This is a genomic window from Pseudomonas fjordensis, assembly GCF_976987115.1.
The window spans coordinates 1,579,834-1,637,504 of record NZ_OZ336860.1 but is presented as its reverse complement, the minus strand read 5'-3'; the positions used below and the strand labels follow the sequence as shown (position 1 = coordinate 1,637,504).

The window sequence follows — 57,671 nt, the reverse complement described above, 5'->3', positions numbered from 1 at the left end:
ATCAAGGGCCTGGCACAGAATGTGTCGGTGCGCCGCAATGCCCAAGGCATACCGCTGATCGAAAGCAACACCTTCCACGACGCACTGTTCAGCCTCGGTTACGTGCACGCCAGCGACCGCATCACCCAGATGGTCACCCTGCGCCTGCTGGCTCAGGGCCGTCTGGCGGAAATGTCGGGGCCGCAAGTGCTGGACGTCGACCGATTCATGCGGGCGGTCAACCTCAAGAAAAGCGCTGGCGAGTTGTACAACGCCTCATCGCCACGCCTCAAACGCTTCTTTGAAGTGTATGCCCGAGGCGTCAACGCCTACCTGTTCCGCTACCGCGACAAGCTGCCGGCGGACCTGGCCCAGAGCGGCTACAAGCCCGAGTACTGGAAACCGGAAGATTCGGCGCTGCTGTTCTGCCTGCTCAATTTCAGCCAGTCGAGCAACCTGCAGGAGGAGCTTTCGTCCCTGGTGCTGGCGCAAAAGGTCGGGGTCGACAAACTCGCCTGGCTCACCCCAAGCGCACCGGACGAACCCGTCCCGCTGGCCGAAGCCGACAAGCTCAAGGGCGTCAACCTGAGCCAGATCACAGGCCTCGCCGGGCTGGAAACGGTAGGTCAGCAATTGCGCAGCCTCAACGCCCTGGGCGTCACCACCTCAAGCAACTGGGCCATAGGTCCGCAACGCAGCCGCAGCGGCAAGAGCCTGTTGGCCAACGACATCGCCGCGCAGCCACAAGCACCGTCGCCGTGGAACTACGTGCAGATTCGTGCGCCCAAATACCAGGCCGTCGGTGCTTCGATTGCCGGCTTGCCGACCCTGCTCTCCGGTTTCAACGGCAAAGTGGCGTGGAGCATGAGTGCGGTCAAGGGCGACACCCAGGACCTGTTCCTGGAGAAGGTCAAACGCCAGGGCAGCGCGCTGTACTACGAGAACAACGGCAAATGGCTGCCGGCCGGCGTGCGCAACGAAACCTTCTTCATCAAGGGCCAGCGCTCGATTCGCGAAGTGGTGTACGAAACCCGCCACGGCGTCCTGCTCAACAGCAGCCAGGCGCTCACCAGCGGTCTTGGCCTGGCCTTGCAAACCGCCGACTTCAAGGACGACAAGAGCCTGGATGCATTCTTCGACCTGTCCCGCGCACAAAACGCCGGCAAGGCCTCGGATGCCACCCGCGAGATTCGCGCCATCGCCCTGAATATGATCTTCGCCGACGCCAGCAACATCGGCTGGCAAGTCACCGGCCGCTTCCCCAACCGCCGCGAAGGCGAAGGCCTGCTGCCATCGCCGGGCTGGGACACGCGCTTTGACTGGGACGGCTACGCCGACGCAATGTTGCACCCGTACGACCAAGACCCGGCCCAGGGCTGGATCGGCACCGCCAACCAGCGCACCGCGCCGCGTGGCTACGGCATGCAACTGTCCAACGCCTGGGATGCACCGGAACGCAGCGAACGCCTGGCGCAACTGGCCAACGCCGGCAAGCATGACAGCCGCAGCCTGATTGCCATGCAATACGACCAGACCACCCTCTTCGCCGCCAAGCTCAAGAACATGTTCCAGGCGCCGGGCATGGCCCAGCCCCTCAAGCAGGCCATCGATGCATTGCCGGCAGCGGAACGCGCCAAGGCCCGCGAAGCACTCGAGCGCCTGATGGCCTTCGATGGTCGACTGGCGACCACCTCGGCTGACGCGGCGATCTATGAACTGTTCCTGCAAGAAAGCGCCCGGCAGATCTTCCTCGACAAACTCGGCCCGGAAAACAGCGCCAGCTGGAAAGCCTTCGTCAGCAACGCCAGCCTGTCCTACTCGGCCATCGCCGATCACCTGCTGGGCCGTGAAGACAGCCCGTTCTGGGATGACACGCGTACCGCGCAAAAAGAAGACAAACCCGCGATCCTGGCCCGCACCCTAGCCGCCGCCATCACTACTGGCGACAGCCAATTGGGCGCCGATCACAAGGCCTGGCAGTGGGGCAAGCTGCACAGCACCACGTGGAAAAACACCAGCGGCCAGGTTATCCGCGGCCCCTTCGCCAGCGGTGGCGATCACAACACCCTGAACCCGGCGCCGTACACCTGGGGCCAGGATTTCAACACGACCCAAGTATCGGCGCTGCGCATGATCATCGACTTCGGCCAGGCGGAACCAATGATGGGCCAGGGCGGCATCGGCCAATCCGGCAACCCGGCCAGCCCGAACTATGCCAACGGCATCGACCCGTCGCTGAAGGCGCAATACCTGAGCTTTCCGATGCAGCCGCAGAATTTTGAGAAGGTGTACGGCAAGACCAGGTTGACCCTGACGCCCGGTAAGTAAACCGGTTTCCAGTGACGAAACCAGATAAAGCGGGCCTGCCTGCGATAGCAGCCGAGTAACCACGATGCGAAGCGAGCCGCTCTTGATCTTGATCTGCTTGTGATCTTGATCTTAGGCGCCCCGTTAAACCACGCTGGCCGGAATTCGACAGGGATTTGGGGGGTAAACCGGCAGGGATGCCGGTTTAGCCGCCCCGCGCCATGGATGGCGCGTGGCGGCGGCCCCCCAAATCACTGGCGGATTACGGGCACACCGAGCCCAAGCGAGGTGCCGAGTGGTGGGGCAAGAGCCCTTTGGTTACTTTGGGGCTTTTCCAAAGTGACCCGCCGTCAGGGCGGAACCCTAAGTGGCCGTTACCTAAATAACGGATATGTACCCGGTCCAACTGTGTTGACTGTTAGGCCGCCTTCGCGAGCAAGCCCGCTCCCACAGTTGGATTGTGGGGTGTCAGGTAGATGGGTGTCGGCTGGGAGGCCGTCATCGCAGGCAAGCCAGCTCCCACCGTTGGATCGCGGGGCATCAGGCCAACATCGAAGGCATCCCACCTTTGCACTGCCCGCATTCAAATAGAACTTCTCCCCCCAGCCCCGCCTCATAACTAACAAGCCCACCGCCCCGGCAACCCCATGGACCTCGTCATCGCCCGCCCCGAAGGCCTCTACTGCCCTGCCGGTGATTTTTACATCGACCCCTGGCGCCCAGTGGAACGCGCAGTCATCACCCACGCCCACGGCGACCACGCCCGCACCGGCAATCAACACTACCTGGCCGCCGCCCCCGGCGAAGGTATCCTGCGCTGGCGCCTGGGCCAGGACATCAACCTGCAAACCCTGGCCTACGGCGAACGGTTGGTGCATCACGGCGTGACCCTGAGTTTTCATCCGGCCGGGCATGTACTGGGTTCGGCCCAGGTACGCCTGGAATACCAGGGCGAAGTCTGGGTGGCGTCTGGCGACTATAAGGTCGAGCCCGATGGCACCTGCGCGCCCTTCGAACCGGTGCGTTGCCACACCTTTATCACCGAATCCACCTTCGGCCTGCCGATTTACCGCTGGCAGCCCCAGGCGCAGATTTTTGCCGGGATCAATGACTGGTGGCAGGCCAATATCGCCAGTGGCAAAGCCAGCGTGCTGTTCTGTTACTCCTTCGGCAAAGCCCAACGCATCCTCCATGGGCTGGACGCCAGCATCGGCCCGATCCTCAGCCACGGCGCGGTCGAACCGTTGAACCGGGTGTACCGCGAAGCGGGCATCTACATCCCCGAAACCCTGTATGCCGGCGACTTCAAAAAAACCGACCCACTGCTGCGCCAAGCCCTGATCATCGCCCCGCCCTCTGCCGGTGGCAGTACCTGGATGCGCCGTTTTGGCGACTACAGCGACGCCTTCGCCAGCGGCTGGATGCGCCTGCGCGGTACACGGCGGCGGCGCGGCGTGGACCGTGGCTTCGTGCTTTCGGACCACGCCGACTGGCCTGGTTTATTGTGGGCCATCGAACAAACCGGCGCACACCGGGTGATGGTCACCCATGGTTCGGTGGGTGTGTTGGTACGTCACCTGCGGGAAAAGGGCTTGGATGCCCAAGGTTTCAGCACCGAGTACGGCGATGACGAAGAAGAGGTCACGGCATGAAAGCCTTCGCCGAGCTGTACGCCAACCTCGACGCCACCACCTCCAGCAATGCCAAACTCGCCGCCCTGCAAGCCTACTTCATGCAGGCGCCGCCGGCCGATGCGGCCTGGGCCGTGTACTTTCTCAGCGGTGGGCGGCCGCGCCAACTGGTGCCCACACGTCTGCTACGGGACATGGCCACCGAAGCGGCCGGTATCGAACCCTGGCTGTTCGAAGAGAGCTACCAGTCCGTGGGTGACTTGGCCGAGACCATCTCCCTGCTCCTGCCAGAATCCACCTACACCTCCGAAGACGGCTTGGCCGTATGGCTGGAAGAAAAACTCCTGCCCCTGCGCGGCCTGCCGCCCTTGGACCTGGCAGAACGGCTGCCCGCGCTGTGGGCGCAATTGGACCAACCGAGCCTGATGGTGTGCATCAAGTTGATCACCGGCAGCTTCCGGGTCGGGGTGTCCAAACTGCTGGTGACCCGCGCCCTCGCCGCCATGGCCGACCTCGACAGCAAACGCGTAGCACAGCGGCTGGTGGGCTACACCGACCTGTCGAACCGTCCGACAGCCGAGGGCTACCTCAAGCTGATCGCCGCCGAATCATCCGACGAACACGCGCAACGTGGCGGGCAGCCCTATCCGTTTTTTCTGGCTCACGGGCTGGCGCAACCGGTGGAGCAATTCGACACGCTGCTCGGTCCGCCCGCCGACTGGCAGGTGGAATGGAAGTTTGATGGCATTCGCGCACAACTGGTCAAACGCGAGGGGCGCCTGTGGGTCTGGTCTCGCGGTGAAGAGTTGCTGACTGAGCGTTTCCCCGAACTTCATAGCTTGGTCAGTGGCCTGCCCGACGGTACGGTGATCGATGGCGAAATCGTGGTGTGGAAAGATTCGGTGCAACCCTTTGCGCTGCTGCAACAGCGCATTGGCCGCAAGACCTTGAGTAAAAAAGTGCTAGAGGATGCGCCAGTGGCGGTGCTCGCCTACGACCTGCTGGAATATCAGGGCGACGACTGGCGCAACCACACCCAGGCTGAACGTCGCACCCAATTGGAACAGGTGATCGCGGCGTGCAACCAACCGGTGTTATTGCCCTCGCCATTGCTGGAAGGCCAAACCTGGGCAGCCTTGGCCGAACAGCGCGAAGCCTCTCGCAGCCTGGGGGTGGAAGGCATGATGCTCAAGGATCGAAAGGGCCTCTACGGCGTGGGCCGCACCAAGGACATGGGCCTGTGGTGGAAGTGGAAGGTCGACCCCTTCAGCGTCGACGCCGTGTTGATCTACGCCCAGCGCGGCCATGGTCGGCGCGCCAGCCTCTACAGTGACTACACCTTCGCCGTATGGGACGGCCCGCCGGGCAGCGAGCGCACCCTGGTGCCGTTCGCCAAGGCGTATTCCGGGCTGACCGACGAGGAAATGCGCAAGGTCGACGCCATTGTGCGCAAAACCACGGTGGAGAAATTCGGCCCGGTCAGCAGCGTGACGCCGAGCATGGTGTTTGAGCTGGGTTTCGAGGGGATTGCCCTGTCCAAGCGGCACAAGAGCGGGATTGCCGTGCGGTTTCCGCGGATGCTGCGCTGGCGCCAGGATAAGGCGGTGGAAGAAGCGGACAACCTGGCCACGCTACAAGACCTGCTGACCTGATATAGCCAGCTCCCACCTTTTGATCAGCAACCGATCCACAATGGTGCACTGGAAATTCCATGCCCACTTTCGGGCACCGCCTACACTTGAAACGGCCTTATCCCACCTTTTAAAAAGCCCATCCGGAACTATGGTGCAGAAATTGCTACTTGTGATGGGTCTGACACCGTTCAGTAACAGTCCTAATCGCGCCACAAGCGCTTATCTTGGTTTCCAGGGATTACCTAATGAAAAAAGCATTGCTGACCCTTTCTGCACTGGCTCTGTGCATGGCTGCTGGTGTTGCTACGGCCAAGGAATACAAGGAATTGCGTTTTGGTGTCGACCCTTCCTACGCACCGTTCGAATCCAAGGCCGCCGACGGCAGCCTGGTGGGCTTCGATATCGACCTGGGCAATGCGATCTGCGCGGAGCTGAAGGTCAAGTGCAAGTGGGTCGAAAGTGACTTCGACGGCATGATCCCGGGCCTGAAAGCCAATAAATTCGATGGCGTGATTTCGTCGATGACCGTGACCCCAGTGCGAGAGAAGGCCATCGACTTCTCCACCGAGCTGTTCTCCGGCCCGACATCCCTGGTGTTCAAGAAAGGCGCTGGCTATTCGACGCCAGAATCCCTCAAGGGCAAATCCGTCGGCTACGAGCAAGGCACCATCCAGGAAGCCTACGCCAAGGCTGTGCTGGATAAAGCCGGGGTGACCACCAAGGCTTACGCCAACCAGGACCAGGTGTACGCCGACCTCACCTCCGGTCGCCTCGACGCTTCCGTGCAGGACATGCTGCAAGCCGAACTGGGCTTTCTCAAGTCGCCAGCCGGTGCCGGCTATGAAGTGAGTGCCGCGATCGACGACCCGCTGCTGCCGTCGAAAACCGCCATCGGTATCAAAAAAGGTAACACTGAACTCAAGGCGCTTTTGGATAAAGGTATCAAAGCGTTACACGATGATGGCACCTACGCCACTATCCAGAAGAAACACTTTGGCGATCTGAACCTGTACAGCGGCAAATAATGCCTGGGGCGCCCTGCTTCGGGTGGGGCGCTTTTTTATCGCCATAGGTCCTGATTTATGTTCGAAGATCTGTTGCAAACCCTCGGGCTGAGCGCATTCAGCCTGAAGGGTTTCGGCCCGCTGTTGCTGCAAGGCACCTGGATGACCATCAAGTTGTCGGTGCTGTCCCTGGCCGTCAGCGTCTTGCTGGGCCTGCTCGGCGCCAGCGCCAAACTGTCCAGCCTGACCATTGTGCGTATCCCCGCCCAGCTCTACACCACCCTGATTCGCGGGGTGCCGGACCTGGTGCTGATGCTGTTGATTTTCTACAGCCTGCAAACCTGGCTCAGCGGCTTTACCGACTTCATGGAATGGGAATACATCGAGATCGACCCATTCAGCGCCGGGGTGATCACCCTGGGCTTTATCTACGGTGCGTATTTCACCGAAACCTTTCGCGGCGCGATCCTCGCCGTGCCCCGTGGCCAACTCGAAGCCGCCACTGCCTACGGGCTCAAGCGCGGGCAGCGGTTTCGCTACGTGACCTTCCCGCAGATGATGCGCTTTGCGCTGCCGGGCATCGGCAATAACTGGATGGTGATGCTCAAGGCCACCGCGCTGGTGTCGATCATCGGCCTGGCAGACTTGGTAAAAGCCGCCCAGGACGCCGGCAAGAGCACCTATCAACTGTTTTATTTTCTGGTACTGGCGGCGCTGATCTACCTGTTGATCACCAGCGCCTCCAACTTTGTCTTGCGCCGACTTGAACGTCGCTACTCCGCAGGCGCCCGGGAGGCCGTGCGATGATCGAGCTATTGCAGGAATACTGGCGCCCTTTTCTTTATAGCGACGGCCAGCACATCACCGGCCTGGCCATGACCTTGTGGTTGCTCAGTGGCTCACTGGTGATCGGCTTTCTGGTGTCGATCCCGCTGTCCATCGCCCGCGTTTCGCGCAAGCGCCTGGTGCGTTGGCCCGTGCAGTTCTACACCTACCTGTTTCGCGGTACGCCGCTCTATATCCAGTTGCTGATCTGCTACACCGGCATCTACAGCCTTGCCGCCGTGCGGGCGCAACCGGTGCTGGATGCGTTCTTTCGCGATGCGATGAACTGCACCCTCCTCGCCTTCGCCCTCAACACCTGCGCCTACACCACGGAGATTTTCGCCGGGGCGATCCGCAGCATGGCCCACGGCGAAGTCGAGGCGGCCAAGGCTTACGGCCTCAGCGGCTGGAAGCTGTACGCCTATGTAATCATGCCTTCGGCGTTGCGACGCTCGTTGCCCTACTACAGCAACGAAGTGATCCTGATGCTGCACTCGACAACGGTGGCCTTTACCGCAACGATCCCGGACATCCTCAAGGTGGCGCGGGATGCCAACTCCGCCACCTTCATGACCTTCCAGTCATTCGGCATTGCCGCACTGATCTATCTGACGGTGACCTTCGCCCTGGTCGGCCTGTTTCGCCTGGCGGAGCGGCGTTGGCTGGCTTTCCTCGGGCCGAGCCACTAAGGAGCTTGCATGCACCATCAGCTACATGACCTGATCGCGCCGGTGCCCGGCACGGCGCGGCAGATCCACAGTTTTCACTTCGGCCCGCAGCAGCCCGAAGGCAAGGTGTACATCCAGTCCTCCCTGCATGCCGATGAATTGCCGGGCATGCTGGTGGCCTGGCATCTCAAGGCGCGCCTGGCAGAGCTTGAAGCGGCCGGACGCTTGCGCAGCGAAATCGTGCTGGTGCCGGTCGCCAACCCGGTGGGCCTGGAACAGGTGTTGATGGACATCCCCTTGGGCCGCTACGAACTGGAAAGCGGGCAGAACTTCAATCGCCTGTTCGTCGATCTCAGTGAAGACGTCGGCAACCAGGTCGAAGGCCTGCTGGGCGATGATCCGCAGCGCAATGCCCAATTGATCCGCAGCGCACTGTCCCACGCCCTGGCCGCGCACACCGCCCAGACCCAGTTGCACTCCCAACGCCTGGTACTGCAACGCCTGGCCTGTGATGCCGACGTGGTGCTGGACCTGCATTGCGACTTCGAAGCCGTGGCCCACCTGTACACCACGCCCGACGCCTGGCCACAGGTAGAACCGTTGGCGCGCTACCTGGGTTCGGAGGCCAACCTGTTGGCTACCGATTCCGGCGGGCAGTCTTTTGACGAATGTTTCACCCTGCTGTGGTGGCAATTGCAGCAACGCTTCGGCGAACGCTACCCGATCCCCATGGGCAGTTTGTCGGTGACCGTCGAATTGCGCGGCCAGGGCGATGTCAACCACGGCCTCGCCGCGCTGGACTGCCAGGCCATCATTGATTATTTGATCCATTTCGGCGCCATTCACGGCGATGCAGCTCCCTTGCCGGCCCTGTCGTACCCGGCTACGCCGCTGGCGGCGGTGGAGCCGGTGACCACCCCGGTGGGTGGCTTGCTGGTATTCAACGCCCTGCCAGGCGAATACCTGGAAGCCGGGCAATGGGTCGCCGACATCATCGACCCCATTACAGACCGCGTAACGCCTGTGCACTGCCAGCACGCCGGGCTGCTTTACGCCCGCTCGCTACGCCGCATGGCCACGGCCGGCATGGTGATCTGCCATGTCGCCGGCACACAGGCCTACCGTAGCGGTTATCTACTTTCGCCTTGAGGATGCACGCCCCATGTACAAACTGACCGTTGAAGGCCTGCACAAAAGCTATGGCGACAATCAAGTGCTCAAAGGTGTGTCGCTCAAGGCCAAGACCGGTGATGTGATCAGCCTGATCGGCGCCAGTGGCTCAGGCAAGAGTACCTTCCTGCGCTGTATCAACTTTTTGGAAACCCCCAACGATGGCGCCATGACCCTGGACGGCCAAGCGATCCGCATGGTCAGCGACCGCCATGGCATGCGCGTGGCCGACGACGCCGAGCTGCAACGCCTGCGCACGCGGCTGGCGATGGTGTTCCAGCACTTCAACCTGTGGAGCCACATGAGCGTGCTGGAAAACATCACCATGGCCCCGCGCCGCGTGCTGGGTTGCAGCAAGAAGGACGCCGAAGACCGCGCCCGCCGCTACCTGGACAAAGTCGGGCTGCCGGCGCGCGTGGCAGATCAATACCCGGCGTTCCTCTCCGGTGGCCAGCAACAGCGCGTCGCCATCGCCCGCGCCCTGGCGATGGAACCGGAGGTGATGCTGTTCGATGAACCCACATCAGCCCTGGACCCGGAGCTGGTGGGCGAAGTGTTGAAGGTGATCCAAGGCCTGGCCGAGGAAGGCCGCACCATGATCATGGTGACCCACGAGATGAGCTTTGCGCGTAAGGTCTCAAGCCAGGTGCTGTTCCTGCACCAAGGCCTGGTGGAGGAGCAAGGCCTGCCAGAGGATGTGCTGGGCAATCCAAAGAGCGAACGCCTGCAACAATTTTTGAGCGGCAACTTGAAGTAGGAGCGAGCTTGCTCGCGAAAATCGTCAACGATAACGCGGGCATCCAGATTAAACGCGGCGCCTGAACCTTTTTCGCGGGCAAGCCCGCTCCTACAGTTGAACGTCGGCGGCGCCTACGGGGTCTTTGAACTAACCCCTCCAGAGCGTCCGCTGCCGCATGGCAAAAACCCACGACTTCGCCAAGCAATGGTTTGCCACCCAAGGCTGGAAGCCATTCGCCTTTCAGAAAGAGGTATGGGCCGCGGTCAAGGCCGGCCAGTCGGGGTTGCTGCATGCCAGCACCGGGGCGGGTAAAACCTATGCCCTGTGGTTTGCCGCCCTCAACCGTTTCGCCATCACCCGCCCGCCCGCCGCAGGCAAACGCAAACCGCCTGCCGAGCCGCTGACCGTCCTGTGGATCACCCCCATGCGCGCCTTGGCCGCCGACTCCGCACGCGCCCTGCAAGCCCCGCTGGAGGCGTTGCAGATTCCCTGGAGCGTGGGCCTGCGCACCGGTGATACCAGCAGCAGTGAACGCGCGCGCCAGACCCGTCGCCAACCCACCGCCCTGGTCACCACCCCGGAAAGCCTGACGTTGATGCTGGCCCGTGCCGACAGTGAGACCAGCCTGGCGCACCTGCGCATGGTCATCGTGGATGAATGGCATGAACTGATCGGCAATAAGCGCGGCGTGCAGTTGCAACTGGCGCTGGCACGCTTGCGGCGCTGGCATCCGCAGTTGATGGTGTGGGGCATTTCAGCGACCTTGGGCAATCAGGCCCACGCGTTGGAGGTTCTGGTACCACAGGGTGGCGGGGTCAATGTGCAGGGGCAAACGGCGAAGGCGCTGAAGGTCGACACCCTGTTGCCAGCGGTCACCGAGCGTTTCCCTTGGGCCGGGCACATCGGTTTGAAGATGTTGCCGCAGGTGGTAGCCGAAGTAGAGGCCAGCAGCAGTTGCCTGGTGTTTACCAATACCCGTGCGCAATCGGAGATCTGGTACCAGGCGATTCTGGACGCGCGTCCGGACTGGGCCGGGTTGATTGCCCTGCATCATGGTTCGTTATCGCGCGAAACCCGCGACTGGGTGGAGCGGGCTTTGAAAGACGGGCAGCTCAAGGCGGTGGTGTGCACCTCCAGCCTGGACCTGGGCGTGGACTTCCTGCCGGTGGAACGGGTGCTGCAAATCGGCTCCGCCAAGGGCGTAGCGCGGCTGATGCAACGCGCCGGGCGCTCCGGCCACGCGCCAGGGCGGCCCTCACGGGTAACCCTGGTGCCAACCCACAGCCTCGAGTTGGTGGAGGCGGCGGCCGCCCAGGATGCAATCGCCCAACGGCGCATCGAAGCGCGGGAATCACCTTACAAGCCGTTGGATGTGCTGGTACAACACCTGGTCAGCATGGCCCTTGGCGGCGGCTTTACCCCGGCAGCACTGTTGGACGAAGTGCGCGGCGCCTGGGCCTATCGCGACCTCACCGAAGCGGATTGGACCTGGGCCCTGGGGTTTGTGCGCCATGGCGGCCTGTCACTTACCGCTTATCCGGATTACCGCCGGGTGGAGCCCGATGAACACGGTATCTGGCGTGTCCCGGATGCACGCCTTGCACGCCGCCATCGCATGAGTGTCGGCACCATCGTCAGTGATGCCAGTATCCAGCTCAAGTTCTGGAGCAAAGGCGGCGGCGGCAAGAACCTGGGCAGTGTCGAGGAAGGCTTTATTGCAAGGCTCAAGCCGGGGGATGGATTTCTATTCGCCGGACGCTTGCTGGAGCTGGTGCGGGTGGAAAACATGACCGCCTATGTACGCCGCAGCACCGCGAAAAAAGCCGCCGTGCCACGCTGGAATGGCGGGCGCATGCCCCTTTCCAACGAACTGGCCCAGGCGGTGGTCGAGCGTTTTGATGCCGCTGCGCATGGGCACTTCGACGGCCCGGAGATGCAGGCGGTGCAACCGCTGCTGCACACCCAATTGCGCTGGTCCGGCCTGCCGACCCGTGAGCATTTGCTGGCTGAAACCCTGCGGTCGCGGGAAGGCTGGCACCTGTTTCTGTACCCCTTCGCTGGCCGCCAGGTACACCTGGGCTTGGCCAGTTTGCTGGCCTGGCGGGTCAGCCAACAGCAGCCGCTGACCTTCTCGATTGCGGTGAATGATTATGGCCTGGAGCTGTTGAGCGCCACCGAGGTGCAGTGGCCCCAGCTGTTGAACGCTACGTTGCTGAGCCCCCAAGAACTGCTGGCTGACGTGATCGCCAGCCTCAATGCCGGCGAACTGGCCCTGCGCCGCTTTCGCGAGATTGCACGAATCGCCGGGCTGGTCTTTGCCGGGTATCCCGGCGCGCCGAAAAGCACGCGACAAGTGCAGGCTTCCAGCGGCTTGTTCTTTGAGGTGTTCAAGCAATATGACCCGCAGAACCTGCTGCTGGCCCAGGCCGGGGAAGAGGTTCTGCGTGATGAATTGGATATTCGCCGGCTGGAACACACGCTGAATCATCTGTCGACGCTGAAGCTGGACTTGCACACGATCCAGCGGCCCACACCGCTGGCCTTTCCGCTGCTGGTAGAACGGATGCGCGAAAGCATGAGCTCGGAAAAACTCTCGGAGCGCATCGCGCGGATGGTCAAGGACCTGGAAAAAGTCGCCGACAAAGGGCAAGGCTGATGCATTACCCACTGATGCTGGAAGGCGAAGAGCTATGGCTATTGCCGGACAAGGCCATGTACTGGCCCGCACGTCGATGCCTACTGATTGCCGATGCGCATTTTGGCAAGGCGTCGGCCTATCGCAGCCTGGGGCAACCGGTGCCACAGGGCACGACTACGGCCAACCTGGAACGCCTGGACAGGCTGTTAACGGCGCTGCCCTGCGCGCAGTTGATCTTTCTCGGCGATTTCCTGCACGGCCCTGGCTCTCACGCCAGCGGCACCCTGAACGCAATTCGGGCCTGGCGCGAGCGCAATCGCCCACTGGCCTTGACCCTGATTCGCGGCAATCACGACAAACGGGCCGGCGACCCACCGCTGGATCTGGGCATCGATGTGGTCGCGGAGCCTCTGCTGATGGGCCCTTTCGCCTTGCAACATGAGCCCGACGCACACGCCAGCCACCATGTACTGGCGGGGCATGTGCATCCGGTGTACCACCTGCGAGGCAAAGGGCGCCAGCGGCTGCGCTTGCCGTGCTTCCAGATCGGCGCTCAGGTTAGCCTGCTGCCAGCCTTTGGCGCGTTTACAGGGGGTTATGCCGTGGAGCAGGCCCAAGACCACCGAATCTTTGTGATTGGCGATCACCAGGTCTGGCCGATTCAATGAATCGATGAAGGCCCGCTCAGGTATCAGGCAACAGGCGCGGGTGGTGGCTCGTCCGGTAAGGTCGGCTCACCCGGCTCGGTAGGCTGCGGGTAATCAGGTTCGGGTTGACCGGGGATGCCGCCCGCGTGCGCGGGGTTGGCCATCAAGGACCAGGCCAGAACACCAATCTGGTTGGGTTCAAGCCGGGCGAGTTCTGCGCTGATTCGCGGGTCGATCTTCATAGGGTACTCCTCAAGTATGGCCCGGCGCGTTTCACACGCGCCGAAGCAGTACACCTAGATAGAGTCACTTTCTGCAGACAAATTCCCTTTGCCCGTAGGAGCTTTAGATCAAGCGCGTGGGAGAGTGACGCCGCGTTGGCCCTGATACTTGCCCGCACGGTCTTTGTAGGACACTTCACAAGCCTCGTCGGACTGCAAGAACAGCATTTGTGCCACGCCTTCGTTGGCGTAGATTTTCGCCGGCAAAGTGGTGGTGTTGGAGAATTCCAGGGTCACGTGGCCTTCCCACTCAGGCTCAAGCGGCGTGACGTTGACGATAATGCCGCAGCGGGCATAGGTGCTTTTACCCAGGCAGATGGTCAACACGTCGCGAGGAATGCGGAAGAATTCCACGGTGCGCGCCAGGGCGAAAGAGTTGGGCGGGATGATGCACACGTCGCTCTTGACGTCGACGAAGCTCTTTTCGTCGAAGTTTTTCGGATCGACGATCGCCGAATTGATGTTGGTGAACACCTTGAATTCATCGGCGCAACGCACGTCGTAGCCATAGCTGGAAACGCCGTACGAAATCACGCGCTCGTCGCCTTCACCACGAATCTGGCGTTCGACGAACGGCTCGATCATGCCGTGTTCCTGCGCCATGCGGCGAATCCACTTGTCCGATTTGATGCTCATGGCGGTGTCCTGAATAGCGAGGCGAAAAAAATCTGTGGGCCATCTTACCGGGGCCGGCGTTGGGGTTCAAAGGCCGTACGGGTTTTCTTGATGAATGCACCGCCCGCTATAAGCCGCAGCCAGCGTGGCCGGGGCCCGGATGGCCGGCATCAATGACTGTAAATACCACCGCCAGTCACGAAAATAGAGAAACCTTCGGAAATACCATTGGCACGTTCCGGAAAAAGGGTTAAGGTGGCGCCACTGTGCTGCTTGTGTCACTGAGAATCTCTACACGATATGTTGAATTTCGATCCAACCATCTCCAAGAATTTTTCCTGCTCTTTGCACTCAGTCTCGGCCAGGGCTTTTCCTGAGTCGCAGTTAACTTTGTCCAAGGAGATACACCATGTCTAATCGCCAAACTGGTACCGTTAAGTGGTTCAACGATGAAAAAGGCTTCGGCTTCATCACTCCACAATCCGGTGACGACCTGTTCGTTCACTTCAAAGCTATCCAATCCGACGGCTTCAAAAGCCTGAAAGAAGGCCAACAGGTTTCTTTCATCGCTACCCGCGGTCAGAAAGGCATGCAAGCTGAAGAAGTTCAAGTTATCTAACTTGTACTGACTCAGTCGAAAAAACCCCGCCCTTAAAAGCGGGGTTTTTTTATGCGCTCGTTCCCACGCTCCGCGTGGAAATGCCTCTTGTGACGCTCTGCGTCACGACTGCATGCCTACGCAGAGCGTGGGATCGATCAGCACACCGATGTAATGTCGGACAAAAAAATGTGGGAGGGGGCTTGCTCCCGAATGCGGTGTATCAGTCAACACATCAGCGACTGTCACACTGCATTCGGGAGCAAGCCCCCTCCCACATTCAAACCTTCAAGCTGCGTTGTTACTGGAACAACGACTCACTCGACAAGCCATTCTTCTCCAGGATCTCGCGCAAGCGCTTGAGGCCCTCTACCTGGATCTGCCGCACCCGCTCACGGGTCAGGCCAATCTCCAGGCCTACATCCTCCAGGGTGCTGCTCTCATGGCCGCGCAGGCCGAAGCGGCGAATCACCACTTCACGCTGCTTGTCCGTGAGCTCTGACAGCCACTGGTCAATACTTTGGGAAAGATCATCGTCCTGCAACAGCTCGCAAGGGTCTGTTGGACGATCATCGGTCAGGGTGTCCAGCAGAGTCTTATCCGAATCCGGCCCCAGCGAGACATCCACCGAAGACACACGCTCGTTAAGGCCCAGCATGCGCTTGACCTCCCCTACCGGTTTTTCCAGCAGGTTGGCGATTTCTTCAGGCGAGGGTTCATGATCGAGTTTTTGCGTCAGCTCACGCGCCGCCCGCAGGTAGACGTTGAGCTCCTTGACCACATGGATCGGCAACCGGATCGTGCGGGTCTGATTCATGATCGCCCGTTCGATGGTCTGGCGAATCCACCAGGTGGCGTAGGTGGAGAAACGGAAGCCCCGCTCAGGGTCGAACTTCTCCACAGCCCGGATCAAGCCCAGGTTGCCCTCCTCGATCAGGTCCAGAAGGGACAGCCCACGATTGACGTAGCGTCGGGCGATTTTCACCACCAGGCGCAGGTTGCTTTCAATCATGCGCTTACGCCCAGCCGGATCGCCCTTTTGCGACAAACGCGCAAAATGGACTTCTTCTTCGGGGGTCAACAGAGGGGAAAAGCCGATTTCATTGAGGTACAGCTGGGTCGCGTCGAGCGCCCGCGTGTAATCAACGTACTTGTGCTGCTTCAACGCGGCAGCATTTTTGGATTTGGTGCGAACTGAAGGTGGTGATACCCCTTCATTATCTGACATCGTTTCCAAATCGATGCTGGCCTCCATAAGGAGAACCTCATCGTCGATGTCAAACTCCGGCACTTCTTTACTGAGAGCCATTGTTATAGTCCTTTGGTGAGTTCGACCTCAAGCTCAAGCGACGCCTCTATCCTTGGCAACGCTGGAGCCTGTTCCTTCTACGTGAGGGAACAGGCTGTGCAACACATCAACGACGGGGCAGGAATTGCAGCGGATCTACAGGCTTCCCTTGGCGGCGAATCTCAAAGTGCAGTTTCACCCGGTCTGTGCCCGTTGACCCCATTTCGGCAATCGTCTGTCCGACCTTGACCTGCTGCCCCTCCCGAACCAACAACCTGCGGTTATGACCGTAGGCACTGACGTAGGTATCGCTGTGTTTGATGATGACCAGCTCGCCGTAGCCCCGCAAACCACTCCCGGCGTACACCACTGTCCCATCAGACGCAGCTAAAACAGGCTGTCCCAAATCCCCGGCGATATCAATGCCTTTATTCAAACTACCGTTTGAAGAGAATTTTCCAATCAACACTCCGTTTGAAGGCCATCCCCAACCGGTCGGTGCAGGCCCGGCGGGTGGCAACGGCGCGGGTGCCGGCTTGCTCGCAACCGTAGGCGCGGCGCTGCCTGCAGGCCGGGTAATGATGGTGGTCTTGCTCGAGGACGATGGCGAATATCCCGACTTTGTCACAACTGCCGTAGGTGCAGAACCTGAGCGACCATCGAAACGAATGGTCTGCCCAGGATGGATCGTATACGGCACAGGAATGTTGTTACGGGCGGCCAGCGCCTTGTAGTCCCAGCCATAACGGAAGGCAATCGAGAACAGGGTGTCGCCTTTGCGCACCACGTATTGCCCAGTGGTCACCGTGGGCCTTTGGGGAGTTGCGTTGGTACGGTCAACGACCCGCGCACCGCCGGATGGCGTGCTCGAGCAGGCTGCCAATAAGGAACTCAAGACAAGGCCAAGCACCAGTCGCTGAAAGCTTGTTTTACTCATTCGCTGCGCAGGACCTGTGAGACTCACCCGCCGCTCCCTTTGTGGTGGCTGAACGTTAACGCCTGGATCAGGCTTGAAATATGACGCAAGTATAACTGGGCATTGGCTTTTTACTGGCACATGACTGAAAGGAAAAATTCATCATGTTTAATCGTGCTGCCAGGCATGTTGATTCAATAGACCCCGCCGTAAGACACATCCACGCTTACAGAATTCACTGCACGCGAATAAATGATCAGGCCAGCGGGCCGTTGAGCAAAGGTACGAAACGCACGGCACCGAGTACATGCCGGGAAAAGCCTTCGTCCTCACGGATAATAAGCATCAACTGTTGCACTTCGCCGGAGCCCACCGGGATGACCAGCCGCCCGCCAGGTGCCAATTGATCCAGCAAGGCTTGCGGCACATCGGTGGCCACGGCGGTGACGATGATACCGTTGTAGGGCGCCAGCGCCGGCCAGCCCTCCCAGCCATCGCCCCAGCGGAATACCACGTTGCGCAGGTTCAGCTCCACCAGACGCTCTTTGGCCCGGTCCTGCAGCACCTTGATGCGCTCGACCGAAAACACCCGCTCTACCAATTGCGACAGCACGGCCGTCTGGTAACCGGAGCCGGTGCCAATCTCCAGCACCTTGTCCAAAGGCCCCGCCGCCAGCAGCAGCTCGCTCATGCGCGCGACCATGTAGGGCTGGGAGATGGTCTGGTTGTGGCCGATGGGCAACGCCGTGTCTTCATAGGCGCGATGCGCCAGGGCTTCATCGACAAACAGGTGCCGCGGCGTACGCCGGATCACTTCCAGCACCTGCGCGTTGGACAAACCTTCTTCATACAGGCGCTGGATCAACCGCTCCCGGGTGCGCTGGGAGGTCATCCCGATGCCACGGCGCAACAAGTCGTCTTGTTCACGAGCCATCAACGCAGTCCCTCCAGCCAGCCATCAAGGCCACTGAAGGCATCACTGAAGGTGCGATCAAACAGCAACGGGGTAACGGAGACATAGCCTTGCATCACCGCATGAAAGTCCGTGCCCTCGCCGCCATCTTCGGCGTCGCCGGCCGCGGCGATCCAATAGCCTTCCTTGCCGCGTGGGTCGACCACCTTCAAGGGCGCCGCCGCACGGGCGCGATGGCCCAGGCGCGTGAGCTGGATACCGCGAATATGGTCGAGGGGCAAGTTGGGGATATTGACGTTGAGCACCGTACGCGGCGGCAGGTCCAGGGAAGCATGGGCCTCCACCAACTTGCGCGCGTAGTAGGCCGCCGTCGCCAGGTTATCCAATTGCCGCGAAGCAAAGGAAAAGGCAAAGCCGGTGCGGCCCAGGAAGCGCCCTTCGAGGGCCGCCGCCACGGTGCCGGAATACAGCACGTCGTCACCCAGGTTGGCGCCCAGGTTGATTCCCGAGACCACCAGGTCTGGCTGATGCTCCAGCAAACTGTTGATTGCCAGGTGCACGCAGTCGGTGGGGGTTCCGTTAACGCTGATAAAGCCATTGGCCAGGACCCGCGGGTGCAGCGGACGGTCGAGCGTCAGCGAACTGCTGGCGCCGCTCTTGTCCTGGTCGGGGGCAACCACCACGCACTCGGCGTAATCCTGCAGCGCAGCATGGAGCGCGGCAAGACCGGGTGCGGTGGCACCGTCATCGTTTGATATCAGAATACGCATGGGCTGTCCGTCTGCCCCACCGGCACCAGATCAACAAGCTCGCGCACCAAGACAGTGGCGAAGCATCCGGCCGGCAGGACGAATTCCAATTGCAGAATGTCAGGCCCGGGATAATGCCACGTCAACCCGCCAATGGGCAGTCGCAGAATGCGACGTTCCTGGCTCATTCCCGCCTTCACCAGCCAATCACGTAGGTCAGCTTCGCCAGCGGCGACAGATTGTTCTAGCTCGTATGTAAGACCTTTCGCCGGCGAATCGCCCTCGCCCCACTGCGGGCCGGTGGGATGCAGGTCCAAAATCGCCAGGCGCGGGTCGCTGCACTCAGCTTCCCCGGCCGGAAAAAAACTGCGACTGTCGGTAAACGCCAGCAGATCGCCGACTTGGGCTCGCTGCCATGAACCGTCGGCGACACGGGCCGCCAACACTTTGTTGAACAGGTAACTGCGAGCCGTGGACAGCAAGCGCGAGCGCACGTTGCGCTGCTCGGGCAGGGCCTTGCGGGCGGCCCACTCGCGAGCATCCACCACGTTGCCGCCGTTGTGGCCGAAACGCTGGGTGCCGAAGTAATTGGGGATGCCGTGCCGCGCAATCAACTGCAGACGTGCGTCGATGGCAGCGGTGTCGCCGGCCAGTTGGGTCAGGCGCAGGGTGAAGCCGTTGGCCGAATGGGCACCACGCTGCAGCTTGCGCTTGTGACGGGCGGTTTTCAGGATCTTGAGGGTGTCGCTTTCTGCGCCGCTCATGTCCGGGTCGGCCTTGCCGGGCAATTGCACGCTGAACCACTGGCGGGTCAGGGCCTGACGGTCCTTGAGCCCGGCATAGCTGACGGTGCGCAATGGCACGCCAGCCGCCTTGGCGATACGCCGTGCCGCTTCCTCGGTGTTCAAGCCGCGTTTTTCCACCCACAGCCACAGGTGCTCGCCATCGCCGGTCAGCGGGATGTCCAGCACCTCATCAACCTGGAAGTCTTCGGCCGTGGCCTTCAGTACCGCGCTGCCCAGGGCCTCGCCATAGGCCCGCGGGCCCAGCAGTTGCAGGTCGTTCATGCGCGCAGCAACAAGGCGACGGAGTGCACCGCAATGCCCTCTTCACGACCGGTAAACCCGAGCTTTTCGGTGGTGGTGGCTTTCACGTTGACTTGATCCAATTCAATTTGCAGGTCTGCTGCGATAGCAGCGCGCATCGCTTCGATATGGGGGGCCATTTTTGGCGCCTGGGCGACGATGGTGTTGTCGACGTTGCCAACCTTCCAGCCCTTGGCGTGGATCAGGCCGACCACATGGCGCAGCAACACACGGCTGTCGGCGCCCTTGAAGGTGGGATCGGTGTCCGGAAAGTGCTTGCCGATATCGCCCAATGCCGCCGCGCCGAGCAACGCATCGCTCAAGGCGTGCAAGACCACGTCGCCGTCGGAATGAGCCAGCAACCCATGGTGGTGTGCAATGCGCACGCCGCCCAGGGTGATGAAATCGCCTTCAGCGAAACGGTGCACATCGTAGCCGTGGCCAATACGCATAAAAAAACGCCCCGATTTAATTCAGGGCGTGATTCTACCTACTTTTGCCTCGGATTAACCGAGCAAAGCACGACCATGATGCCGCAAATGGTCTTCGATGAAGCTGGCGATAAAGAAGTAGCTGTGGTCGTAGCCAGGCTGCAGGCGCAGTTCCAGCGGATGGTTGGCTGCCTTGGCCGCTTGCTGCAAGGCTTCGGGCTTGAGTTGAACCTCAAGGAAATCGTCGCGATCGCCCTGGTCCACCAACAGCGGCAACTTTTCCGAGGCTTCGCTGATCAGCACGCAGGCATCCCATTCGCGCCATTTCGAACGCTCTTCTCCCAAATAACGGGAAAAGGCTTTCTGGCCCCACGGGCAGTCCATCGGGTTGTTGATCGGCGAAAACGCCGACACCGACAGGTAACGTCCAGGGTTGCGCAATGCGCAGACCAGCGCACCGTGACCGCCCATGGAGTGGCCGCTGATGCCGCGTTTATCCGACGCAGGGAAATGCGCTTCCACCAGTGCCGGCAATTCCTGCACCACGTAGTCATGCATCCGATAGTGCTTGGCCCAGGGTTCCTGGGTGGCATTGAGGTAGAAGCCGGCGCCGAGGCCGAAGTCCCAGGCATTGTCCGGGTCGCCCGGCACGCCAGGGCCACGGGGGCTGGTATCTGGCGCGACGATGATCAAGCCCAGTTCGGCAGCCATGCGCTGGGCGCCGGCCTTCTGCATGAAGTTCTCGTCAGTACAGGTCAACCCGGACAGCCAATACAACACCGGCAGCTTGCCGCCCTGCTCCGCTTGCGGCGGCAGGTAGACGGCAAAGGTCATGTCGCAACCCAGCACATCGGAATGATGCTTGTAACGTTTATGCCAGCCGCCGAAGCTCTTCTGGCATGACAGGTTTTCCAGACTCATGGCCGACCTCAGAAGTGAATGACGGTACGAATGCTCTTGCCTTCATGCATCAGGTCAAACGCTTTGTTGATATCTTCCAGGCCCATGGTGTGGGTGATGAAGGTATCCAGCGGGATTTCGCCGGTCTGGGCCATTTCCACGTAGCTTGGCAATTCGGTACGACCGCGCACGCCACCAAACGCCGAACCACGCCAGACGCGCCCGGTGACCAGTTGGAATGGGCGAGTGGCAATTTCCTGGCCAGCACCGGCCACACCGATGATCACCGACTCGCCCCAGCCTTTGTGGCAGCACTCAAGGGCCGCACGCATCAGTTGTACGTTGCCGATGCACTCGAAGGAGAAATCCACGCCGCCGTCAGTCAGGTCGACAATCACGTCCTGGATCGGGCGATCGTAGTCCTTGGGGTTGATGCAATCGGTAGCGCCCAGTTGCTTGGCGATTTCGAACTTGGCCGGGTTGATATCGATGGCGATGATGCGCCCGGCCTTGGCCTTGACTGCACCGATAATCGCCGATAGGCCAATACCGCCCAGACCGAAGACGGCCACGGTGTCGCCCGGTTTGACCTTGGCAGTGTTGATCACCGCACCGATACCGGTAGTGACACCGCAACCGAGCAGGCAGACTTTTTCCAACGGCGCTTCTTTAGGAATCTTGGCCACGGAGATTTCCGGCAGCACGGTGTACTCGGAGAACGTCGAGGTGCCCATGTAGTGGAAAATCGGCTGGCCCTTGTAGGAGAAACGCGTGGTGCCATCCGGCATCAAGCCCTTGCCCTGCGTGGCGCGGATGGCCTGGCACAGGTTGGTCTTGCCACTCAGGCAGAACTTGCACTTGCCGCATTCCGGGGTGTACAGCGGGATCACGTGATCGCCCACAGCGACCGAAGTCACGCCCTCGCCAATGGCTTCCACCACTGCGCCGCCTTCATGGCCGAGGATCGACGGAAAAATGCCTTCCGGGTCGGCGCCCGACAAGGTGTAGGCGTCGGTGTGACACACGCCGGACGCGACCACCCGCAGCAACACCTCGCCAGCCTTGGGCATGGCGACATCCACTTCAACAATCTCAAGGGGCTTCTTGGCTTCGAAGGCTACGGCGGCACGGGACTTGATCATCCGGGTTTCTCCATCGGGTTAAAAACTGAGACGGTGAGTGTAAAACATCGCCTATTGATGAATAATCCAGGCAAAAGCAAAACATTATTGCCGTACAGGGACAATCAATATGCTGGAGAACCGCTGGGAAGGCATTGACGAGTTTGTCGCGGTGGCCGAATGCAGCCAGTTCACGGCGGCGGCGGAGCGACTGGGGGTATCTTCCTCCCACGTCAGCCGGCAAGTGGCGCGCCTGGAAGAACGCCTGCAAACCCGATTGCTGTACCGCAGCACACGTAAGGTGACGCTGACCGAAGCCGGCCAGACCTTCCTGCAACACTGCCAACGCCTGCAGGACGGTCGCGAGGAGGCCTTGCGCGCGGTGGGCGACTTGACCAGCGAACCCAAGGGCATGTTGCGCATGACCTGCGCCGTGGCCTATGGCGAGCGTTTTATCGTGCCGCTGGTGACGCGGTTCATGGCGCACTATCCGCAACTGCGCGTGGACATCGAGTTGACCAATCGCTCGCTGGACCTGGTCCACGAAGGCCTCGACCTGGCCATCCGCCTGGGACGTTTGCAGGACTCGCGCATGGTTGCCAGCCGCCTGGCGCCTCGGCGCATGTACCTGTGTGCGTCGCCCTCCTACCTCGAGCGGTACGGTCGGCCACACAGCTTGTCGGAGTTGAGCCGGCACAACTGCCTGATTGGCAGCTCGGATATCTGGCAAATGGCCCAGGACGGGCGGGAATTTTCCCAGCGCGTGCAAGGCAATTGGCGCTGCAACAGTGGGCAAGCAGTGCTGGATGCGGCATTGCAAGGCATGGGCTTGTGCCAGTTACCGGACTACTACGTGCTGGAGCATCTGCACAGCGGGGCGTTGGTGTCGTTGCTTCAGGCTCATCAACCGCCGAATACTGCGGTCTGGGCGTTGTATCCGCAGCAGCGGCATTTGTCGCCGAAGGTGAGGAAGTTGGTGGATTTCTTGAAGGTGGGGTTGGCTGAAAGGCCGGAGTACAAGCATTGAATTGAGGTGGCCTGCACCGGCCTCATCGCGGCATAGGTATCTACACAACTACGGCACAACGCTAAATCTGTGGCGAGGGAGCTTGCTCCCGTGACGGACTGACAGCCGACGCTTATCTACCTGACACCCCACGATCCAACTGTGGGAGCTGGCTTGCCTGCGATAGCGGTCTGACAGCCGATACCTATCTACCTGACACCCCAATGATCCCACTGTGGGAGTGGGCTTGCTCGCGAAGGCGGCCTGGCAGCTGACACAGTTTATCGGGTACATATCCATTGCTGCGGTAACGGCCACTTAGGGTTCCGCCCTGACGGCGGGTCACTTTGGAAAAGCCCCAAAGTAACCAAAAGGCTCTTGCCCCACCACTCGGCACCTCGCTTAGGCTCGGTGTGCCCGTAATCCGCCAGTGATTTGGGGGGCCGCCGCCACGCGCCATCCATGGCGCGGGGCGGCTAAACCGGCATCCCTGCCGGTTTACCCCCAAATCCCTGTCGAATTCCGGCCAGCGTGGTTTAACGGGGCGCCTAAGATCAAGAGCAAGATCAAGAGCGACTCGCTTCGCATCGTGGTTACCGCATGCTGCTACAGCCCACAAGGTTATGTAGATACCTATGCTCATCGCGGGCAAGCCCGGCTCCCACAGTTGGCTGAGTTGTTTGTTATGGCAGCGATCAAATGTGGGAGGTGGCTTACCTGATAGCCATAGGTATCTACACAACTCTGTAGCGACCGTAACCACGATGCGAAGCGAGCCGCTCTTGATCTTGATCTGCTTGTGATCTTGATCTCAGGCGCCCCGTTAAACCACGCTGGCCGAACGCAGGCTTGAATTCGTGGGTAACCCGGCAGGACGCCGGGTTAGCCGCCCCGCGCCATGGATGGCGCGTGGCGGCGGCCCACGGATTCAAGCCTGCGTTCGGGCACACCGAGCCCAAGCGAGGTGCCGAGTGGTGGGGCAAGAGCCCTTTTGGTTACTTTTGGGGCTCTTTTCCAAAAGTGACCCGCTGTCAGAGCGGAACCCTAAGTAGCCGTTACCGCAGCAATGGATATTCACACAATCCAACTGTGTTGACTGCCAGGCCGCCTTCGCGAGCAAGCCCGCAGTTGGATTGTGGGGTATCAGGTAGATAGGTGTCGGCTGGGAGGCCGTCATCGCAGGCAAGCCAGCTCCCACAGTTGGATCGTGGAGTGTCAGGTAGATAAGCGTCAGCTGTCAGGTTGTCACCAGAGCAAGCTCCCTCGCCACAGGTCCAGCGTCGGCTCTAAGTTGTGTCGATATCTATACTGCGATGAGGCCAACTCGGTCGGACAGGTTACCGCCGGTTAGCCCAGCGCAATTTCAACCACTCCAGATCTTCCGGCCGAGTCACCTTGATATTGTCCGAACGCCCTTCAACCAGGCGCGGCGCCTGCCCGGACCATTCCATGGCCGAGGCTTCATCGGTGATCAGCGCATCGGCCACCAGGCTGTCGGCCAAGGCGCGATGCAAGGCGCCCAGGCGGAACATCTGCGGCGTGTAAGCCTGCCAGATCAGGCTGCGATCAATGGTGTCCACCACACGGCCATGTTTGTCGACACGTTTGAGGGTGTCGCGCGCCGGCACTGCCAGCAGGCCGCCTACCGGATCATCGGCCAGTTCGGCCAGGAGCTTGTCGAGATCATCACGGCTCAGGTTAGGCCGCGCAGCGTCATGCACCAACACCCAGTCGTCATCACTGGCGCCCAGGGCATTGAGTTGCAGCAGCGCATTGAGAACCGAGCCGGAACGTTCCGAGCCCCCGTCGGCACGCTGGATACGCGGGTCGTTGGCGCATGCCAAGCTGGGCCAATAAGGATCATCAACTGCAAGACTGACCACCAGGCCCTTGAGGGAGGGATGGTCGAGAAAACAGCCGAGGCTGTGTTCGAGAATAGTGCGCCCGCCCAGTTGCAGGTACTGCTTGGGACGGTCCGCAGCCATACGGGCACCGACGCCCGCGGCAGGAATCACGGCCCAGAAGGCCGGTAAATCGTGGCTCATTGGGCCAACTGGTAGAGGGTTTCGCCCTCCTTGACCATGCCCAACTCATGACGAGCCCGCTCTTCAACGGTCTCCGTGCCTTTTTTCAGCTCAAGCACTTCAGCGTCGAGGACGCGGTTGCGCTCCAGCAGGCGTTCGTTTTCGGCACGCTGGTCGGCAATTTGCTGGGTCAACTCTTCTACCTGCGCAAAGCTGCCATTACCGACCCATAGGCGGTACTGCAGGCCAGCCAGCAACAAGAGCAAGACGAGGAACAACCAATTGGGACTGCGCATCGAAATCCGGGTATCCAGTGAAAAAAGACAGTCATGCAAACCTTTTGCAGCAACTGATAGCACAAAGCCTGGTAAAACCAGGCTTGCGCTTGTCAGTCAGCAGATTAGCGCCGAAATTCACACTTTCGTGAGATTTCTGACGTAATCCGCCGACTTTTTACCATTTACTGCTTAGCCGCGAAACTCGCCGCGACCGTTGTACTTGGCTTTACCTGCCAATTGCTCTTCGATGCGCAGCAATTGGTTGTACTTGGACACGCGATCGGAACGGCACAGGGAACCGGTCTTGATCTGGCCCGCCGAAGTACCCACGGCCAGGTCGGCAATGGTGGAATCTTCGGTTTCGCCGGAGCGATGGGAGATCACGGCGGTGTAGCCCGCAGCCTTGGCCATCTGGATGGCTTCCAGGGTTTCGGTCAGGGTGCCGATCTGGTTGAACTTGATCAGGATCGAGTTGGCGATCTTCTTGTCGATGCCTTCTTTCAGGATCTTGGTGTTGGTCACGAACAAGTCGTCGCCCACCAGCTGGATTTTCTCGCCGATCTTGTCGGTGAGGATTTTCCAGCCATCCCAGTCGGACTCGTCCAGGCCGTCTTCGATCGAGATGATCGGGTAGCGCTGGGTCAGGCCCTTGAGGTATTCAGCAAAACCTTCGGAGTTGAACACCTGGCCTTCGCCGGACAGGTTGTACTTGCCGTCTTCATAGAATTCGCTGGCGGCGCAGTCCAGGGCCAGGGTCACGTCGGTGCCCAGCTTGTAGCCAGCGTTGGCGACGGCTTCGGAGATGACTTTGAGTGCATCTTCGTTGGAGGCCAGGTTCGGCGCGAAACCACCTTCGTCACCCACGGCAGTGCTCAGGCCGCGGGCCTTCAGTACAGCCTTGAGGTGATGGAAAATCTCGGTGCCCATGCGCAGTCCTTCGGAGAAGGACTTGGCGCCAACCGGCTGCACCATGAATTCCTGGATGTCGACGTTGTTATCCGCGTGCTCGCCACCGTTGATGATGTTCATCATCGGCACCGGCATCGAGTAGACGCCAGGGGTGCCGTTCAGGTTGGCAATGTGTGCGTACAACGGCAGGTCCTGGTCCTGCGCAGCCGCCTTGGCAGCTGCCAGGGACACCGCGAGGATGGCATTGGCGCCGAGGCTGCCTTTGTTTTCAGTGCCGTCGAGCTTGATCATCGCGTGGTCCAGGGCTTTCTGGTCCAGCGGGTCCTTGCCCAGCAACAGGTCACGAATCGGACCGTTGATGTTGGCTACAGCCTTGAGTACACCCTTGCCCAGGTAACGGCTCTTGTCGCCATCACGCAGTTCCAGCGCTTCGCGCGAACCGGTGGAAGCACCGGACGGCGCGCAGGCGCTGCCGATGATGCCGTTATCGAGAAGCACGTCGGCTTCGACGGTGGGGTTGCCACGGGAGTCGAGAACTTCACGACCTTTGATGTCGACGATTTTTGCCATTGTTGTAAACACTCCAAAGTTGACGAAAACGACGCAGCTGAAGGAAATCTTTTGACCGACCGCAAGGGTGGAACAACGGGGCAGGCTTGCAGACGACAAGGCTCAGGCCCGGGGGCCTGAGCGTAAAGCGTGGGAAATTCTACCGGAGAAATGCCAGTTACGCGGTCTCTACCGTCGGAAAACTCTTGACCAGCTCGTCCAACTGCTTGAGCTGGGCCAGGAATGGCTCCAGCTTGTCCAGGCGCAGGGCGCATGGGCCATCACATTTGGCGTTGTCCGGGTCTGGGTGAGCTTCAAGGAACAGGCCAGCCAGCGACTGGCTCATGCCCGCCTTGGCCAGGTCCGTCACCTGGGCACGTCGCCCGCCAGCGGAGTCCGAACGACCACCGGGCATTTGCAGCGCGTGAGTCACGTCGAAGAACACGGGGTATTCGAACTGTTTCATGATGCCGAAACCGAGCATGTCCACCACGAGGTTGTTGTAGCCGAAGCTCGAACCCCGCTCGCAGAGGATCAACTGGTCGTTACCCGCTTCCACGCACTTGCTCAGGATGTGTTTCATCTCCTGGGGGGCGAGGAACTGGGCTTTCTTGATATTGATCACAGCGCCGGTCTTGGCCATGGCGACCACGAGGTCGGTCTGGCGCGACAGAAAGGCCGGCAACTGGATGATGTCGCACACCTCGGCGACCACGGCAGCCTGCTCAGGCTCGTGGACGTCGGTGATGATCGGCACGCCGAAGGCTTGCTTGATGTCCTGGAAGATCCGCATGCCTTCTTCAAGGCCCGGGCCGCGATAGGAGGTCACGGACGAACGGTTGGCCTTGTCGAAGCTGGCCTTGAAGACATAAGGGATACCCAGTTTCTGGGTGACCCGCACGTACTCCTCACATACCTGCATCGCCATGTCGCGGCTTTCCAGCACGTTCATGCCGCCAAACAGCACCATGGGCTTGTCGTTGGCAATCTCGATGTCGCCTACGCGAATGATCTTCTGGGCCATCTGATTTACGCCTTCTTCTGGTGTTGCGTCAGTGCTGCTTTGACGAAACCACTGAACAACGGGTGACCGTCGCGCGGCGTCGAGGTGAACTCCGGGTGGAACTGGCAGGCCACGAACCACGGATGATCCGGTGCTTCAACCACTTCAACCAGCTTGCCATCATCGGAGCGACCGGAAATCTTCAGGCCGGCTTCCTTGATCTGCGGCAGCAGGTTGTTGTTCACTTCATAACGGTGGCGGTGGCGCTCGACGATCACGTCCTTGCCGTAGCAGTCATGAACCAGCGAACCCGGCTCCAGCAAGCAGTTTTGTGCGCCAAGGCGCATAGTGCCACCCAGGTCGGAGCTTTCGGTACGGGTTTCAACGGCGCCAGTGGCGTCTTCCCACTCGGTGATCAGGCCCACGACTGGATGGCCGCTGCTGTGATCGAACTCGGTAGAGTTGGCGTCTTTCCAGCCCAGCACGTTACGGGCGAACTCGATAACGGCCACTTGCATGCCCAGGCAGATACCCAGGTACGGCACCTTGTTTTCACGGGCGTACTGCACGGCAGTGATCTTGCCTTCCACGCCACGCAGGCCGAAACCGCCGGGAACGAGGATCGCGTCAACACCTTCGAGCAGCGCGGTGCCCTGGTTCTCGATGTCTTCGGAGTCGATGTAGCGCAGGTTGACCTTGGTACGGTTGCTGATACCGGCGTGGCTCATGGCTTCGATCAGCGACTTGTAGGCGTCCAGCAGCTCCATGTACTTACCGACCATGGCGATGGTGACTTCATGCTCCGGGTTGAGCTTGGCGTCGACAACCGCTTCCCACTCGGACAGGTCGGCACCGCCGCACTGCAGGCCGAAACGCTCGACCACAAAATCATCCAGCCCCTGCGAGTGCAGGATGCCCGGGATCTTGTAAATGGTGTCGGCGTCTTCCAGGGCAATTACCGCACGTTCTTCAACGTTGGTGAACTGCGCGATCTTGCGGCGCGAGGAAATGTCGATCGGGTGATCGGAGCGGCATACCAGCACATCCGGCTGCAGGCCGATGGAACGCAGTTCCTTGACCGAGTGCTGGGTAGGCTTGGTTTTGGTTTCGCCGGCAGTGGCGATGTACGGCACCAGTGTCAGGTGCATCAGCATCGCGCGCTTGGCGCCGACTTCGAAACGCAACTGGCGGATGGCTTCGAGGAACGGCTGGGACTCGATGTCACCCACGGTGCCACCGATCTCGACCATCGCCACGTCGGCATCGCCTGCACCCTTGATGATGCGGCGCTTGATTTCGTCGGTGATGTGCGGGATCACCTGGATGGTTGCACCCAGGTAGTCACCACGGCGCTCTTTGCGCAGCACGTGCTCGTAGACACGGCCGGTGGTGAAGTTGTTGTTCTGGGTCATGGTCGTGCGGATGAACCGCTCGTAGTGGCCCAGGTCCAGGTCGGTCTCGGCGCCGTCGTGGGTGACGAACACTTCACCGTGCTGGAACGGGCTCATGGTGCCCGGGTCAACGTTGATGTACGGGTCCAGCTTGAGCATGGTGACCTTAAGTCCCCGCGCCTCCAGGATGGCCGCCAATGAAGCGGAGGCAATGCCTTTCCCCAATGAAGAAACAACACCGCCCGTGACGAATATGTAGCGCGTCATGAAAAACCCTAGAAGTCTGCGTTAAAGCGGTCCGAGCCGCCGGGGAAAGCGAAGGAAGGCCGAAGCCCCCGATCACCTGCATTAATCACAGTGCACCTTTCAAAAAAACCGCCGCGTTGTGACAGACCAGCAATGAAACACCGGTACGTTGATCGCTACACATTTTTTGGAATCGCCCAGCAAAGACTGCTTGGTAATCGGCAACGACTGCGATTCAGGCGAATCCACAGAAGTTGTATCAAGAAGGGAGCGTAGTCTACCGGAAAGGCGCTATCAGCTCAAACCTTGATCGCAGGTCTGTGGCAACCAATCCAATTGCACCTCACCCATCGACCGGGCCCATGCCCCCGCAACGCTTGGCACAGCCAGCAATTGCTCGCCCCGATAGACCAGCGGCAATCTGCCACGGACGAAGCCCGGTATGCCGCTTTCATTCAGCAGACGCTTGAGATCACGCCGGCCTCGGCCCGGTACGTCGATGATTTCGCCACCTTGGCGATAACGAACCTGCAGCGGGCCTTCGGGAGTCTTGCCGATAAACTTCAGTTGGCCATTGCCCGTTAACTCTAGTGGATTTTGCGCATCGGGCCAGCTCACCGATGCGTCGGAAAACTCCGACCATGCTGAGGGCAACCACCAGATGCGTTCACCGCTACGCTGCATTTGACCGTCGGCCAGACGCCACAGAGGCTGTGCGTCCCCCTTGGCATCGCGCAGGGCATGCCAACCAGCCCAGTGGTCGCTGTCGGGTAAACGGGTCAGTGGCATCAGCCAATGCCGCAGGGCGTTACGCTGGCGGGCATCGGATAGTTCACGCAATGGTTCAAGCGCCAGAGACGGCAGAGGCAACCAGGGAAACGCAGAAGGCTGATCGGCGCGCTGCAGGTCCATCAGCGCCAATTCGTCGAGCAGCCCTTGAGCCTCAGACATATGTTCAGCCGTGCGAGCCAGGCTGGAGATCGCCTGGGGCCAGCGTTCCGTCAGGGTTGGGAATACGCGGTGACGCAGGTAATTGCGGGAAAACCGGGGATCAGCATTGGAGGGATCTTCGATCCACGGCAACTGATGCTGATGGGCGTAGGCTTCCAGTTCGCTACGGGAGAACGCCAGCAACGGCCGTACCACGTGGCCCTGCGCTAAGGGGCGATGCTCAGGCATAGCTGCCAACCCTCGCACGCCGGCACCACGCAGCAGGCGAAACAGCAGGGTTTCAGCCTGATCGTCGCGGTGTTGGCCGGTGAGCATCACCTCCCCCACATTGGTCACCTCGGCAAACGCCGTATAGCGTGCATCACGGGCAGCCCGTTCAAGACTGGCGCCAGGCTGCACCTGCACGCGCATGGCCCGCAGGGGCACGCCCAGACTGTCGCAGACCGCTTGGCAATGAGCAGGCCATACCTCTGCGACAGCCTGCAGGCCATGGTGAATATGGACCGCGCTGAGGGGAGGTAATGTTTCGGACTTTGCCAGAGTGACCAGAAGATGCAGCAGCACAGTGGAATCGAGGCCACCCGAGAACGCGACGTGCCAGGCCGGGGCGTTACGCCAGGGGATGAGGGTTTGCAGGAGTTTGGCGGATAAGCTGGGCGTCATGACAAAGTACCGCCATTCATCTGGAATGAAATAAACCAGCTTACACAAAACAAATGTGGGAGCGGGCTTGCTCGCGAATACGGATTGTCAGCCACTGTATATGTGTCTGATACACCGCTTTCGCGAGCAAGCCCGCTCCCACATTTGGGTACCGCGTCGGCTTAGAGGCCGTAGCTCATCAGGCGCTCGTAACGACGAGCCAGCAGCGCTTCGTTATCCAGCTTCTTGAGCATCGCCAGTTGCGAACCCAACTCGGCACGGATGGTCGCAGCAGCGGCAGCCGGGTCACGGTGGGCGCCGCCCAGTGGCTCGGCGATGACCTTGTCGACGATACCCAGGCCTTTGAGGCGATCGGCGGTGATGCCCATGGCTTCAGCAGCGTCCGGCGCCTTTTCGGCGGTCTTCCACAGGATCGAGGCGCAACCTTCCGGCGAGATCACCGCGTAGGTGGAATATTGCAACATGTTCAACTGGTCGCAGACACCAATGGCCAACGCACCGCCGGAACCACCCTCACCGATCACGGTGGCGATGATCGGGGTTTTCAGGCGCGCCATGACACGCAGGTTCCAGGCAATCGCTTCGCTCTGGTTGCGCTCTTCGGCGTCGATACCTGGGTAGGCACCCGGCGTGTCGATGAAGGTCAGGATCGGCATCTTGAAACGCTCGGCCATTTCCATCAGGCGGCACGCCTTACGGTAGCCTTCCGGACGCGGCATGCCGAAGTTGCGGCGTACTTTCTCGCGCACTTCACGGCCTTTCTGGTGACCGATCACCATCACCGGCTGGTCGTCCAGGCGAGCGATGCCGCCCACGATGGCCGCGTCGTCGGAGAAGTGACGGTCGCCGTGCAACTCGTCGAACTCGGTGAAGATGTGCTCGATGTAGTCCAGGGTGTAGGGACGGCGCGGGTGGCGAGCCAGGCGCGCGATCTGCCAGCTGGTCAGTTTGCCGAAGATGTCTTCGGTGAGCGTGCTGCTCTTGTCTTGCAGGCGAGCGATCTCATCGCCGATATTCAGCGAATTGTCATTGCCGACCAGGCGCAGCTCTTCGATCTTGGCTTGCAGGTCAGCGATCGGCTGTTCGAAATCAAGAAAATTCGGGTTCATAAGCGTCCGTCTTGGGTCGACGGCCAAGGGGTGCCTGGCCAGCCGGTTGTCTATTCGCGCCCTACCTTAAGGGAGAGGCGCGTTTAGGTCGAGATTAAATGTTTAGTCGAGATCAGACTCATCTGACCGTCAACGGTATTGGAGGAAGACGTTGTCTCGCCCGAACTGGTCACGCAAAGCTTGAATCAAGCCATCAGCGGGATCAATTCGCCACGTCTCGCCAAACTGCAACATGGCCTTGGCATCGCTGCCGGTGTACTCCATGGTCACCGGGCACGCGCCACGGTGGCGTTTGAGCAGGTCACCCAACCAGCGTAGCTGATCGCCTTTAAGCGCTTCGGTCTTGACCTTCAGGCGCAGGCTCTCGGCCAGGTTGGTGCGGGCATCTTCCATGCTCATCACCCGCTTGATGCGCAGGCGCAGGCCACCGGAGAAGTCATCATTGCTGACCTCCCCTTCCACCACCACCATGGCGTCGGTTTGCAGCAGCGACTGGGCGGAGTGGAACGCGTCGGCAAACAATGACGCTTCGATGCGGCCCGAACGGTCATCGAGGGTGATGAAGCCCATCTTGTCGCCCTTCTTATTTTTCATCACCCGCAGGGCGATGATCATGCCGGCGACGGTCTGGGTATCCCGCGCCGGTTTCAGGTCGATGATGCGCTGACGGGCGAAACGGCGGATTTCGCCTTCGTACTCGTCAATCGGGTGGCCGGTAAGATACAGGCCCAAGGTGTCTTTCTCACCTTTCAGGCGTTCCTTGAGCGTCAGTTCCTTGGCCTTGCGGTGGTTGGCGTAGACATCCGCATCTTCTTCGACGAACAGCCCGCCAAACAGGTCGGCGTGGCCGCTGTCATGGGTACGGGCAGTCTGTTCGGCAGCCTTGATCGCCTCTTCCATGGCGGTCAGCAGCACCGCACGGTTGCGGTCGATATTGGCCTGGTAAGCCTTCGGCTCATCATGGAAGTACGGGCCAAGACGGTCGAGTGCGCCGCTGCGGATCAGGCCATCGAGGGTACGCTTGTTGATGCGTTTGAGGTCCACCCGCGCGCAGAAATCGAACAGGTCTTTGAACGGCCCGTCCTGACGCGCCTCGGTAATGGCCTCCACCGGGCCTTCGCCCACGCCCTTGATCGCGCCGAGGCCATAGATGATGCGGCCTTCGTCGTTCACCGTGAACTTGAACTCCGAAGCGTTCACGTCCGGCGCGTCGAGGCGCAGCTTCATGGTGCGCACTTCCTCGATCAAGGTCACGACCTTGTCGGTGTTGTGCATATCCGCCGAGAGTACCGCCGCCATGAACGGCGCCGGGTAATGGGCTTTCAGCCAGGCGGTCTGGTACGACACCAGGCCGTAGGCGGCGGAGTGGGATTTGTTGAAGCCATAACCGGCGAATTTTTCTACCAGGTCGAAGATGTTACCGGCCAGGTCGGCATCGATGTTATTAGTCGCGCAGCCTTCAATGAAACCGCCGCGCTGCTTGGCCATTTCCTCGGGTTTTTTCTTACCCATGGCGCGACGCAGCATGTCCGCACCGCCGAGGGTGTAGCCGGCCATCACCTGGGCGATCTGCATCACCTGTTCCTGGTACAGGATGATGCCGTAGGTCGGCGCCAGTACCGGCTTGAGGCCCTCGTACTGGTAGTCGGAGTGCGGGTAAGCCAGCTCGGCGCGCCCGTGTTTACGGTTGATGAAGTCATCCACCATGCCCGATTGCAGCGGGCCCGGACGGAACAGGGCCACCAGTGCGATCAAGTCTTCCAGGCAGTCGGGCTTGAGCTTTTTGATCAGCTCTTTCATGCCGCGGGATTCAAGCTGGAATACCGCGGTGGTTTCGGCTTTTTGCAGCAGGCTGTAGGTCGGTTTGTCGTCCAGCGGGATAAACGCGATATCCAGCGGTTCTTCGCCGACCTTGGCACGGTCGCGGTTGATGGTCTTGAGCGCCCAGTCGATGATCGTCAGGGTCCGCAGGCCGAGGAAGTCGAACTTCACCAGGCCGGCCGCCTCCACGTCGTCCTTGTCGAACTGGGTGACCAGGCCGTCGCCTTCTTCATCACAATAGATCGGCGAAAAGTCGGTGAGCTTGGTCGGCGCGATAACCACACCGCCGGCGTGTTTACCGACGTTACGCACCACACCTTCGAGCTTGCGCGCCATGTCCCAGATTTCGGCGGCTTCTTCATCGACCTTGATAAAGTCGCGCAGGATTTCTTCCTGCTCGTAGGCTTTTTCCAGGGTCATGCCGACTTCGAACGGGATCATCTTCGACAGGCGGTCCGCCAAACCGTAGGACTTGCCCTGCACCCGCGCCACGTCGCGAATTACCGCTTTGGCGGCCATGGAACCGAAGGTGATGATCTGACTTACCGCGTTGCGGCCATATTTTTCGGCCACGTATTCAATCACGCGGTCACGGCCATCCATGCAGAAGTCGACGTCGAAGTCGGGCATGGAAACCCGTTCCGGGTTCAGGAACCGTTCGAACAGCAGGTCATATTCCAGCGGGTCAAGGTCGGTGATCTTCTGTACATAGGCCACCAGCGAGCCAGCACCTGACCCCCGGCCCGGACCTACCGGTACGCCGTTGTTTTTGGCCCACTGGATAAAGTCCATTACGATCAGGAAGTAACCGGGGAATCCCATCTGGATGATGATATCCAGCTCGAAATTCAACCGATCGACATACACCTGGCGCTTGGCTTCGTAGTCCTCAGTGGTGTCCTTGGGCAGCAGGACGCTGAGGCGTTCTTCCAGGCCATCGAACGACACTTTGCGAAAATATTCGTCGATGGTCATGCCATCGGGAATCGGGAAGTTGGGCAGGAAGTGCTTGCCCAGCTTTACTTCAATGTTGCAGCGCTTGGCGATCTCGACGGAGTTCTCAAGGGCCTCGGGCAAATCGCTGAACAGCTCCGCCATTTCGTCGGCGCTTTTGAGGTACTGCTCTTCGCTGTAGTTCTTCGAACGGCGCGGGTCATCCAGGGCCCGGCCTTCGCCGATGCACACGCGGGTTTCGTGGGCTTCGAAGTCTTCTTTCTTGATAAAGCGCACATCGTTGGTCGCCACCAGCGGCGCACCCAGCTTGTCGGCCAGGGCAACAGCAGCGTGCAAATGCTCTTCATCGTTGGGGCGATTGGTGCGCTGCACTTCCAGGTAGAAACGGCCCGGGAATACCTGCATCCACTCGCGCGCCAGCACCTCGGCTTCCTGGGGATTGCCGCCCAGCAGCGCGATACCGATTTCACCCTCTTTGGCCGCCGAGAGCATGATCAGGCCCTCGCTGGCTTCGGCCACCCACTCGCGCTCGATGATAATCGAGCCGTTGCGCTGGCCGTCGATAAAGCCACGGGAAATCAGTTCGGTAAGGTTGCGATAACCGACGCCGTTCATCGCCAGCAGGCTGATGCGGCTCAGGGGGTTATCCGGGTCTTTGTTGGACAGCCACAGGTCGGCACCGCAGATCGGCTTGATGCCGGCGCCCATGGCGTTCTTGTAGAACTTGACCAGGGAACACATGTTGTTCTGGTCGGTAACCGCGACCGCAGGCATGTTCATGCCCACCAGGGTTTTGACCAGCGGTTTGATCCGTACCAGGCCGTCGACCAGGGAGTACTCAGTGTGCAGGCGTAGATGAACGAATGAAGCCGGCATAGTGATCCTGTCTTGATACATGAAAACAACAAGGCCCGGATTGTACCGGGCCTGGGTAAAAACATCAGCCTTGCTGCTAAACCTCGATCAGACTTTCACGGGCCTCATAAGCCTGGCGTACCGGGGCAAACGAGCGGCGATGGATCGGAGTGGGGCCAAGCCGAGCCAGGGCTTCCAGATGAACGGGCGTCGGGTAGCCTTTATGCCCGCCAATCCCGTAGCCGGGGTAGATCAATTCGAACGCGGCCATTTCACGGTCGCGGCTGACCTTGGCCAGGATCGAGGCGGCGGCAATGGCGGGAACCTTGCTATCGCCCTTGACCACCGCTTCGGACGGCATCGTCAGCTTGGGGCAGCGGTTGCCGTCGATCATCGCCATTTTCGGGGTGATGTGCAGCCCTTCCACAGCGCGCTGCATCGCCAGCATGGTGGCGTGCAGGATATTCAGCTCGTCGATCTCTTCGACTTCAGCCCGGGCGATATGCCAGCTCAGGGCTTTTTCACAGATCTCGTCATAGAGCTTTTCGCGACGGGCTTCGGTGAGCTTCTTCGAATCGTTGAGCCCCAGGATCGGGCGGTTCGGATCAAGGATCACCGCCGCCGTGACCACCGCGCCACACAGCGGGCCGCGCCCGACTTCGTCAACACCCGCCACCAGTTCGTGGGCTTGGGCAACGAGGCTGAAATCCAGGCCCATTTGCATGGTCATAAGGCTTCCTGTTTATGGCCGATCAAGGTCAGCACGGCGTCGGCCGCCTGGTTCGAGGCATCACGGCGCAACGTGCGGTGGATGTCGTCGAAACCACGGGTCTGCTCTTCGCCGCCATCGATCAAGGGTAGTAGGGTTTTTGCAAGCGCTTCGGGCGTTGCATCGTCCTGCAACAACTCCGGCACCAGCAGGCGCTGGGCCAGCAGGTTGGGCAAGGAAATGTAAGGGCTCTTGACCATGCGCTTAAGGATCCAGAAGGTCAGTGGCGCCAGGCGATAGGCCACGACCATCGGCCGCTTGTACAGCAGGGCCTCAAGCGTGGCAGTGCCCGAGGCGATCAACACCGCATCGCAGGCTGCCAAGGCCAGGTGGGACTGGCCATCGAGCAGGGTCAACGGCAGATTGCGACCTTCCAGCAGGGTTTCGATCTGTACACGGCGTTGCGGGCTGGCGCAGGGCAGTACAAAGCGGATTCCCGGCTTTTGCGCCTGAAGACGTTCGGCGGCATCAAAAAACAACGCGCCCAAGCGCCCCACCTCGCCGCCACGGCTCCCCGGCATCAACGCCACCAAGGGGCCATCGGGCAAGCCCAGCTCGGCACGCGCGGCAGCACGGTCAGCCTGCAAGGGAATGGCGTCAGCCAAGGTGTGGCCGACAAACCGCACCGGAACGCCCTTCTCTTCGTAGAACTGGGCTTCGAATGGCAGCAACGTCAACATCAGGTCGCAGCCTTCGCGGATTTTCAACACGCGCTTCTGGCGCCACGCCCATACGGATGGGCTGACGTAGTGCACGGTCTTGATCCCGGCCTGACGCAACTTGAGTTCGATATTGAGCGTGAAATCCGGGGCATCGATGCCGATAAAGACGTCAGGCTTTTCTTCGATCAGCGTCTTGATCAGCAGCTTGCGGCGAGCCAGCAACTCACGCAGGCGCCCCAAGACTTCCACCAGCCCCATGACCGACAGCCGCTCCATGGGGAAGTAGGAGCTCAGGCCCTCCGCCTGCATCAACGGGCCACCGACCCCGATAAATTCCACCGCCGGATGCTGGGCCTTGAGCGCCCGCATCAAGCCAGCACCCAGGATATCGCCGGAAGCTTCACCGGCCACGAGCGCAATACGCAAAGTGGCCATGATCAGCGGGTGATGCCGCGAGTCGAGGTCTGGATAGAGTCACGGAACACCGCGACTTCCGGGAACTGCGTGGCAGGTTCGGCCAACTCGGCCAGGGCCTGTTCCACGGTCAACCCTTGGCGGTACACCGTCTTGTAGGCACGGCGCAGGGCGTGGATGGCCTCTTCGCTGAAACCGCGACGACGCATGCCTTCAAAATTCATGCTACGGGCTTCGGCAGGGTTGCCAAATACCGTCACGAACGCCGGGACATCCTTGCCGATGGCGGTGCCCATGCCGGAAAAGCTGTGGGCGCCGATATGGCAGTACTGATGCACCAGGGTAAAACCGGAGAGGATCGCCCAGTCATCAACGTGCACATGGCCTGCCAAGGCTGTGTTGTTGACCAGGATGCAATGGTTGCCGATCACGCTGTCATGGCCGATATGCGCATAGGCCATCACCAGGTTGTGATCACCCAAGGTGGTTTCGGCTCGATCCTGCACGGTGCCACGGTGAATGGTGACGCCTTCACGAATGATGTTGTGATCACCGATGACCAGGCGTGTTTCTTCACCCTTGTACTTCATGTCCGGGGTGTCTTCGCCTACCGAGGAGAACTGGTAGATACGATTGTGTTTGCCAATACGGGTCGGACCTTTAAGGATCACGTGTGGCCCGATGACAGTCCCCTCGCCGATTTCCACACCTGCGCCGACGATCGACCAAGGGCCGACCTCAACGTCGGCGGCCAGTACGGCCGACGGATCGATGATTGCGCGAGGGTCAATCAAACTCATAGTTTGCGTTCCGCACAGATGATCTCGGCAGAGCACACCGGCTTGCCATCTACCGAGGCCTGGCATTCGAACTTCCAGATCTGGCGCTTGCAACTGATGAACTTGGCTTCCAGGATCAACTGGTCACCCGGGGTGACCGGGTTGCGAAAACGCAGCTTGTCCGAACCCACGAAATAGTAAAGCGTGCCGTCGGCAGGCTTGAGGTCGAGCATTTTGAAACCAAGGATACCGGCAGCCTGGGCCATGGCTTCGATGATCAACACACCTGGCATGATTGGATGCGCAGGAAAGTGACCGTTGAAGAATGGTTCGTTGATGCTGACATTCTTGTAGGCACGAATGCGCTTTTCCTCGACGTTGAGGTCCACTACGCGATCCACCAGCAGGAACGGGTAACGGTGAGGCAGGTATTCGCGAATCTCGTTGATGTCCATCATTTCGGGGGGAAGCCTGTAATAAAGATTGGGGGCGGGCGCACCAGGCGCACGCCCCGCTAGCAAATCAAGGAGGCCGTCTAGCGGCTGCGCACACTTGATATGGAAATGGTATCAGCCTTCTGATGAAGCATTGCCGCCAGGGGTCACGTCCCCGACGCGCTTTTCAAGCTGTTTAATACGTCGTGCCATGTCGTCGATCTTCCTCAAACGCGCGGCACTCTTGCGCCATTCGGCCGCAGGTTGCATCGCGGTACCGGACGAATAGGCCCCTGGCTCTGTGATCGAGTGGGTCACCATGGTCATGCCGGTGATGAAGACGTTGTCGCAAATATCGATATGGCCCACCAGCCCTACGCCACCGGCGAGCATGCAATGCTTGCCGATCTTGGTGCTGCCGGAAATACCCACGCAGGCGGCCATGGCGGTGTGATCGCCAATCTGCACGTTGTGGGCGATCTGGATCTGGTTATCGAGCTTTACACCGTTACCGATCACGGTATCGGCCAGGGCCCCGCGATCCACAGCGGTGTTTACGCCGATCTCCACATCATCGCCGATCAATACGCCACCGACCTGGGCGATCTTGTGCCAGACACCTTTGGAGTTGGCAAAGCCGAAGCCTTCACCGCCGATCACGGCGCCCGACTGGATGACCACTCGCTGACCGATACGCACATCGTGGTACAGGGTTACGCGAGGAGCCAGCCAACCATCAGCACCAATTACGCAGCGCGCGCCGATGAAACAGTGGGCACCCACGGTGACGCCTGCACCAATACGCGCCCCACTCTCGATCACGGCAAACGCGCCGATGCTGGCCGCCGGGTCAACCTGGGCATCCTCGGCGATCACGGCAGACGGGTGAATACCGCCGGCCGCTTTCGGCTTGGGATCGAACAGGTGCGACGCCTTGGCGTACGACAGGTACGGGTCGTCCACCACCAGCGCATCTCCCATAAACCCTTCGGCGTCAGCGGCCTTCAGCAACACGGCTGCGGCCTGGCAGTCGACCAGGTATTTACGGTATTGAGGATTTGCGAGGAAGCTCAACTGAGCTGGGCCAGCCTCCTGCAAGGTGGCTAGCCCAGTGATTTCTTTCTCCTTGGAGCCACGCAAGGTGGCTCCCAGGAACTCGGCCAACTCGCCGAGTTTGATAGTCGCTGTCATGGTTTACTTCAGCTGGTTCATGCGCTCGATCACCTGGCGGGTGATGTCGTATTGAGGCTTGACGTCGATCACGGCGCCACGCTCGAACACCAGGTCAAAGGCACCTTTCTTGATGACTTCTTCCACAGCGCTGTCCAATTTAGGCTTGAGCTGCTTGAGCATTTCGCGGTCGGCCACAGCCTTGGCTTCGTTCAGCTCCTTGGATTGGAACTGATAGTCACGGGCCTTTTGCTTGAATTCAAGCTCCAGACGCTCGCGCTCGCCTTGCTGCATCTTGTCGCCACCGGCTACCAGGCGGTCCTGGATGCCCTTGGCGCTGCTTTCCAGGGTCTTGAGCTTGGTCAGTTGCGGACCGAACTTCTTCTCGGCATCCACGGCGTATCGCTTGGCCGCATCGGATTCCAGCAGGGCCATCTGATAGTTCAGAACGGCGATTTTCATTTCGGCGAAGGCCGGGGTGGTGACCAGCACAGTGGCCAGCAAGACCAATTGAGTCAACTTACGCACGATGTACTCCTACAGAATCCGTTGTCGTTATCTTAGGTCAGACGCTTAGAACGTCTGGCCGAGGGAGAATTGGAAAATCTGGGTTTCAGCGTTATCCGGTTTCTTGATCGGCATGGCCAGAGCAAAGCTCAACGGGCCCAGCGCAGTCACCCAGGTCACACCCACGCCCACGGAGCTTGCCAGGTTGCTGAGGCTCACGTCGTTGCATTGGGTGTTGGACTTCACGCCACTTGGGTTGGTGATCTGATCGCACTTGGAGTCGAAAACGTTACCCACGTCCCAGAAGACCGAAGTACGCAGCGACCGCTGGTCTTTCACGAATGGCAGCGGGAACAGGACCTCTGCACCACCCTGAATCAGCACGTTACCACCGAATGGCAACGGGTCATTGTCCGAATCAGCAGTGGTGCCTCGGTTACCCGTCACGCCAAAACCACGGCTTGGGGTACCACGCGGGCCCAGGGTACTGTCCTTGAAGCCACGTACCGAGTTGAAGCCACCAGCATAGTAGTTTTCATAGAACGGCAAGCCATCGGTCGAACCATAACCGTCGCCATAGCCCAGCTCTGTGTGCAGGCGCAGGGTGTAGTTATCGCTCAACGGCTGGAACAACTGGCCGCGGTAGTCGAGTTTGAAGAACGACAGGTCGCTGCCCGGCGTGGTGACTTCCGCAGTCAGGCTCTGGGAGTGGCCACGGGTTGCCAGTACGCCTTTGTTCAGGGTCGACTCGGACCAGCCGGCAGACGCCTTGAAGTTCAGGAACTTGTCGCCTTCACGACGGGTGAAGTCAAAGATTTCGTCCACGGTGTACACACCGGTCTTGATCTCATCCTGCTGCGCGGTGAGGCCGAAGGTCAGGCGCGACGTCTCGCTGATCGGGTAACCCACGTTGACACCGGCACCCAGGCTGTCGATCGCATAGCTTGCAACGTCAACATCGAGGTCTTTGTAGTCGGTGGTGCGGTAGAAGGCGTTGTAGCCCAGGCTCACACCGTCTGCAGTCCAGTAGGGGTCGGTGTAGCCGAAGTTGTATCGGCTCTGGTATTCGCTGCGGGTCAGGCCGATGGACACACGGTTACCGGTACCCAGGAAGTTGTTCTGCGTGATGGAACCACCCAGGATCAAACCGGCGCTCTGAGCGAAACCGACGCTGGCGGTGATCGAACCCGAGGCTTGTTCTTCCACGGCGTAGTTCACGTCAACCTGGTCATCCACACCCGGTACGGCCGGAGTTTCGACGTTGACTTCCTTGAAGAAGCCCAGGCGTTCAAGACGGGTCTTGGACTGGTCGATCAGGTAGGTCGAAGCCCAGCCACCTTCCATCTGACGCATTTCACGACGCAGCACTTCGTCCGCAGACTTGGTGTTGCCACGGAAATTGATGCGGTTGACGTAGGCACGCTTGCCTGGATCGACGACGAAGGTGATGTCCACGGTGTGGTCTTCATCATTCGGGGTCGGCACGCCGTTGACGTTGGCGAAGGTATAGCCTTCGTTACCCAGGCGACGGGTGATCAGTTCAGAGGTGGTGGTCATCAGCTTGCGCGAGAACACTTGGTCCTTCTGCACCAGCAGCAGGGACTTGACCTGGTCTTCAGGCACTTTCAGGTCGCCGCTGAGCTTGACGTCACGAACCTTGTACTTCTCGCCTTCGTTGACGTTGACGGTGATGTAGACGTGCTTCTTGTCCGGGGTGATGGACACCTGGGTCGAAGCGATGTCCATGTTGATGTAGCCACGGTCCAGGTAGTAGGAGCGCAGACGTTCCAGGTCACCGGAGAGTTTTTCACGGGCGTACTTGTCATCGTTCTTGAAGAACGACAACCAGTTGGTGGTCTTGAGTTCGAACAGGTCAACCAGGTCTTCATCAGGGAACTTGGTGTTGCCCACGACGTTGATGTGCTGGATGGCGGCCACGGTGCCTTCGTTGATGTTGACCTTCAGGCCCACACGGTTACGAGGCTGGGGGATCACTTCGGTTTCCACCGTCGCGGAATAACGGCCCTGGGCAACGTACTGGCGTTGCAGCTCGTTACGCACACCCTCAAGGGTCGCGCGCTGGAAGATCTCGCCCTCGGCCAGGCCCGATTGCTTCAGGCCCTTCATCAGGTCTTCAGTGGAGATGGCCTTGTTACCTTCGATCGCGATACTCGCGACGGAAGGTCGCTCGACGACCGTGATGACCAGGACGTTGCCTTCGCGACCCAGTTGGATATCTTGAAAGAACCCGGTTTTGAACAGCGCACGAGTGGATTCCACCAGGCGACAATCATCCGCCTGTTCCCCGACGTTCAACGGCAAGGCACCAAAGACGCTACCTGCGGAAACCCGCTGGAGGCCGTTGACGCGAATATCGGAGATGGTGAAGGACTCGGCGTGAACTTCGGCGATCATCAATACGGTGAGAACCGCAGTTAGCAGCAGACGTTTCATGAAGTCCTTTCTTATTCCAACTGGCAATAAACAAACTGCCGCAAAATGCGGCAGATTCGCAATTCAGCGAAGCGTTACAGACGTCCCAGATCGTTGACCAAGGCTAACAACATCACCCCGACCACCAAACTGATACCGATCTGTATCCCCCAACCCTGCACCCGATCCGACAAGGGGCGACCACGCACCCACTCGACCAGATAAAACAGCAGATGCCCCCCATCCAATACTGGAATGGGCAGCAAATTCAGAACCCCAAGGCTAATACTCAGATAAGCCAGGAAATTCAGGAAATCCGCGACACCCGACTGGGCAGAAGCGCCCGCCACTTTAGCAATGGTTATCGGTCCACTCAAGTTTTTTACCGAGAGCTCACCGAACAACATTTTCTTGAGGGATTCGAGGGTCAGCACGCTCATGGTCCAGGTGCGTTTCGCACCCTCGCCAATCGCGGCCAAAGGCCCGTAGCTGACCTCTCGCACCATCGATGGCGGCCATTCGACACCCTTGACCCCGGCTCCCAGGTAACCCCCGGCTGCCTTGGCTTCGCTTCGCACCGACAAGGTCACAGGGACGTCGATTTGAGCACCGTCGCGCTCAACTTTCAGCACAATTTTGGTATCAGGGCGCACACGCACCAGGTCGACCACCTGCTGCCAGTCACCCAGCGCCTGGCCATCGAGGGCCAGCAAGCGATCGCCGGTTTTCAGGCCAGCAGCCTGGGCCGGGCCTTTCGGATCGAGCTCGGCCAGCACCGGCGGCAAGGCCGGACGCCAAGGGCGGATCCCCAGAGATTTGATCGGATCGGGCTCATCAGCGCCCTTGAGCCAATGGTCCAGAGCCAATGCCCGCGGGGTTTCTGCGCTGGAATCCTGGTCGCGCACCACCACATTGACGGTGCCGCTCTCGCCCAGGCGACGTACCAACTGCAAGTTGACCGCGCCCCAGCCCGTGGTGGGTTCGCCATCAATGGATACAATTTCCTGCCCAGCCGTCAGGCCAGCCTTGGCTGCAATGCTGTCCGCTTCAACCGCACCAATGACCGGACGCACCTGCTGGCTACCCAGCATGGCCAGAACCCAGAAGAACACCATCGCCAACAGAAAATTGGCAATCGGCCCCGCCGCAACAATCGCAATACGCTGACGAACGGTCTTGCGATTGAAAGATTGGTCCAACTGGTCTGCAGGCACTTCGCCTTCGCGCTCATCGAGCATCTTGACGTAGCCGCCCAATGGGATAGCCGCAATGACAAACTCAGTGCCGCGGCGGTCATGCCAGCGCAACAACGGCATGCCGAAACCGACGGAAAAGCGCAATACCTTGACGCCGCAACGACGCGCCACCCAGAAGTGGCCGAATTCGTGGAAGGTCACCAACACACCCAGAGCAACCAGGGTGCCGACAATCATGTAGAGCGCACTCATCTAATTTCTCCGCATTTCAATCCAATGCCTGAAGACTCAAACCTGCCCGCAGCCTAACCCGCGTTGCGATCCAACCATTGCCCGGCCAGGGCTCGGGCCTTGGTGTCGGCCTCGAACACCGCCTCCAGATCATTCACCGCCACCACTGGCTCAAGCGCCAGGACGTCCTCGATGATACTCGCGATCTGCGGAAAGCGGATGCGCCGTTCAAGAAACGCCGCCACGGCCACTTCATTGGCCGCGTTAAGCATCGCCGGGGCACTGTTGCCCGCCTCGGCCGCTTGCCGCGCCAGGCGCAAACACGGGAAACGCTGCTCGTCCGGGGCTTCGAAGTCCAGACGCGCAATTGCAAACAAGTCCAACGGTGCTACCCCGGAATCAATGCGCTCCGGCCACGCCAAGGCGTTGGCGATCGGTGTGCGCATGTCCGGGTTACCCAGCTGCGCCAACACCGAACCATCCACGTAATCGACCAGGGAATGGATCACACTTTGTGGGTGAATCACCACCTCAACCTGGTCCGGCCGCGCATCGAACAACCAGCAGGCCTCGATCAACTCCAGGCCCTTGTTCATCATGCTCGCCGAATCCACCGAGATTTTGCGCCCCATGGACCAGTTCGGGTGGGCGCACGCCTGATCGGGAGATACATGTTCCAGCTCGGCCGACGGAGTCTGGCGGAAGGGTCCGCCAGATGCCGTCAGCAGAATTCGGCGCACGCCGACCTGGCTCAAGCCGCGGGCAAAATCACCGGGCATGCACTGGAAGATTGCGTTGTGCTCGCTGTCCAGAGGCAGCAACACCGCGCCGCTCTTGCGCACCGCTTGCATAAAGAGAGCACCGGACATGACCAAGGCTTCTTTATTGGCCAGCAGGATTTTCTTGCCTGCATCGACCGCCGCCAAGGTCGGACGCAAACCCGCCGCACCGACAATCGCCGCCACCACGGTATCCACGTCCGCATCGGCCGAGACCTGGCATAACCCCGCCTCGCCTACCAACACCTGAGTGGCCAACCCGGCAGCCCGCAGATCATCCTGCAGACTGCGAGCCGCAGCCGCCTCTGGCACCACAGCAAAGCGCGGCGAGTGACGCACACACAAGGCCAGCAGCTCGCGCAAACGCGTGAAGCCGGTCAGGGCGAAAACCTGATAGCGATCGGGGTGACGCGCAATGACATCCAAGGTACTGAGCCCGACCGAGCCGGTCGCGCCCAGCACCGTAACCTGCTGCAGGCGGCTCACGAAGCGATCATCCACAACAGCACGGCAAAGATCGGTAGCGCAGCGGTAAGGCTGTCGATACGGTCAAGCACACCGCCATGACCTGGCAGCAGGTTACTGCTGTCCTTGATGCCAGCCTGGCGCTTGAACATGCTCTCGGTCAGGTCGCCCACCACCGAGATGAACACGACGATAGCCGTACCCAGCAAGGCCAGGAGCACTTCCTTTACCGACCAGTCGCGCACCACACCGACCACCAGCGTGATCAGCAGCGTCAAGGCCAGGCCGCCGTACACGCCTTCCCAGCTCTTGCCTGGGCTGACGGCCGGGGCCAGCTTGCGCTTGCCAAAGGCTCGACCCGAGAAGTAGGCGCCAATATCAGCACCCCACACCAATACCATCACCGCCAGGATCAATTCGTTGCCCAGCGGGTAACGCTTGATCTCCACCAGCCCTTGCCAGGCCGGCAACAGGATCGCCAGGCCAATCACCAGCTTGCAGGCCACGCTGGACCATTGGCCACTGGTGCGCGGATAGGTGAGCACCAGGAATGTCGCCAACGCCCACCACAACACTGCCGCACCCAGTACCCAAGGCGCGATATCCGGCAGGATGTACATGAAGAACAACAACAGCGCGACCACGGCGGCATAGGCCACGCGCGGCAACTGGTTGACGAAGCCCGCCAGGCGCGCCCATTCCCAGGCACCAAGAGTCACGACCAGGCCGATGAACAGCGCAAAGCCGGAACCGTCGAGCAGGAAAAAACCGCACAAGGCAATCGGCAGCAGGATCAGCGCCGTGATGATTCGTTGTTTAAGCATTTAAACCCGGGCTCCAGCTTCGATCTGCTCGCTCGTTTTACCGAAGCGACGCTGACGGGAAGCGAAATCGGCCAGCGCATTACGCATGGCATCGTGTTTGAAGTCCGGCCAGAACAGGTCGGAGAAATACAGCTCGGTGTAGGCCAGCTGCCACAGCAGGAAGTTGCTGATGCGATGCTCGCCACCGGTACGAATGCACAAGTCCGGCAACGGCAGGTCGCCGGTCACCAGGCAGGTTTGCAACAGTTCGGGCGTGATGTCGTCCGGGCGCAAATGGCCGGCCTGCACTTCGCGGGCCAGCCGCTGCGCAGCCTGGGCGATATCCCACTGGCCGCCGTAGTTGGCTGCGATCTGCAACACAAAACGGTTACTGCCGGCAGTGATGGCCTCAGCTTCGCGCATGGCCGTTTGCAGTTCCGGATGGAACCGCGAGCGATCACCAATGATGCGCAGACTGATGTTGTTGTCGTTGAGGCGCTTGGCCTCACGACGCAGAGCCTTGAAGAACAGGTCCATCAAGGCACTGACCTCATCGGCGGGCCGCTGCCAGTTCTCACTGGAGAACGCGAACAAGGTCAGCACTTCGACCTTGGCCTCGGCGCACACCTCAATCACCGCCCTTACCGCGTCAACACCCGCTTTATGCCCGGCAACACCCGGCATAAAGCGTTTTTTCGCCCAGCGATTATTCCCATCCATGATGATCGCGACATGGCGCGGCACCACGGAGGGCACAGTCTGCTTGGTCTTTTCCATGAAGGCGTCCTGACCCCTTATACGGCCATCAGGTCCTTTTCTTTTTCTTCGGTCGCCTTGGTGATCTGGGCTTCGGCGTCCTTGGTCAGCTTGTCGATATCAGCGACGGCACGGCGCTCTTCGTCTTCGCTGATTTCCTTGTCCTTGACCAGCTTCTTCAGGTCGCCCAACGCATCGCGGCGGATGTTACGCACGGCAACGCGCGCATCTTCAGCGGCACTGCGCGCCTGCTTGGTGAAGCCCTTGCGGGTTTCTTCGGTCAGCGCAGGCATGGAGATCAGCAGCAACTCGCCCAGGTTGGTCGGGTTGAGGTTCAGGCCAGCGCTCTGGATAGCTTTGTCGACGGCAGCGAGCATGTTGCGCTCGAAGGCAACAACTTGCAGGGTACGCGAGTCCTTCACGGTCACGTTGGCCACACCGCTCAGCGGGGTGTCAGAACCGTAGTAAGGCACCATCACGCTGCCCAGGATGCTTGGGTGGGCCTTGCCAGTACGGATCTGGCCAAAGGCGTGGCTCAAGGATTCCAGGGATTTTTGCATACGCGCCTGGGCGTCTTTCTTGATTTCGTTGATCATTGTTGGCCTTCCTCGATCAGAGTCCCTTCTGCGCCGCCGTGTACGATATTCAGCAGGGCGCCGGGCTTGTTCATGTTAAATACGCGCAGCGGCATCTTGTGGTCGCGGCACAGGCAGATAGCGGTCAGGTCCATGACACCCAGCTTGCGATCCAGTACTTCATCGTAGGTCAGATGATCGAACTTCTCGGCATGCGGGTCTTTGAATGGGTCTGCAGTGTATACGCCATCCACCTTGGTCGCCTTCAGCACCACGTCGGCATCGATTTCGATGGCACGCAGGCATGCGGCCGAGTCGGTGGTGAAGAACGGGTTACCGGTGCCGGCGGCAAAGATCACCACTTCCTTGGCGTTCAGGTGGCGCATGGCTTTGCGGCGATCATAGTGATCGGTCACGCCAACCATGGAAATAGCCGACATCACGATGGCCGAGATGTTGGCACGCTCCAGGGCGTCGCGCATGGCCAGGGCGTTCATCACAGTGGCCAGCATGCCCATGTGGTCGCCGGTAACCCGGTCCATACCGGCAGCACTCAGCGCCGCACCGCGGAACAGGTTGCCACCACCAATCACCAGGCCGACCTGCACGCCGATACCGACCAATTGGCCGACTTCCAGCGCCATGCGGTCAAGCACCTTGGGGTCGATCCCGAACTCTTCCGAGCCCATCAGGGCCTCGCCGCTGAGCTTGAGTAGAATGCGTTTATAGCGAGCCTGATAACCACTGCCCTGCTGAGCCATTGCGAATCTCTCCTGCGGCGTATTTTTTAAAAAATTCTTGGCGAGCCGTTTACGGCTTGCGTTCACTCTAGCTGGACGCTGTCACAGCGCCATCGGAACACGGCTTTGTAAGCCAGTTCCGAGAGGAAACCAAATAAAATTGGCCTTCCCATTTGAAAAGAGGCTGCGCGCGTGAGCGGGCAGCCTCTTTCGGCGACAGTTTGGAACTGTCTTATTGCTTGGCGGCAGCCAGCTGGGCAGCAACTTCTTCAGCGAAGTTGTCGACCGGCTTCTCGATGCCTTCGCCTACTTTGAAGTAAGTGAAGGAAACGATTTCAGCACCGGCTTTCTTGGCCAGTTCGCCAACCTTGATTTCAGGGTTCTTGACGAACGCCTGCTCAACCAGGCTTGCTTCAGCCAGGAACTTGCTGATGCGGCCCTTGATCATGTTTTCAACGATGTTCTCTGGCTTGCCGGCGATCTTGTCGGCATTGAGGCTCAGGAACACAGCTTTTTCACGTTCGATTGCGTCGGCAGACACTTCCGAAGGCAGCAGGAACTCAGGGTTGCTTGCAGCAACGTGCATTGCGATGTCTTTAGCCAGCTCAACGTCGCCGCCTTTGAGAACAACTGCAACACCGATCTTGTTGCCGTGCAGGTAGCCACCAACCACATCACCTTCAACGCGAACCAGGCGACGGATGTTGACGTTTTCGCCAACCTTGCCGACCAGTACCAGGCGATCAGCTTCTTGAGCTTCGATCAGCGGAGCGGCGTCAGTCATTTTCTCGGCGAACGCTTTTTCAACGCTGGCAGCAACGAATGCCTTGAAGTCGTCCTGCAGAGCCAGGAAGTCGGTCTGGGAGTTCACTTCCAGCAGAACGGCGGATTTGCCGTCTTCTTTCAGAGCGATAGCGCCTTCAGCAGCTACGTTGCCTGCTTTCTTGGCAGCCTTGATGGCGCCGGAAGCACGCATGTCATCAATGGCTTTTTCGATGTCGCCGCCGGCCTTGGTCAAGGCCTTTTTGCAATCCATCATGCCTTCGCCGGTACGCTCACGCAGTTCTTTAACCAACGCTGCAGTAATCTCTGCCATTTCAAAATCCTCTTGGATAGGTTTTCAACCATTCCACCCGATCAAACGGGCGATCAATTCTTCCCGAATCTCCGTTGTAGGCCGCTGCACGTTACAAATGATGTAGCTGCGCTGCCGACAAATGGTTTTCGAGGTGGCAAAAAGGGGGCCAAGCCCCCTTTTTGCTTACTGAGTCAACGCCAGGGCGTCAATTACTCAGCGGCAGCTACCGGAGCTTCTTCAACGAACTGCTCGGTACCACCAGCAACGTGGTTGCGACCACGGATTACAGCGTCAGCCATCGAACCCATGTACAGCTGGATAGCGCGGATTGCGTCATCGTTGCCTGGGATGATGTAGTCAACGCCTTCCGGGCTGCTGTTGGTATCGACTACGCCGATAACCGGGATGCCCAGCTTGTTGGCTTCGGTGATCGCGATGCGCTCGTGATCAACGTCGATAACGAACAGTGCGTCAGGCAGACCGCCCATGTCCTTGATACCACCCAGGGAACGATCGAGCTTTTCCAGGTCACGGGAGCGCATCAGCGCTTCTTTCTTGGTCAGCTTGGCGAAAGTACCGTCTTCGGCTTGTACTTCAAGGTCACGCAGACGCTTGATGGAAGCACGGATGGTTTTGAAGTTGGTCAGCATGCCGCCCAACCAGCGGTGGTCGACGTACGGCGAACCGCAACGTGCTGCTTCTTCAGCAACGATCTTGCCAGCGGAACGCTTGGTGCCGACGAACAGGATCTTGTTTTTGCCCTGGGCCAGACGCTCTACGAAAGTCAGCGCTTCGTTGAACATTGGCAGGGTTTTTTCAAGGTTGATAATGTGAATCTTGTTACGCGCGCCGAAAATGTACTTACCCATTTTCGGGTTCCAGTAACGGGTCTGGTGACCGAAGTGCACACCGGCCTTCAGCATATCGCGCATGTTGACTTGGGACATGATAGTTCCTTAATAAGTCGGGTTTGGCCTCCACGTATCCCAATGACCAACCAGCGGCATCAAGGCCTCCGGCACCCAGGTCATCGTGTCGACACGTGTGTGGATTTAAGCTTTGCGGGGTATCCCCGGAAAGCGGCGCATTTTATACCACAGCATCGGCAAAAACGAAACCCGCAATCACACTTGCCGGTCGTCGTCTTTGCGTAAGCCCTTGAATACAGCCAACATGCCTCTACCTCATAGAGAGAAGCGATCACCAGACGCGCATGATTTGCCAGCATCGTCTGTTAGAATCGCGTTTTTTGGGACTTGCGCGAATGCTGTACCCCTTTGTCGCGCTCCCCGTGAACCGTATTGATTTCAGCGCGTCGCGCTAGAGAGAGCCTGTATGACCGTTACCTTGAAAACCGCCGAAGACATCGCAGGCATGCGCGTTGCCGGCAAACTGGCTGCCGACGTGCTGGAAATGATCGCCGAACACGTCAAGCCCGGCGTCACCACCGAAGCGCTGGACCGCATTTGCCACGACTATATAGTCGACGTGCAAAAAGCCATCCCTGCCCCGCTGAATTACAAAGGCTTCCCCAAGTCGATCTGCACCTCGATCAACCACGTGGTCTGCCATGGCATTCCCGGTGACAAGCCACTGAAAGACGGCGACACCCTGAACATCGACGTCACGGTGATCAAGGATGGTTACCACGGCGACACCAGCCGCATGTTCCACGTCGGTAATGTGCCGGTATGGGCCGAGCGTCTGTCCCAGGTCACCCAGGAATGCATGTACAAGGCCATCGAGATCGTCAAGCCCGGCTGCCGCCTGGGTGACATCGGTGAAGTGATCCAGAAGCACGCGGAAAAGAACGGCTTCTCGGTGGTGCGCGAGTTCTGCGGCCACGGTATCGGCAAGGTGTTCCACGAAGAGCCGCAGATTCTGCATTACGGCCGCGCCGGCACCGGCATGGAACTCAAGGCCGGCATGACGTTCACCATCGAACCGATGATCAACCAAGGTAAGGCCGACACCAAGGTGCTGGGCGACGGCTGGACCGCCATCACCAAGGACCGCAAGCTCTCGGCCCAGTGGGAGCACACCCTGCTGGTCACCGACACCGGCTACGAGATCTTCACCCTGCGCGCTGACGACACCATCCCACGCGTTTCTGCCTGAAGGTCGCCCAGGTTTTCCCGCAACGTGTTGTGACTGACTGATAGATAGAAAGGAAAGCCGAACGATGCCCCAGGTGGATCCCGAACTCTTCGACCGTGGCCAATTCCAGGCCGAGCTGGCACTGAAGGCAAGCCCCATCGCCGCCTTCAAGAAGGCCATCCGCCAAGCCCGCGAGGTGCTCGATGCGCGCTTTCGCAGCGGCCGGGATATTCGCCGCCTGATCGAAGACCGCGCCTGGTTCGTCGATAACATCCTGCAAAAGGCCTGGGAGCAGTTCAATTGGAGTTTCGACGCCGATATCGCCCTGGTGGCGGTCGGCGGCTACGGTCGCGGCGAACTGCACCCCTACTCCGACATCGACCTGCTGATCCTGCTGGACCAGGCCGATCACGAGATCTTTCGCGATTCCATCGAGCGCTTTCTGACGTTGCTGTGGGACATCGGCCTGGAAGTCGGCCAGAGCGTACGCTCGGTGGACGAATGCGCCGAAGAAGCCCGTGCCGACCTGACGGTGGTCACCAACCTGATGGAAAGCCGCACCATCTGCGGCCCCGAGCGCCTGCGCCAGCGCATGCTCGAAGTCACCAGTACCGCACACATGTGGCCAAGCAAAGACTTTTTCCTGGCCAAGCGCGCCGAGCAAAAAGCCCGGCACCACAAGTACAACGACACCGAATACAACCTGGAACCCAACGTCAAAGGCTCACCCGGTGGGCTGCGGGATATCCAGACAATCTTGTGGGTGGCGCGCCGTCAATACGGCACGCTGAACCTGCGCGCCCTGGCCGGCGAAGGCTTTCTGGTGGAGAGCGAAAATTCCCTGCTGGCCTCGTCCCAGGAATTCCTGTGGAAGGTGCGCTACGCCCTGCACATGCTGGCCGGTCGTTCCGAAGACCGCCTGCTCTTCGATCACCAGCGCTCTATCGCTACCCTTCTGGGATTTGAAGGCGAAGATGCGAAGACCAGCATCGAGAGCTTCATGCAGCAGTATTACCGGGTAGTCATGAGCATTGCCCAGCTCAGCGACTTGATCATCCAGCACTTCGAAGAAGTGATCCTGGCCCCCGAAGACGAAGCGCCACCGCAGCCGATCAATGCGCGTTTCCAGTTGCACGACGGCTATATCGAAGCACGCAACGACAACGTGTTCCGCCGCACGCCGTTCGCCATGCTGGAAATCTTCGTGTTGATGGCCCAGCAGCCGGAGATCAAAGGCGTGCGTGCCGATACCATCCGCTTGCTGCGGGAAAACCGTCACCTGATCGACGACGATTTTCGCAACGACATTCGCAATACCAGCCTGTTTATCGAACTGTTCAAGTGCCGCATCGGCATCCATCGCAACCTGCGGCGCATGAACCGCTACGGCATTCTGGGGCGCTACCTGCCGGAGTTCGGCTTTATCGTCGGGCAGATGCAGCACGACCTGTTCCACATCTACACCGTCGATGCCCACACCCTGAACCTGATCAAACACCTGCGTAAGTTGCAGTACACCCAAGTGTCAGAGAAATTCCCGCTGGCCAGTAAGCTGATGGCCAAGCTGCCCAAGCCCGAGCTGATTTACCTGGCCGGCCTGTATCACGACATCGGCAAGGGCCGGCATGGCGACCACTCGGAGATCGGCGCGGTGGATGCCGAAGCCTTCTGCCAGCGCCACCAGCTGCCGCTGTGGGACAGCCGTCTGATTGTCTGGCTGGTGCAGAACCACCTGGTGATGTCGACCACGGCCCAGCGCAAAGACTTGTCCGACCCACAGGTGATCCACGACTTTGCCGGCATCGTCGGCGATGAGACCCGTCTGGATTACCTGTACGTGCTGACCGTTTCCGACATCAACGCTACCAACCCGACGCTGTGGAACTCCTGGCGCGCCAGCCTGTTGCGCCAACTGTACACCGAGACCAAGCGCGCCCTGCGCCGTGGCCTGGAGAACCCGGTGGACCGCGAAGAACAGATCCGCCGCACCCAAAGCGCAGCCCTGGATATCCTGGTGCGCGGCGGTAACGACCCGGACGACGTCGAGCAACTCTGGTCGCAACTGGGTGACGATTACTTCCTGCGCCACACCGCCGGCGACGTGGCCTGGCACAGTGACGCAATCCTGCAGCAACCCGCCGATGGTGGCCCACTGGTCTTGATCAAGGAAACCACCCAGCGCGAATTCGAAGGCGGCACGCAGATCTTCATCTACGCGCCCGACCAGCACGACTTCTTCGCCGTGACCGTGGCGGCCATGGACCAGCTCAACCTGAACATCCATGACGCCCGGGTCATCACCTCCAGCAGCCAGTTCACCCTCGACACCTACATCGTGCTCGACACCGACGGCGACTCGATTGGTGACAATCCGGCGCGGGTGAAAAAGATCCGCGAGGGCCTCACCGAAGCCCTGCGCAACCCCGACGACTACCCCACCATCATCCAGCGCCGGGTGCCGCGCCAGCTCAAGCACTTTGCCTTTGCGCCCCAGGTGACCATTTCCAACGACGCCCAGCGACCGGTAACGGTGCTGGAACTCAGCGCACCGGATCGCCCGGGCCTGCTGGCGCGTATCGGCGGGATTTTCCTAGAGTTCGACCTGTCGTTGCAGAACGCCAAGATTGCGACCCTGGGCGAGCGCGTGGAAGACGTGTTCTTTATCACCGACGCCGACAACCAGCCACTGTCCGACCCGGAGCTGTGCCTGCGCTTGCAAGCGGCAATTGTGGAGCAATTGAGCGTGAGCCAGGAACCCGGCGTCGAGCTGACGCGGCTAACAATCTGAAAATACCGATTACCTGTGGGAGCGGGCTTGCTCGCGAAAGCGGTGTACCTGCTGCAGCTGCATCGACTGACACGCCGCTTTCGCGAGCAAGCCCGCTCCCACACTTGGCTCTGCTTTGCCCGGCAGGCCGCATGCCCACATACGAATTGAACGAGATTTGCAATGAACAACGCCCTTAACCAGTTGCAGCCCTACCCCTTCGAGAAACTGCGCGCCCTGCTCGGCAGCGTGACGCCGAACCCGGACAAGCGCCCGATCGCCCTGTCCATCGGCGAGCCCAAGCACAAGTCGCCGGCCTTCGTTGCCGAGGCCTTGAGCAATAACCTCGATCAAATGGCGGTGTACCCCACCACCTTGGGTATCCCGGCACTGCGTGAAGCCATCGGCGCCTGGTGCGAACGCCGCTTCAACGTGCCCAAGGGCTGGCTGGACCCGGCGCGCAACATCCTGCCGGTCAACGGTACGCGCGAGGCGCTGTTTGCCTTCACCCAGACCGTGGTCAACCGTGGCGACGACGCGCTGGTGGTGAGCCCCAACCCGTTCTACCAGATCTATGAAGGCGCTGCGTTCCTGGCCGGGGCCAAGCCGCATTACCTGCCGTGCCTGGACAGCAATGGCTTCAACCCGGACTTCGACGCCGTCTCCCCGGATATCTGGAAACGCTGCCAGATCCTGTTCCTGTGCTCACCCGGCAACCCGACTGGCGCACTGATCCCGGTGGACACCCTGAAAAAACTCATCGCCCTGGCCGATGAATACGACTTCGTCATCGCCGCCGACGAGTGCTACAGCGAGCTGTACTTCGACGAGCAAACCCCGCCGCCGGGCCTGCTCAGCGCCTGCGTCGAGCTGGGCCGCCAGGACTTCAAGCGTTGCGTGGTGTTCCACAGCCTGTCCAAGCGCTCCAACCTGCCAGGCCTGCGCTCAGGCTTCGTGGCCGGCGACGCCGAGATCCTCAAGGCCTTTTTGCTGTATCGCACCTACCACGGCTGCGCGATGCCCGTGCAAACCCAGCTGGCCAGCATCGCCGCCTGGCAGGACGAGGCCCACGTACTGGCCAACCGTGACCTGTACCGTGAAAAGTTCGACGCCGTGCTGGCGATTCTCAAGCCGGTGCTGGACGTGCAAAGCCCGGATGGCGGCTTTTACCTGTGGCCGAATGTGCAAGGCGACGACGCTGCTTTTTGCCGGGATTTGTTCGTGGAAGAACATGTGACAGTGGTGCCGGGCTCTTACCTGTCGCGGGAAGTGGACGGCTTCAACCCTGGCGCGGGGCGTGTGCGCCTGGCGTTGGTTGCACCGCTGGCCGAGTGTGTGGAAGCGGCTAAGCGGATTCGCGACTTTATCCAGCGTCGCCGTTAAGGGCTGATGGGTCACTTCATGTGACCCAAATTCGCCTCGCTCATATCCAACTCCGCCAACACCTCCCTCAACACGTCATCACCAATCTGGTGATGACGGCTCAAGCTATACAACTCCAACCGCTGCGCACGCAGGGCCTTGAGCCGCAACTTGCGCTCCAACTGGTCCATCTGCAGCGCCAGCGCCTGGGCTTCGGCCGAGTCATTGAACACGTCCAACTGGTGACGATACTCCGCCATCAGCCGCGCCTTGAGCTCGGTGGCCAGTGCCGCTTGAGCGGCATCCGGGGTTTCGGCTTCGGCGGGCTCCTGGGCCTCCAACGCATGGATCGCCGCCACTGCGGTCTTTTTCCAGGCCTCGCGCACTTCGTTGTGGCGTTTTTCATCCGGGCCTTTTTCGACGCCACGCAGCAGTAACGGCAACGCGATGCAGGCCGCGACCAGCGACAGCAGGATCACCCCGGCAGCGATAAAGATCAGCAGGTCACGCTCGGGAAAATCCTGGCCCGGCGCCAGCAGCAAGGGCACCGACATGACGCCCGCCAACGTCACCGCACCGCGTACACCGCCGACGGTCAACAACCAGCAGGAACGAGCCGTCGGCACCAGGGTCAGCGCGCTTTTGCCACGCAGCCGGCGCAGCAACCCCGACAGCCGCCAAATGCTTTGCACCCAGATAAAGCGCAATACCACCAGCACCAGGAAGATCGCCACCACATCCAGGCAGCGATACATCAAGGTGGGCCACAACGTGGTTTCATGGCTGACCACGGCCTTGATGATGTCTGGCAGTTGCAGGCCGAGCAGCAGGAAGATCAAGCCGTTGAAGGCAAACTCCAGTAACGACCATACGCTGCGGTTGAGCAAGCGCGTGCTGGTCTGGCGCGGCAGCAGGTCGAGCCAGCTTTGCATCATGCCCGCTGCCACCGCCGAGAGGATGCCGGACGCGCCCAGGCGCTCAGCCAGTACGTACGCAGCAAAAGGCAGCAACAACATGAACACCACATGGGTCGCCGGGTCATCCCAGCCGCGCGCGATCATCCAGGCGCGCAGGCGGCCGACCAGCCAGCTCAACGCCACGCCGATCGCCAGCCCGCCCACCGCCACCAGTACAAACGTCAGGCTGGCATCTGCCAGGGAAAAGACCCCGGTCAACGCTGCGGCCAGGGCAAATTTGAACGTCACCAGGCCCGACGCGTCATTCATCAAGGCTTCGCCTTGGAGCATGTGCATCAGCGGCTTGGGCAAGCGGTTCTGGGAAATGGCCGACACCGCCACGGCGTCCGTCGGTGACAAAACCGCCGCCAGGGCGAAGGCCACCGGTAACGGAATGGTTGGCAATAACCAATGAATGAAATAGCCGGCGCCCACCACGGTAAACAGCACCAGCCCCACCGCCAACGTCAGGATCGGGCCACGCAGGCGCCACAACTCGCGCTTGGGCATGCGCCAACCATCGGAAAACAGCAGCGGCGGCAGGAACAGAAACAGGAACAGCTCCGGGTCCAGCGCCACATGCAGCCCCAATGTGGGCCACGCCAGCAAGGCGCCGGCGGCGATCTGCACCAGGGGCAACGGCAGTGGGATGATGCGCCCGACCAGGCGCGAAAAGCTGACCAGCATCAGCAGGATAAGAACGGTGTAGGCGGTTTGCATAACGCGGGTTTCCCGGACAATCGACTTGCAACGACACATCAGGCAACAACTGGCCGTTGAAGTGCCATATTACCTGGCTA

49 protein-coding genes (1 of these 49 running past the window's edge) are annotated in these 57,671 nt (G+C 60.2%); 15 read left to right on the top strand and 34 right to left on the bottom strand.

Translation table 11 applies throughout. From position 1 onward, the window contains the following. The 10 genes from ACWHXD_RS07465 to pdeM all read left to right on the top strand — a co-directional run. Positions 1-2,307, top strand: the 3' portion of a protein-coding gene (locus ACWHXD_RS07465; RefSeq protein WP_138763366.1) for a penicillin acylase family protein. The gene continues 135 nt to the left of window position 1, outside the view; only the last 2,307 of its 2,442 coding nucleotides appear in the window; its start codon lies beyond the left edge, outside the window; its stop codon occupies positions 2,305-2,307. 626 nt (positions 2,308-2,933) lie between these two features. Beyond that, complete coding sequence (locus tag ACWHXD_RS07460) at positions 2,934-3,938, top strand: ligase-associated DNA damage response exonuclease (protein ID WP_032893158.1); 1,005 nt, start codon at positions 2,934-2,936, stop codon at positions 3,936-3,938. Continuing rightward, a complete protein-coding gene (locus ACWHXD_RS07455; protein WP_138763365.1) occupies positions 3,935-5,569 on the top strand; it encodes an ATP-dependent DNA ligase in 1,635 nt (544 codons plus the stop codon). Before ACWHXD_RS07460 ends, ACWHXD_RS07455 begins: the two co-directional genes overlap by 4 nt. Before the next feature lie 227 nt (positions 5,570-5,796). After that, on the top strand, positions 5,797-6,576 hold the full coding sequence (locus ACWHXD_RS07450) for a transporter substrate-binding domain-containing protein (RefSeq protein ID WP_032893160.1): 780 nt from the start codon (positions 5,797-5,799) through the stop codon (positions 6,574-6,576). 57 nt (positions 6,577-6,633) lie between these two features. Continuing rightward, the gene (locus ACWHXD_RS07445; protein WP_098949260.1) at positions 6,634-7,362 is read left to right on the top strand and encodes an ABC transporter permease; all 729 of its coding nucleotides are present in this window, start codon (positions 6,634-6,636) and stop codon (positions 7,360-7,362) included. After that, complete coding sequence (locus ACWHXD_RS07440) at positions 7,359-8,069, top strand: ABC transporter permease (RefSeq protein ID WP_044272623.1); 711 nt, start codon at positions 7,359-7,361, stop codon at positions 8,067-8,069. The genes ACWHXD_RS07445 and ACWHXD_RS07440 overlap by 4 nt, the downstream gene beginning before the upstream one ends. A gap of 9 nt (positions 8,070-8,078) precedes the next feature. Further along, positions 8,079-9,197: a succinylglutamate desuccinylase/aspartoacylase family protein gene (locus ACWHXD_RS07435; RefSeq protein WP_138763364.1), complete on the top strand. Its 1,119-nt coding sequence runs from the start codon at positions 8,079-8,081 to the stop codon at positions 9,195-9,197. A 13-nt stretch (positions 9,198-9,210) separates the two neighbouring features. Continuing rightward, positions 9,211-9,975 (top strand): ABC transporter ATP-binding protein, encoded by a 765-nt coding sequence (locus tag ACWHXD_RS07430; RefSeq protein ID WP_034126849.1) that lies wholly within the window; start codon positions 9,211-9,213, stop codon positions 9,973-9,975. Positions 9,976-10,132: 157 nt separating this feature from the next. Further along, positions 10,133-12,613 carry a ligase-associated DNA damage response DEXH box helicase gene (locus tag ACWHXD_RS07425; RefSeq protein ID WP_138763363.1) on the top strand — a complete coding sequence of 827 codons (2,481 nt, stop codon included), beginning with the start codon at positions 10,133-10,135 and terminating at the stop codon, positions 12,611-12,613. Then, positions 12,613-13,263, top strand: coding sequence for a ligase-associated DNA damage response endonuclease PdeM (gene pdeM / locus ACWHXD_RS07420; protein ID WP_138763362.1), 651 nt, complete (start codon positions 12,613-12,615; stop codon positions 13,261-13,263). The genes ACWHXD_RS07425 and pdeM overlap by 1 nt, the downstream gene beginning before the upstream one ends. Before the next feature lie 23 nt (positions 13,264-13,286). On the opposite strand, the gene ACWHXD_RS07415 is transcribed toward pdeM, so the two are convergent. Together ACWHXD_RS07415 and dcd are read right to left on the bottom strand one after the other, a co-directional pair. Then, entirely contained in the window at positions 13,287-13,484 is a 198-nt protein-coding gene (locus ACWHXD_RS07415; protein WP_005785769.1) for a hypothetical protein, read from the bottom strand. A 108-nt stretch (positions 13,485-13,592) separates the two neighbouring features. Then, a complete protein-coding gene (gene dcd / locus ACWHXD_RS07410) occupies positions 13,593-14,159 on the bottom strand; it encodes a dCTP deaminase (RefSeq protein ID WP_003189215.1) in 567 nt (188 codons plus the stop codon). Positions 14,160-14,547: 388 nt separating this feature from the next. On the opposite strand from dcd, the gene ACWHXD_RS07405 reads away from it, so the two are divergent. Beyond that, the gene (locus ACWHXD_RS07405) at positions 14,548-14,757 is read left to right on the top strand and encodes a cold-shock protein (protein WP_002554837.1); all 210 of its coding nucleotides are present in this window, start codon (positions 14,548-14,550) and stop codon (positions 14,755-14,757) included. 280 nt (positions 14,758-15,037) lie between these two features. On the opposite strand, the gene rpoS is transcribed toward ACWHXD_RS07405, so the two are convergent. From rpoS to ACWHXD_RS07365, 8 genes are all read right to left on the bottom strand, one after another. Continuing rightward, positions 15,038-16,045 carry an RNA polymerase sigma factor RpoS gene (gene rpoS, locus ACWHXD_RS07400; RefSeq protein WP_032893168.1) on the bottom strand — a complete coding sequence of 336 codons (1,008 nt, stop codon included), beginning with the start codon at positions 16,043-16,045 and terminating at the stop codon, positions 15,038-15,040. A gap of 106 nt (positions 16,046-16,151) precedes the next feature. Next, positions 16,152-16,988, bottom strand: coding sequence for a peptidoglycan DD-metalloendopeptidase family protein (locus tag ACWHXD_RS07395; RefSeq protein WP_499083758.1), 837 nt, complete (start codon positions 16,986-16,988; stop codon positions 16,152-16,154). A gap of 208 nt (positions 16,989-17,196) precedes the next feature. Continuing rightward, complete coding sequence (locus ACWHXD_RS07390) at positions 17,197-17,832, bottom strand: protein-L-isoaspartate(D-aspartate) O-methyltransferase (RefSeq protein WP_169850588.1); 636 nt, start codon at positions 17,830-17,832, stop codon at positions 17,197-17,199. A gap of 41 nt (positions 17,833-17,873) precedes the next feature. Next, positions 17,874-18,623: a 5'/3'-nucleotidase SurE gene (surE, locus tag ACWHXD_RS07385; RefSeq protein WP_003189210.1), complete on the bottom strand. Its 750-nt coding sequence runs from the start codon at positions 18,621-18,623 to the stop codon at positions 17,874-17,876. Next, positions 18,611-19,669, bottom strand: coding sequence for a tRNA pseudouridine(13) synthase TruD (gene truD, locus ACWHXD_RS07380; protein WP_138763361.1), 1,059 nt, complete (start codon positions 19,667-19,669; stop codon positions 18,611-18,613). The genes surE and truD overlap by 13 nt, the downstream gene beginning before the upstream one ends. Continuing rightward, complete coding sequence (gene ispF / locus ACWHXD_RS07375) at positions 19,666-20,139, bottom strand: 2-C-methyl-D-erythritol 2,4-cyclodiphosphate synthase (protein ID WP_032893173.1); 474 nt, start codon at positions 20,137-20,139, stop codon at positions 19,666-19,668. Before ispF ends, truD begins: the two co-directional genes overlap by 4 nt. Positions 20,140-20,193: 54 nt before the next feature. Then, a complete protein-coding gene (gene fghA / locus ACWHXD_RS07370; RefSeq protein ID WP_032893174.1) occupies positions 20,194-21,039 on the bottom strand; it encodes an S-formylglutathione hydrolase in 846 nt (281 codons plus the stop codon). 8 nt (positions 21,040-21,047) lie between these two features. Beyond that, the gene (locus ACWHXD_RS07365) at positions 21,048-22,160 is read right to left on the bottom strand and encodes an S-(hydroxymethyl)glutathione dehydrogenase/class III alcohol dehydrogenase (RefSeq protein WP_003189203.1); all 1,113 of its coding nucleotides are present in this window, start codon (positions 22,158-22,160) and stop codon (positions 21,048-21,050) included. A 109-nt stretch (positions 22,161-22,269) separates the two neighbouring features. Between ACWHXD_RS07365 and ACWHXD_RS07360 the strand changes: the two genes are divergently transcribed. After that, positions 22,270-23,166, top strand: coding sequence for a LysR substrate-binding domain-containing protein (locus ACWHXD_RS07360; RefSeq protein WP_138763360.1), 897 nt, complete (start codon positions 22,270-22,272; stop codon positions 23,164-23,166). Between the two features lie 1,316 nt (positions 23,167-24,482). Here the strand turns inward: ACWHXD_RS07360 and ispD are convergent. The 23 genes from ispD to rpsB all read right to left on the bottom strand — a co-directional run bounded on the left by ispD (position 24,483) and on the right by rpsB (position 50,636). Then, the gene (gene ispD, locus ACWHXD_RS07355) at positions 24,483-25,190 is read right to left on the bottom strand and encodes a 2-C-methyl-D-erythritol 4-phosphate cytidylyltransferase (protein ID WP_032893176.1); all 708 of its coding nucleotides are present in this window, start codon (positions 25,188-25,190) and stop codon (positions 24,483-24,485) included. Then, positions 25,187-25,465, bottom strand: coding sequence for a cell division protein FtsB (ftsB, locus tag ACWHXD_RS07350; protein ID WP_003189195.1), 279 nt, complete (start codon positions 25,463-25,465; stop codon positions 25,187-25,189). The genes ispD and ftsB overlap by 4 nt, the downstream gene beginning before the upstream one ends. 171 nt (positions 25,466-25,636) lie before the next feature. Next, positions 25,637-26,926 (bottom strand): phosphopyruvate hydratase, encoded by a 1,290-nt coding sequence (gene eno / locus ACWHXD_RS07345; RefSeq protein ID WP_003189193.1) that lies wholly within the window; start codon positions 26,924-26,926, stop codon positions 25,637-25,639. A 157-nt stretch (positions 26,927-27,083) separates the two neighbouring features. Then, positions 27,084-27,929, bottom strand: a complete 846-nt coding sequence (gene kdsA / locus ACWHXD_RS07340; protein WP_003189190.1) for a 3-deoxy-8-phosphooctulonate synthase — start codon at positions 27,927-27,929, stop codon at positions 27,084-27,086. 5 nt (positions 27,930-27,934) lie between these two features. After that, the gene (gene pyrG / locus ACWHXD_RS07335; protein WP_032893177.1) at positions 27,935-29,566 is read right to left on the bottom strand and encodes a CTP synthase; all 1,632 of its coding nucleotides are present in this window, start codon (positions 29,564-29,566) and stop codon (positions 27,935-27,937) included. A gap of 273 nt (positions 29,567-29,839) precedes the next feature. Further along, the gene (tilS, locus tag ACWHXD_RS07330) at positions 29,840-31,159 is read right to left on the bottom strand and encodes a tRNA lysidine(34) synthetase TilS (protein WP_138761444.1); all 1,320 of its coding nucleotides are present in this window, start codon (positions 31,157-31,159) and stop codon (positions 29,840-29,842) included. Positions 31,160-31,320: 161 nt separating this feature from the next. Then, positions 31,321-32,268, bottom strand: coding sequence for an acetyl-CoA carboxylase carboxyltransferase subunit alpha (locus ACWHXD_RS07325; RefSeq protein ID WP_003189182.1), 948 nt, complete (start codon positions 32,266-32,268; stop codon positions 31,321-31,323). A 129-nt stretch (positions 32,269-32,397) separates the two neighbouring features. Then, positions 32,398-35,919 carry a DNA polymerase III subunit alpha gene (dnaE, locus tag ACWHXD_RS07320; protein ID WP_032893179.1) on the bottom strand — a complete coding sequence of 1,174 codons (3,522 nt, stop codon included), beginning with the start codon at positions 35,917-35,919 and terminating at the stop codon, positions 32,398-32,400. Positions 35,920-35,995: 76 nt separating this feature from the next. Next, positions 35,996-36,622 (bottom strand): ribonuclease HII, encoded by a 627-nt coding sequence (gene rnhB, locus ACWHXD_RS07315; protein WP_161793220.1) that lies wholly within the window; start codon positions 36,620-36,622, stop codon positions 35,996-35,998. A 2-nt stretch (positions 36,623-36,624) separates the two neighbouring features. Then, positions 36,625-37,764, bottom strand: coding sequence for a lipid-A-disaccharide synthase (gene lpxB / locus ACWHXD_RS07310; protein ID WP_138761443.1), 1,140 nt, complete (start codon positions 37,762-37,764; stop codon positions 36,625-36,627). 2 nt (positions 37,765-37,766) lie between these two features. Beyond that, positions 37,767-38,543, bottom strand: coding sequence for an acyl-ACP--UDP-N-acetylglucosamine O-acyltransferase (lpxA, locus tag ACWHXD_RS07305; RefSeq protein WP_032893181.1), 777 nt, complete (start codon positions 38,541-38,543; stop codon positions 37,767-37,769). Continuing rightward, positions 38,540-38,980: a 3-hydroxyacyl-ACP dehydratase FabZ gene (gene fabZ / locus ACWHXD_RS07300; RefSeq protein ID WP_003172281.1), complete on the bottom strand. Its 441-nt coding sequence runs from the start codon at positions 38,978-38,980 to the stop codon at positions 38,540-38,542. Before fabZ ends, lpxA begins: the two co-directional genes overlap by 4 nt. Before the next feature lie 111 nt (positions 38,981-39,091). Continuing rightward, positions 39,092-40,147 (bottom strand): UDP-3-O-(3-hydroxymyristoyl)glucosamine N-acyltransferase, encoded by a 1,056-nt coding sequence (lpxD, locus tag ACWHXD_RS07295; protein ID WP_138761442.1) that lies wholly within the window; start codon positions 40,145-40,147, stop codon positions 39,092-39,094. Between the two features lie 3 nt (positions 40,148-40,150). After that, the gene (locus ACWHXD_RS07290; protein WP_003189173.1) at positions 40,151-40,654 is read right to left on the bottom strand and encodes an OmpH/Skp family outer membrane protein; all 504 of its coding nucleotides are present in this window, start codon (positions 40,652-40,654) and stop codon (positions 40,151-40,153) included. Positions 40,655-40,699: 45 nt separating this feature from the next. Continuing rightward, positions 40,700-43,087, bottom strand: a complete 2,388-nt coding sequence (gene bamA / locus ACWHXD_RS07285) for an outer membrane protein assembly factor BamA (RefSeq protein ID WP_499083752.1) — start codon at positions 43,085-43,087, stop codon at positions 40,700-40,702. A gap of 74 nt (positions 43,088-43,161) precedes the next feature. Further along, on the bottom strand, positions 43,162-44,514 hold the full coding sequence (rseP, locus tag ACWHXD_RS07280; RefSeq protein ID WP_032893184.1) for a sigma E protease regulator RseP: 1,353 nt from the start codon (positions 44,512-44,514) through the stop codon (positions 43,162-43,164). Between the two features lie 53 nt (positions 44,515-44,567). Continuing rightward, on the bottom strand, positions 44,568-45,758 hold the full coding sequence (gene ispC, locus ACWHXD_RS07275) for a 1-deoxy-D-xylulose-5-phosphate reductoisomerase (RefSeq protein ID WP_032893185.1): 1,191 nt from the start codon (positions 45,756-45,758) through the stop codon (positions 44,568-44,570). After that, positions 45,755-46,561 carry a phosphatidate cytidylyltransferase gene (locus ACWHXD_RS07270; protein ID WP_032903249.1) on the bottom strand — a complete coding sequence of 269 codons (807 nt, stop codon included), beginning with the start codon at positions 46,559-46,561 and terminating at the stop codon, positions 45,755-45,757. Before ACWHXD_RS07270 ends, ispC begins: the two co-directional genes overlap by 4 nt. Next, the gene (uppS, locus tag ACWHXD_RS07265) at positions 46,562-47,317 is read right to left on the bottom strand and encodes a polyprenyl diphosphate synthase (RefSeq protein WP_003189167.1); all 756 of its coding nucleotides are present in this window, start codon (positions 47,315-47,317) and stop codon (positions 46,562-46,564) included. It lies immediately after the preceding gene. A gap of 17 nt (positions 47,318-47,334) precedes the next feature. Continuing rightward, on the bottom strand, positions 47,335-47,892 hold the full coding sequence (frr, locus tag ACWHXD_RS07260) for a ribosome recycling factor (RefSeq protein ID WP_003189163.1): 558 nt from the start codon (positions 47,890-47,892) through the stop codon (positions 47,335-47,337). Next, entirely contained in the window at positions 47,889-48,632 is a 744-nt protein-coding gene (gene pyrH / locus ACWHXD_RS07255; RefSeq protein ID WP_003172271.1) for a UMP kinase, read from the bottom strand. Before pyrH ends, frr begins: the two co-directional genes overlap by 4 nt. 211 nt (positions 48,633-48,843) lie before the next feature. Continuing rightward, on the bottom strand, positions 48,844-49,707 hold the full coding sequence (gene tsf / locus ACWHXD_RS07250) for a translation elongation factor Ts (protein ID WP_003189160.1): 864 nt from the start codon (positions 49,705-49,707) through the stop codon (positions 48,844-48,846). Between the two features lie 191 nt (positions 49,708-49,898). Next, complete coding sequence (rpsB, locus tag ACWHXD_RS07245; protein ID WP_003189158.1) at positions 49,899-50,636, bottom strand: 30S ribosomal protein S2; 738 nt, start codon at positions 50,634-50,636, stop codon at positions 49,899-49,901. Positions 50,637-51,024: 388 nt separating this feature from the next. On the opposite strand from rpsB, the gene map reads away from it, so the two are divergent. From map to dapC, 3 genes are all read left to right on the top strand, one after another. After that, positions 51,025-51,807 carry a type I methionyl aminopeptidase gene (map, locus tag ACWHXD_RS07240; protein WP_003189156.1) on the top strand — a complete coding sequence of 261 codons (783 nt, stop codon included), beginning with the start codon at positions 51,025-51,027 and terminating at the stop codon, positions 51,805-51,807. 64 nt (positions 51,808-51,871) lie between these two features. Continuing rightward, on the top strand, positions 51,872-54,574 hold the full coding sequence (locus ACWHXD_RS07235) for a [protein-PII] uridylyltransferase (protein ID WP_138761440.1): 2,703 nt from the start codon (positions 51,872-51,874) through the stop codon (positions 54,572-54,574). 162 nt (positions 54,575-54,736) lie between these two features. Continuing rightward, positions 54,737-55,936: a succinyldiaminopimelate transaminase gene (gene dapC, locus ACWHXD_RS07230; protein WP_138761439.1), complete on the top strand. Its 1,200-nt coding sequence runs from the start codon at positions 54,737-54,739 to the stop codon at positions 55,934-55,936. A gap of 11 nt (positions 55,937-55,947) precedes the next feature. Here the strand turns inward: dapC and ACWHXD_RS07225 are convergent, their stop codons facing one another. Further along, positions 55,948-57,591, bottom strand: coding sequence for a Na+/H+ antiporter (locus ACWHXD_RS07225; RefSeq protein ID WP_047712734.1), 1,644 nt, complete (start codon positions 57,589-57,591; stop codon positions 55,948-55,950). Positions 57,592-57,671 lie beyond the last annotated feature (80 nt).

Bases quoted from the DNA above. Each gene is read 5' to 3' on its own strand.
- ACWHXD_RS07225 (WP_047712734.1), bottom strand. From the start codon at position 57,591: ATGCAAACCGCCTACACCGTTCTTATCCTGCTGATGCTGGTCAGCTTT.
- fabZ (WP_003172281.1), bottom strand. From the start codon at position 38,980: ATGATGGACATCAACGAGATTCGCGAATACCTGCCTCACCGTTACCCG.
- dcd (WP_003189215.1), bottom strand. From the start codon at position 14,159: ATGAGCATCAAATCGGACAAGTGGATTCGCCGCATGGCGCAGGAACAC.
- ACWHXD_RS07270 (WP_032903249.1), bottom strand. From the start codon at position 46,561: ATGCTTAAACAACGAATCATCACGGCGCTGATCCTGCTGCCGATTGCC.
- ispF (WP_032893173.1), bottom strand. From the start codon at position 20,139: ATGCGTATTGGCCACGGCTACGATGTGCACCGTTTCGCTGAAGGCGAT.
- ACWHXD_RS07435 (WP_138763364.1), top strand. From the start codon at position 8,079: ATGCACCATCAGCTACATGACCTGATCGCGCCGGTGCCCGGCACGGCG.
- ACWHXD_RS07425 (WP_138763363.1), top strand. From the start codon at position 10,133: ATGGCAAAAACCCACGACTTCGCCAAGCAATGGTTTGCCACCCAAGGC.
- ftsB (WP_003189195.1), bottom strand. From the start codon at position 25,465: ATGCGCAGTCCCAATTGGTTGTTCCTCGTCTTGCTCTTGTTGCTGGCT.
- tsf (WP_003189160.1), bottom strand. From the start codon at position 49,707: ATGGCAGAGATTACTGCAGCGTTGGTTAAAGAACTGCGTGAGCGTACC.
- truD (WP_138763361.1), bottom strand. From the start codon at position 19,669: ATGAACGACCTGCAACTGCTGGGCCCGCGGGCCTATGGCGAGGCCCTG.
- ACWHXD_RS07460 (WP_032893158.1), top strand. From the start codon at position 2,934: ATGGACCTCGTCATCGCCCGCCCCGAAGGCCTCTACTGCCCTGCCGGT.
- ACWHXD_RS07430 (WP_034126849.1), top strand. From the start codon at position 9,211: ATGTACAAACTGACCGTTGAAGGCCTGCACAAAAGCTATGGCGACAAT.
- lpxD (WP_138761442.1), bottom strand. From the start codon at position 40,147: ATGACAGCGACTATCAAACTCGGCGAGTTGGCCGAGTTCCTGGGAGCC.
- ACWHXD_RS07360 (WP_138763360.1), top strand. From the start codon at position 22,270: ATGCTGGAGAACCGCTGGGAAGGCATTGACGAGTTTGTCGCGGTGGCC.
- tilS (WP_138761444.1), bottom strand. From the start codon at position 31,159: ATGACGCCCAGCTTATCCGCCAAACTCCTGCAAACCCTCATCCCCTGG.
- ACWHXD_RS07455 (WP_138763365.1), top strand. From the start codon at position 3,935: ATGAAAGCCTTCGCCGAGCTGTACGCCAACCTCGACGCCACCACCTCC.
- ACWHXD_RS07325 (WP_003189182.1), bottom strand. From the start codon at position 32,268: ATGAACCCGAATTTTCTTGATTTCGAACAGCCGATCGCTGACCTGCAA.
- dnaE (WP_032893179.1), bottom strand. From the start codon at position 35,919: ATGCCGGCTTCATTCGTTCATCTACGCCTGCACACTGAGTACTCCCTG.
- ACWHXD_RS07440 (WP_044272623.1), top strand. From the start codon at position 7,359: ATGATCGAGCTATTGCAGGAATACTGGCGCCCTTTTCTTTATAGCGAC.
- fghA (WP_032893174.1), bottom strand. From the start codon at position 21,039: ATGAGTCTGGAAAACCTGTCATGCCAGAAGAGCTTCGGCGGCTGGCAT.
- frr (WP_003189163.1), bottom strand. From the start codon at position 47,892: ATGATCAACGAAATCAAGAAAGACGCCCAGGCGCGTATGCAAAAATCC.
- pyrG (WP_032893177.1), bottom strand. From the start codon at position 29,566: ATGACGCGCTACATATTCGTCACGGGCGGTGTTGTTTCTTCATTGGGG.
- ACWHXD_RS07235 (WP_138761440.1), top strand. From the start codon at position 51,872: ATGCCCCAGGTGGATCCCGAACTCTTCGACCGTGGCCAATTCCAGGCC.
- surE (WP_003189210.1), bottom strand. From the start codon at position 18,623: ATGCGTATTCTGATATCAAACGATGACGGTGCCACCGCACCCGGTCTT.
- lpxA (WP_032893181.1), bottom strand. From the start codon at position 38,543: ATGAGTTTGATTGACCCTCGCGCAATCATCGATCCGTCGGCCGTACTG.
- ACWHXD_RS07445 (WP_098949260.1), top strand. From the start codon at position 6,634: ATGTTCGAAGATCTGTTGCAAACCCTCGGGCTGAGCGCATTCAGCCTG.
- ACWHXD_RS07450 (WP_032893160.1), top strand. From the start codon at position 5,797: ATGAAAAAAGCATTGCTGACCCTTTCTGCACTGGCTCTGTGCATGGCT.
- rseP (WP_032893184.1), bottom strand. From the start codon at position 44,514: ATGAGTGCGCTCTACATGATTGTCGGCACCCTGGTTGCTCTGGGTGTG.
- dapC (WP_138761439.1), top strand. From the start codon at position 54,737: ATGAACAACGCCCTTAACCAGTTGCAGCCCTACCCCTTCGAGAAACTG.
- eno (WP_003189193.1), bottom strand. From the start codon at position 26,926: ATGGCAAAAATCGTCGACATCAAAGGTCGTGAAGTTCTCGACTCCCGT.
- rpsB (WP_003189158.1), bottom strand. From the start codon at position 50,636: ATGTCCCAAGTCAACATGCGCGATATGCTGAAGGCCGGTGTGCACTTC.
- uppS (WP_003189167.1), bottom strand. From the start codon at position 47,317: ATGGAAAAGACCAAGCAGACTGTGCCCTCCGTGGTGCCGCGCCATGTC.
- rpoS (WP_032893168.1), bottom strand. From the start codon at position 16,045: ATGGCTCTCAGTAAAGAAGTGCCGGAGTTTGACATCGACGATGAGGTT.
- pdeM (WP_138763362.1), top strand. From the start codon at position 12,613: ATGCATTACCCACTGATGCTGGAAGGCGAAGAGCTATGGCTATTGCCG.
- ACWHXD_RS07415 (WP_005785769.1), bottom strand. From the start codon at position 13,484: ATGAAGATCGACCCGCGAATCAGCGCAGAACTCGCCCGGCTTGAACCC.
- pyrH (WP_003172271.1), bottom strand. From the start codon at position 48,632: ATGGCTCAGCAGGGCAGTGGTTATCAGGCTCGCTATAAACGCATTCTA.
- map (WP_003189156.1), top strand. From the start codon at position 51,025: ATGACCGTTACCTTGAAAACCGCCGAAGACATCGCAGGCATGCGCGTT.
- kdsA (WP_003189190.1), bottom strand. From the start codon at position 27,929: ATGGCCCAGAAGATCATTCGCGTAGGCGACATCGAGATTGCCAACGAC.
- ACWHXD_RS07405 (WP_002554837.1), top strand. From the start codon at position 14,548: ATGTCTAATCGCCAAACTGGTACCGTTAAGTGGTTCAACGATGAAAAA.
- ACWHXD_RS07365 (WP_003189203.1), bottom strand. From the start codon at position 22,160: ATGATCAAGTCCCGTGCCGCCGTAGCCTTCGAAGCCAAGAAGCCCCTT.
- ACWHXD_RS07390 (WP_169850588.1), bottom strand. From the start codon at position 17,832: ATGACCTCCCAGCGCACCCGGGAGCGGTTGATCCAGCGCCTGTATGAA.
- lpxB (WP_138761443.1), bottom strand. From the start codon at position 37,764: ATGGCCACTTTGCGTATTGCGCTCGTGGCCGGTGAAGCTTCCGGCGAT.
- rnhB (WP_161793220.1), bottom strand. From the start codon at position 36,622: ATGCAAATGGGCCTGGATTTCAGCCTCGTTGCCCAAGCCCACGAACTG.
- ispD (WP_032893176.1), bottom strand. From the start codon at position 25,190: ATGAGCCACGATTTACCGGCCTTCTGGGCCGTGATTCCTGCCGCGGGC.
- bamA (WP_499083752.1), bottom strand. From the start codon at position 43,087: ATGAAACGTCTGCTGCTAACTGCGGTTCTCACCGTATTGATGATCGCC.